Below are 45,725 nucleotides of genomic sequence, written 5' to 3' on the forward strand. Positions count from 1 at the left end.
CCCCACCCGCAGGGTCGCGTAGGCGTCGATCACGCCGACGTTGGGGTACACGCCGAGGCCGGCGATCAGCAGGGCGCGGCCCTCGTGGTCCAGGACGTGGAAGATGCAGCGGTCGTAGGCGTTGCGGTCCCCGGTGGCCACGTGCCGCATGGACAGGGGGACCTGGTGCACGGGGTACTCGTCGAGCGGCACGGGACGGTCGTCGGCCATGCCAAACCTCCCTGGAGACGGCGTGGCTGACGGTACGTCAGACAGCGGTCGGTGACCAGATACGGGTCGCGAACTCACGCTCGATTCGACGGATCGGTGACCTGTCCGTCCCTTATCGCGTTGCCCTGGTATGACCCCCACCTATTCAGCGACCGGGCGTCAGCGCCGCATCTTCGTTCCGCCGCCGGCAGGAACGGTTCCCCCGGCGCCGCCCGTCCCGGACCCGCCGATCTACCGTGATCTGATGCGCACCTGGGCCGACCGGGGCCGCACCCTGCCGGGCCGCCATGACCCGGAGTGGGCCAGGCTGGCGGCCCCGCAGGTGCAGCCGGGGCAGTTCAGCGGGTTTCCGGGCCCGCAAGGTGACGGGCGATGACCATACGCTGGATCTGGTTGGTGCCCTCGACGATCTGCAGCACCTTGGCCTCGCGCATATGGCGCTCGACGGGAAAGTCCGCGGTGTAGCCGTATCCGCCGAGGACCTGGACGGCGTCGGTGGTGACCTTCATCGCGGTGTCGGTGCAGTGCAGCTTGGCCATGGCCGCCTGCTTGGCGAACGGCCGGCCCGCGTCGCGCAGCCGCGCCGCCGACAGGTACAGGGCGCGGCCCGCCTCGATCTGGGTGGCCATGTCGGCGAGCATGAACCGCAGCCCCTGGAAGTCGGCGATGGGCCGCCCGAACTGCTGTCGTCCGGTGGCATAGGCGACCGCCTCGTCGAGCGCCGCCTGGGCGAGTCCGATGGCGCAGGCCGCGATGCCGAGCCGGCCGGAGTCGAGCGAGGCCAGGGCGATCGCGAAGCCCTGCCCCTCCTCGCCGATGCGCCGCTCGTCGGAGACCCGCACCCCGTCGAAGTGGACCTGGGCGGTGGGCGAGCCCTTGAGGCCCATCTTCTTCTCGGGCACCGCGCCGCTGAGCCCCTCGGCGTCTCCGGGCACCAGGAAGGCGGTGATCCCGCGCGGGCCGTCCTCGCCGGTGCGGGCCATGACGGTGTAGAAGTCGGCGATGCCGCCGTGGGTGATCCAGGCCTTGGTCCCGTCGATCACCCAGTGGTCGCCGTCGCGCACCGCCTTGGTGCGCAGGGAGGCGGCGTCGGAGCCGGACGACGGCTCGGACAGGCAGTAGGCACCCAGCAGGCCGCCGCCCAGCATCGCGGGCAGGTGCTCGACCTGCTGCTGCTTGGTGCCGTAGGCCGCGAGGGCGTAGGAGGCGAGCGTGTGCACGCTGACGCCGAGGCCGACGGTGAGACGGGCCGCGGCCAGCTCTTCCAGGACCTGGAGGTAGACCTCGTACGGCTGGTCGCCGCCACCGTGCTCGGAGTCGTACGGCAGTCCGAGCAGTCCCGACTTCGACAGCAGGGTGAAGACCTCGCGGGGGAAGCGTCCGGCGTCCTCCTCGTCGGCCGCCTTCGGCGCGATCTCGCGCTGGGCGATGTCCCGGACGAGCGAGATCAGATCCCGGGCCTCGTCCGTGGGCAGTTGACGGTCCACCGGCTGCGGGGCGCGGTCGGGCATGGCGACGCTCTCCTCCCTGTTTCGGGCACATCGGCGGCGTGCGCCCTGGGTGGGGGCGGCTCCGCCGGGTCCTGCTCGCGGCCTGCCGGTGCTCGCGCCTCCGGGTCTCGGAAGCTGCTGACCAGCGGCTGTGCGCTGTGAGTATGCCCGATCGGAGACATCCCGTCACCAGTTAACGACCGCTTACTTCAAGAATATCCCGCGCCACTCCGAAGCGCCGTCCGGTCCCGGCGAACCCGCCTCGCATTGGTCCGCACCATTGACCCGACTGGTCTAGTCCTCCTAAGGTTCATGACCAACGCTTTACCGCGTTCATGCCAATCGGCGCGCGTTCCCTCTCCCCCACGAGGAGACACCCGATGCACGTTCCGCACCGCCCCCGCGCCCCCTTCCGGGCGCTGCTCTCCGCCGCGTGTTGCGCCGTCCTCGGCGCCGGTTTGCTGGCCGGCGCGGGCACGGCCTCCGCGAAGCCGTCCGCCCAGGAGGCGGCCGGCTCCAAGGTCGTCGGCTACTTCACCGAATGGGGCACCTACGACCGCAAGTACTACGTCAAGAACGTCGAGACGTCCGGATCGGCGGCGAGGCTGACCCACATCAACTACGCCTTCGGCAACGTCACCGGCGGCAAGTGCGCCATGGGCGACTCCTACGCGGCGACCGACCGCGCCTACACGGCCGCCGAGTCGGTGGACGGCGTCGCCGACACCTGGGACCAGCCCCTGCGCGGCAACTTCAACCAGCTGCTGAAGCTGAAGAAGAAGCACCCGGGGCTGAAGATCCTGTGGTCCTTCGGCGGCTGGACCTGGTCCAGCGGCTTCGGCGAGGCCGCGAGGAACCCTGCCGCCTTCGCCCAGTCCTGCTACGACCTGGTGAAGAACTCCAAGTGGTCGGGCCTGTTCGACGGCATCGACATCGACTGGGAGTACCCGAACGCCTGCGGAAACACCTGCGACACCAGCGGCAGGGAGGCCTTCAAGAACCTGATGGCGGCGCTGCGTTCGAAGTTCGGCAGCGGTGCGCTGGTCACCGCGGCGATCACAGCGGACGCCACCGGCGGCGGCAAGATCGACGCGGCGGACTACGCGGGCGCGGCCCACTACGTGAACTGGTACAACCCGATGACGTACGACTACTTCGGCGCCTGGGACGCCACCGGTCCGACGGCCCCGCACTCACCGCTGAACTCCTACTCCGGCATCCCGAAGGCCGGCTTCCACACCTCGGCGACCATCGCCAAGCTCAAGGGCCTCGGCATCCCGGCCTCGAAGCTGCTGCTGGGCATCGGCTTCTACGGCCGCGGCTGGACCGGCGTGACGCAGTCGGCGCCCGGCGGCACGGCGACCGGGCCCGCGGCAGGGACGTACGAGCAGGGCATCGACGACTACAAGGTGCTCAAGACCAAGTGCCCGGCGACCGGGACCGTCGGCGGCACCGCGTACGCCAAGTGCGGCAACAACTGGTGGAGTTACGACACGCCCTCGACCATCGCGACGAAGATGACCTACAAGAACCAGCAGGGCCTGGGCGGCACCTTCTTCTGGGAGCTGAGCGGCGACACCTCGAACGGCGAGCTGATCAAGGCCATCGGCTGACCTCGCTCAGCCGTCCCGGCGGGCCGGGGCCGGGGCCGGGTACGCGGGGTCGAGTTCCTCGATGGCGCGCATCGAGCCGCCGAGGCTCTTGACCAGCAGTTCGCGCATCTGGTCCCGGGTCAGGGCGGGGCGGTCGATCCAGTCGAGGGTCGCGCCCTCCACGCTGCACACCCAGGCGAACAGGCCCATCCGGGCCAGCGGCGCGATGTCGGTCCGGCCGTACGCCCCGTCGGCGATGGTCGCGACGATCGCCTCGCGCACCCCGTCCCGGATGGCCTGCACCTCGGCGTCGAAGCCGACGCCGCCGCTGACGATCGTGCGGTAGGCGGCCTGGTTGTGCTCGGCCCAGCGGAGATAGGCCTCCATGGTGCGGTGGACCCGGTCCAGCTGTCCCCGGTCCACCTCGCCGCCCGCGAAGTTGATCAGGTCGGCGACCGAGTCGTGGATGATCGCCAGGTAGTAGCCGCGCTTGGACTGGAAGTAGTAGTAGATCAGCCCCTTGGCGACGTGCGCCTGCTTGGCGATGTCATCCATGGAGAGTGCGTCGTAGGACGTGTCGGCGAACAACTTCCGCCCGATGGCGATGAGTTCGGCGCGGCGCGCCAGTGAGCGCTCGGTGCCGCGCGCCCGTGGGCGGGCGGCATCGCTCTGTTCGCTGATCTTCAATTCAGACCCTGGTCTCGGGCGGGGGGGCGGGACATCCGCAGTATGTCAGAACAACAACGCCCGTTAGTTCGAGTCACAGCAGACCGAACTGGGCGACGAGCATCGCGACGACCACCACCAGAGTCCAGCCCATGACGTGCTCGAGGATCTTCGGGCCGTCGCCCCGGGGACCGCCGGTACGGGTGCGGGCGGCGGTGACTGAGTGCGCTGTCATGGTGTCTCGCTGTGGTCGGCGTGCGGTGGACTCCCCCCTCGTTGTGTCCACCTTGCCACCAGCGGTGGCTTTTGCGGCGGAGACGTTGGTCACAGCACAAAGGCCCCGGTCGACCCGGGGCCTTCACGGAGGGACCGACCGCTCAGCGCACGCCGACCGCCGCGAGCGCCTTGCGCTGCCGGGCACTGGGACACGCGGGGAAGTACAGGTAGCAGACACCGCCGCTGCCGGAGACGACCTTGCCGGAGGCGTTGTACCGCTTGGTGCGCAGCCAGATGTTCTCGAACTCGCGCCGCCGGTACACCCGTCGCACCGCCTCGTCGCTCGGCGAGGCCGGGTCGTTGGCGATCACGTCTCCGTCCGCGGTGAACCCGATGACGGTCATCAGATGCCCCGAGGTGCCGTAACCCGCCCCGGTGAGCTCCTCCTTGAGGAAGGACTGGGACGTTATGGCCGGGATGCCGGCCGCGATCAGCGTCTCCACGTCGGTGAGCGAGCCGAGCCGGGTGACCACACCCTGCAGGTTGTCGTAGGTGGCCGCGTAGGCGGCGTTGAACGGCCAGTTGCCGCAGCCCTCGTACTGGTAGTCGTAGGTGAAGCGGGCCGCGTGGTCGACCTGCGGGTCGGCGTAGCTCGGGTCCACCCAGGCGAGTTGCCCGGGGGTGAGCCGGCCGCCCCAGTACTCGATGATCATCTGCGAGGAGGTGGGGCTGCACCAGGCCTCGCCGCCGTTGTCGTACTCCGGGTACTGGCCCTTGTGGATCTCCTGCGAGTAGCGCGGGACGGTCAGTTCCCTGGCCGGGCCCGGCGTGGAGGCCGGGACGGTGAACCGGTCCGGGACGTCGGAGCCCATCGCGCCGAGCCGCCAGACGGTGGGGGTGAGCCCGGTGCCGGGCTTGCGGTGGAGGGTGAGGCGCAGCCGGTAGGAGACCAGGCGCAGGCCGGTGGTGGCGTCGTCGACGGCGAAGGTGTCGGTCCAGATCGAGCTCTTGCCGTCGGTCTGCCCGTCGACCGAGGTCCGCTTGATGTCCTGGTCGCCCGCGGCCCAGCGGCCCATCACGTACCACGGCGTCTCGGTGCCGTCGGAGTACCTGCCCTGCAGCTCGACCTGGAGCCAGGTGCCCGCCGGGGTGTGCGCGTTCCAGGAGGCGACCACCTCGGTGGCGGGGACGCGGAGCGTGTGGTCGGGGGACGTCCAGGTCGCGTACTCCCAGCTCGCCGTCGTACCGGTGTGCGGGTCCGTGTACTCGGTGGTGCCGGCCGGTTCGGCGATCACGACGCCGGGGCGGGTGCCGGCGACGGCGCGGGTGCCCAGGGCGGCGCCCGTGCGCCAGTCGGGGTACGAGGTCCAGGCGTGGTAGTCGACGGGGCGGGCCGGGTCGGCATGGGCCACGCCGACGGAGAGCGAGGGGCCCACCACCGCGGCGGCGACCGTGGCGGCCAGAAGGGTTCTGCGGGACGGCTGTTCGGCTCTGCTCATGGGTGGGACGACCCCCAGGTGTCCGAGTCGGGACGGGTCCGTGGCGCGCGTGCGGCGCGGGCTTGTGGCGCGCCGCCGTGGGCCAACTATGGCCGCCGAGGAGGTCCACAGCCAGCACTTCGGCGCGCGGCGCGCCCACCAATATTGGCCTGGACCACTGGCATGACCTGCGACGCTCCGCCTCCCCGAGCCCGCCCCCGGCTAAACTGTGGCCGAAACACGCCCGCCTCCGTGCAGCCAAGGAACGGCCATCCACTCCCTCGCCTCCCGGCTCCGCCGCCTCCCCCCGTCCTGCGGTCCGGTCCGCCTGGTCGGGGTCGACGGACACGCGGGTTCCGGGAAGTCCACCTTCGCCGGGCAGTTGGCCCGGGCCCTCGGCGACGCGCCGGTGCTGCACCTCGACGACATCGCCAGCCACGACGAGTTGTTCGACTGGACCGGGCGCCTGCTGACCCAGGTGATCGAGCCGTTCCGCCGCGGCGAGACCGCCCACTACACCCCCTACGACTGGCGCGCCCGCCGCTTCGGCCCACCGCGCCCGCTGCCGACCGCTCCCGTGGTGCTGGTCGAGGGCGTCGGCGCCGGCCGCCGCGCACTCCGCCCCCATCTCGCTCATCTCCTGTGGATGGAGCTGCCGCACGAGGAGGCGTGGACGCGGGGACGGCAGCGGGACGGCGAGGAACAGCTGGAGTTCTGGGACGGATGGGTCCGCGCGGAACGACAGCACTTCGCCGAGGATCCCTCCCGGCCGTTCGCCAACTCCCTGGTACAGCAGTGCGAGAAGGGATACGAGGTACTGCCGGGGCCCGGGAAGAGACTTGGACCGGACCAGGCGATCACTCAGGGTGACGGACCATCCGCAATGTGCTGAACTTGTGAAGACGCGGCGCAGGGGAACTTCCCGGAGTGCCTCAACTCGGCTTGACCGAGGGGCCGTACAGGTCTTACGTTCTCAATGTGCGGCCCTACGAAGCCGCCCAATGTCGCGAAGCCCCCGGTTGTTCCCCCGTGATCGGGGGCTTCGTTCTGCCCTCCCCCACCTTTCCGGACGCTCTGTGGTGCGTTTCGCTCACCCTCGGTCACCGTCCGCTCCGCGGCTCATCTGCTCCCACCTCGTCAAACGTCCTGTGCGGCACCCTTCGGCGGGCGACACCGGCGCAGGTACCATGCCCTCGGTGCGACCTACGAGCGGCTGTGCGCGCACCGCAACTCCGGTCAGCGGTACGGCGGTTCGATCAAGGCGGCCGACGGGTGACCACCCGGCGGTCAACCGACGGGGGCACGGTTTGTGGGGGACGTGATGGACTTCGGCACGCAGGGCCCCGAGGCCCCGGCCGACCTCGCCTGGCTGCGAGGCGTGGACGCCTACACCATGGGCGCGTATCCGCAGGCGGAGGAGGAGTTCCGGACCGCGGTGCGGACGGATCCCGGGATGGCCGACGGCTGGCTCGGACTGCACGCGCTGCGCGTCGACACGACGACCGCGCTGCTGCGGATGTTCCGGCACCGGGACCGCTTCGGCGAGCAGCGCGCCCGGCACCGCCGCTCCCTCAACTCCTGGTACTGGCTGGGCTGGTGGGTGCAGCCGGTGCTGGAAACCCCGCGCGACCTGCTGCTCGCGCACGCCTCGCACTGGCTGGACGGCCGTCATGTGCCCGAGCTGGACCGGGCGCTGGCCGGTCTGCCGCCCATCGACACCGACCACCAGGTCCGCTTCCTGCACGCCTGCCGCGCCTACCTGGTCAAGGACTGGGAACAGCTCGTCCGCCACACCGACCCGCTGATCGACGACCCGCTGCTCGGGATCGAGGCGGGCCTGTTCGGCGGGATGGCCCGGGTCCGTCTGGAGATGTACGGCCAGGCCGAGCCGCTGCTCGCGGCGGCGCTGATGCGCTGCCGCAGCGAGCAGCCGCAGCGCAAGGAGCTGCGGTACTGGCTGGCGCGGGCCCATGAGGGCACGGGCCGTTCGGCCGCCGCGCTGCCCCTGTACCGGGCCGTGCACCGCGTCGACCCCGCCTTCATGGACACCTCGGCCCGGCTCGCGGCGATCGCCGAGGGGGACGGCTACGACGACTCCGCCGACCTCGCCGCGATCACGCTCTCCGGCGCGCAGGACGTCCTGGAGGGTCCCGACGCCCTCGACCCGCTGTTCGGCACCGAGGTACGGGACCTGCGGCTTCCCGAACCCGACCTCCCGCCCGTCGGCCCGGTGCCGTCGGTGATCGATCCGGCGGTGCGCGAGAAGAGCGTCGTCGGCTCGCCGCTGCCGGCCGGGCCGACCGACCCGGAGTTGCTCGAGGAGGCGCTCGCCGAGCTGGAGCGCATGGTCGGCCTGGAGCCCGTGAAGCGACAGGTCAAGGCGCTGTCCGCGCAGTTGAACATGGCGCGGCTGCGGGCCGGGCAGGGGCTGCCGGTCCAGCCGCCCAAACGGCACTTCGTCTTCTCCGGCCCCTCCGGCACCGGCAAGACGACGGTCGCGCGCATCCTGGGCCGTGTCTTCTACGCCCTCGGTCTGCTCGGCGGCGACCACCTGGTCGAGGCCCAACGGGCCGACCTGGTGGGCGAGTACCTGGGCCAGACGGCCGTGAAGGCCAACGAGCTGATCGACTCCGCGATCGGCGGGGTGCTCTTCGTGGACGAGGCCTACTCGCTCTCCAACTCCGGTTACGGCAAGGGGGACGCCTACGGCGACGAGGCGCTGCAGGTGCTGCTGAAGCGGGCCGAGGACAACCGGGACCACCTGGTGGTGATCCTGGCCGGCTACCCCGAGGGCATGGACCGGCTGCTCGCCGCCAACCCCGGTCTGTCCTCCCGCTTCACCACCCGCGTCGACTTCCCGTCCTACCGGCCGCTGGAACTCACCTCGATCGGGGAGGTGCTGGCCGCGGAGAACGGCGACGTCTGGGACGAGGAGGCCCTGGACGAACTGCGCTCGATCGCCGGGCACGTGGTGGACCAGGGCTGGATCGACGAACTCGGCAACGGACGCTTCCTGCGGACCCTGTACGAGAAGAGCTGCGCGTACCGGGATCTGCGGCTGTCGACGTACCCGGGGATGCTGACGCGGGACGACCTGTCGACGTTGCGGTTGCCGGATCTGATGCAGGCGTACGGGGAGGTGCTGTCGGGGCGGGGGCCGCAGGATCCCAGTGCCATGTGACATACCACTGGCCCCCGCACCGATCAGGTCGCCAGCGCCTGCTCCGGCTCCCCGCTCCCCCGCGGCTCCGTCACCCGGACCTCCGGCGTGTCCCGGTGCGCCGGGTCGGTGACCTCGCCCACCAGCAGCTCCAGTACGTCCTCCAGGGCGACCAGCCCCAGCACCCTGCCCGAGCCGTCCGCGACCTGGGCGAGGTGGGTCGCCGCTCGCCGCATGACCGTGAGGGCGTCGTCCAGGGGAAGGTCGGCGCGGAGGGTCGTCATCGGGCGCCACAGCTGCTGCGGCACCGCCCGTTCGGAGTCCTCCAGGTCGAGTACGTCCTTCACGTGCAGGTAGCCCATGAAGACGCCGCCGTTGTCCGCGGCGACCGGGAAGCGGGAGTAGCCGGTGCGGGCGGTGAGCCGGACGATCTCGCCGGGGGTCACCGAGGGGCTGACCGTGATCAGCGACTCGCGCCCCAGGAGCACGTCCGTCACCGGGCGGGAGCCCAGCTCCAGGGCGTCCTCGAGGCGTTCCTGCTCCTCGGGGTCCAGCAGGCCCGCCTGTCCGGAGTCCTCCACCAGGCGGTTGAGCTGTTCGCTGGTGAAGACCGCCTCGACCTCGTCCTTCGGTTCGACCCGGAAGAGCCGCAGGATGCCCTGGGCGCAGGCGCCGAGGGTCACGGTGATCGGCTTGCAGATCCGGGCGAAGTAGACCAGCCCGGGGCTGAGCCACAGGGCGGCCTTCTCGGGCGCGGCCATCGCCAGGTTCTTCGGGACCATCTCGCCGATGACGAGGTGGAAGAAGACGACCGCGGCCAGCGCGATGACGTAACCCAGGGGGTGGATCACGCCGTCGGGCAGGTGGATCCACTCGAAGACCGGTTCCAGCAGGTGCGCGACCGTCGGTTCCGCGACCGCGCCCAGGGTCAGCGAGCAGACGGTGATGCCGAACTGGGCCGCCGCCATCATCTGGGGCAGGCGTTCGAGGCCGTAGAGCACCTGGCGGGCCCGCGCCGTGCCGAGGGGTTCGATCTGGCTGCGGCGGACGGAGACCAGGGCGAACTCGGCGCCGACGAAGAAGCCGTTGGCGAGCACCAGCAGGGCGGCGAACAGGAGTTGCAGCACGCTCATCGGGCGACCTCCACGACCGGCCCGGTCCTGACCAGCCGGACGCGCTCGGCCCGGTAGTGGCCCACCCGGCGCACGGTCAGCCGCCAGCCGGGCAGTTCGGCCTTGTCACCGGCTGCCGGGATCCGGCCGAGCAGATCGGCGACGAGGCCGGCGACCGTCTCGTACGGTCCCTCGGGCACGTCCAGGCCTATGCGCTGCAGGATGTCGACCCGGCAGCTGCCGTCGGCGTCCCAGGCGGGCTTGCCGTCCTCCGGCGGGGCGGCGGCGAGCTCGGGCACGTCCTGCCCGTCGTGCTCGTCGCGGACCTCGCCGACGATCTCCTCGACGATGTCCTCCAGGGTCACCACCCCGGCCGTGCCTCCGTACTCGTCGACGACGACCGCGATGGGCTGCTCGCTGCGCAGCTGCGCCAGCAGGGGCTTGACCGGCAGGGTCTCGGGGACCAGCAGGGCCGGGCGGGCGATACGGCCGACGGGGGTGCGCAGCCGGTCGTGCACGGGGACGGCCAGCGCGTCCTTGAGGTGGACCATGCCGACGACTTCGTCGATCTTCTCCTTGTAGACGGGGAAGCGGGACAGGCCGGTGGCGCGGGTCAGGTTGACCACGTCCTCGGCGGTGGCCGAGGACTGCAGCGCGCTCACCTTCACCCGCGGGGTCATCACGTGCTGGGCGGTCAGCTCGGCGAGCGACAGGGTCCGCACGAAGAGGTCCGCGGTGTCCTGTTCCAGGGCGCCGGCCTGCGCGGAGTGCCGGGCGAGGGAGACCAGTTCGCCCGGTGTGCGGGCGGAGGCCAGCTCCTCGGCGGGCTCGACGCCCAGGGCGCGGACGAGGCGGTTGGCGACGGTGTTCAGCGCGGCGATGACCGGGCGGAACAGACGTGCGAAGACGTGCTGCGGGCCGGCCACGAAGCGGGCGACCTGCATGGGCTTGGAGATGGCCCAGTTCTTGGGCACGAGCTCGCCGATCACCATCTGCACGGCGGAGGCCAGCAGCATGCCGACGACGACCGCGATGCCGGAGACGGCCCCCTCGGGGATGCCGACGGCCGTGAAGGGGCCGCGCAGCAGTGCGGCCAGGGCCGGTTCGGCGAGCATGCCGACGACCAGGGAGGTGATGGTGATGCCGAGCTGGGTGCCGGAGAGCTGGAAGGACAGCTCTTTCAGCGACTCGGCGACCCTGCGGGCGCGCTTGTCGCCCTCGGCGGCGGCCTTCTCGGCGTCCGTCGCCTCGACCGTGACCAGACCGAACTCGGCGGCCACGAAGAAGCCGTTGGCGAGAATCAGCAGGAGGGCGGCTCCGAGGAGCAGCAGGGGGGTGGTCATGATGCCGCCGCCTCGGTATGTCGGGAGGGGGCGGCGCAGGTACTACAGGACGATCCGTCCATCGCTGGAGGGAGTCACTCCTCGGGTAGCAGGGGGCCGCTGAGGGCCATGGGGCACGTCGGCGGCGGAGGCGCGGGAAAACGCCTCCGCCAACAGATTAATCAAGACAGGGGTCTCTACGGCAGATCCCTCGTCGAGCGGGCCTCGGCGAGCGCGCGCAGCATACGCGCGTCGGCGATGGCACGCTCCTTGGCGATACCGGGCTGGATGCCGAGCGCGGGCAGGCTGGTGCCGTCGCTGAGGTTGAGGAAGACCCAGGGGTCGCCGGGACGCAGGTTCACATGGAGGATCTCGGTCCACTCCAGGTGTCGCCTGCTGACGATGTTGACGACGGTGACACCGGACTCCTCGGCGACGACCTTCACCCGGGCGAGCATGGCCAGGACGCCGAAGAGGAGCGCGCCGGTGAGGATGAAGCTGAGCCGTTCACCGGGGCCGAGCTGCTCCAGGAGCATGGCGACGGTCGTGATCACCACGAAGATCGCGACGCCGCCGGTGAGCAGGACGGCCCGGGTGCGGCCCGGCCGGAAGGTGACGGGGAGAGCGGGCAGATCAGACATCTCGTACGGTCCTCGTACGGTCTCTCAGAGGCGGCAGGCGTGGATGGCCGTGGTCAGGATGGCCCGGGCGCCGATCTCGTACAGGTCGTCCATGATCCGCTGGGCGTCCTTGGTCGGGACCATGGCACGCACGGCGACCCAGCCCTCGTTGTGCAGCGGCGAGATGGTCGGCGACTCCAGACCCGGGGTGAGGGCGACGGCCTTCTCCAGCTGCTCGACGCGGCAGTCGTAGTCCATCATCACGTACGTCCGGGCCACCAGGACACCCTGCAGCCGGCGCAGGAACTGCTGCACCTTGGGCTCCTCGCCGTCCGCTCCGGTACGGCGGATGACGACGGCCTCGGACTTCATGATCGGCTCGCCGAAGACCTCCAGGCCCGCGTTGCGCAGGCTGGTGCCGGTCTCGACGACGTCGGCGATGACCTCGGCGACACCCAGCTCGATGGCGGTCTCGACGGCGCCGTCGAGGTGGACGACGGAGGCGTCGACGCCGTGCTCGGCGAGGTGGCCCTCGACGATGCCCTCGTAGGACGTGGCGACGGTACGGCCCTTGAGGTCCTCGACCCCGGTGGCCGTCCCCGGCTTGGCGGCGAAGCGGAAGGTGGAGCGGGCGAAGCCGAGCGGGAGGATCTCCTCGGCCTCGGCACCGGAGTCGATCAGCAGGTCACGGCCGGTGATGCCGATGTCCAGCTGACCGGAGGAGACGTAGATCGCGATGTCGCGGGGCCGGAGGTAGAAGAACTCGACGTCGTTCGACGGGTCGACGGTGCGCAGTTCCTTGGACTCCCGGCGCTGCCGGTAGCCGGCCTCATGCAGCATCTCCGCCGCAGGGCCTGACAGGGAACCCTTGTTGGGGACGGCGATGCGCAGCATGAGGTCGGCTTCCTTCGCGTGGGTTTCTCGGGGGAACGAGGTGGGGCTCACAGGTGGGCGTAGACGTCGTCCAGGGAGATCCCGCGGGCGACCATCATCACCTGGACGTGGTACAGCAGCTGCGAGATCTCCTCGGCGGCCGCCTCCTTGCCCTCGTACTCGGCGGCCATCCAGACCTCGGCGGCTTCCTCGACGACCTTCTTGCCGATGGCATGGACGCCCTTGCCGACCAGTTCTGCGGTGCGGGAAGTGGCGGGATCGCCGTGGGCGGCCTTGTGCTGGAGCTCGGTGAAGAGCTCCTCGAACGTCTTGTTGGACATGGTGAGCGTCAGACTACGCCACGGCCGGTTACCTCAGTGCCACGGTTCAGATACTGAGCGGAGGGTGGCCGCGGTCGCCACCGCCGCCGTCACCGCCTCGTGCCCCTTGTCCTCGTTGGAGCCCGGCAGACCCGCCCGGTCCAGCGCCTGCTCCTCGTTGTCGCACGTCAGCAGACCGAAGCCGACCGGGACGCCGGTGTCGACGGAGACCTGGGTCAGGCCCTGGGTGACGCCCTGGCACACATAGTCGAAGTGCGGGGTGCCGCCGCGGATGACGACACCCAGGGCGACGATCGCGTCGTAGCCGCGGCCGGCCAGGACCTTCGCGACCACCGGCAGTTCCCAGCTGCCGGGGACCCTGAGCAGGGTCGGCTCGTCGATGCCGAGGTCGTGCAGGGCGCGCAGCGCGCCGTCCACCAGGCCGTCCATCACCTTTTCGTGCCACTGCGCCGCGATGACGGCGACCCGCAGGTCACCCACATTGCGTACGGACAGCTCCGGTGCGCCCTTGCCGCTCACGTTCTCTCGTCTCCTGGATGTGCTGGGGGTGCGGTTACTGGTTGCTGCAGGTGGACACCGGGTTGGTGTCCAGCCAGGGCAGGTCGTGTCCCATCCGGTCGCGCTTGGTGCGCAGGTAGCGGAGGTTGTGCTCGCCCGCCTGTACGGGCATCGGCTCCCGGCCGACGACCTTGAGCCCGTGCCGGACGAGCGCGTCGGTCTTGTCGGGGTTGTTGGTCATCAGGCGCACACTGCGCACGCCGAGGTCCTCGAGGATCTGCGCGCCGGCGCCGTAGTCCCGGGCGTCGGCCGGCAGGCCGAGTTCCAGGTTGGCGTCGAGGGTGTCACGGCCGCGCTCTTGGAGCTCGTACGCCCGCAGCTTGGACAGCAGGCCGATGCCGCGTCCCTCGTGGCCGCGCAGATAGACCACGACTCCCCTGCCCTCGGTCTGGATGCGCTCCAGGGAGGCCTCCAGCTGGGGGCCGCAGTCGCAGCGCAGGGAGGAGAAGATGTCGCCGGTCAGGCACTCGGAGTGGACGCGGACCAGGACGTCCTCGCCGTCGCCGATCTCGCCGTGGACGAGGGCCACGTGCTCGACGCCGTCGACGGTGGAGCGGTAGCCGTAGGCCTTGAACTCGCCGTGCACGGTGGGCAGATGGGTCTCGGCCTCGCGGCGGACGGTGGGCTCGGAGCCGCGGCGGTAGGCGATCAGGTCCTCGATGGAGATGATCGTCAGGCCGTGCTTGCGGGCGAAGGGGATCAGCTCGGGCAGGCGCAGCATCCGGCCGTCCTCGCCGGCGATCTCGACGATCGCGCCGGCCGGGCGCAGCCCCGCGAGGCGGGCGAGGTCGACGGCGGCCTCGGTGTGGCCGTCGCGGGTCAGGACGCCGCCGGGCCTGGCCCGCAGCGGGAAGATGTGGCCGGGGCGCACGAAGTCGGCGGGCTCGGCGTCGCCGCTCGCCAGCAGCTGGAGGGTGGTCGCGCGGTCGGCGGCCGAGATCCCGGTGGTGACGCCGTGGGCGCCCGAGGCGTCCACGGAGACCGTGAAGGCGGTCTTCATCGACTCCGTGTTGTCGTCGACCATCTGCGGGAGCTTCAGCCGGTCCAGTTCCTCGCCCTCCATGGGGGCGCAGATCAGACCGCGGCACTCGCTCATCATGAAGGCGACGATCTCGGGGGTGACCTTCTCGGCGGCGATGACGAGGTCGCCCTCGTTCTCGCGGTCCTCGTCGTCGACGACCACGATCGGGCGGCCGGCCGCGATGTCGGCGATCGCCTGCTCGACGGGGTCGAGGGACCAGTCCTCGATACCGTCCGTGCTGTAGAGAATCGGGGCCGCAGTCATGCCGGCGCTCCTTCCAGGACGGGTTGCGGTGTGTTGCGGGAACGCAGCCACCAGTCGCGCATGCCCCACAGGACGAGTGCGCCGTAGATGACGTAGACGAAGCCGGAGAAGGCGTAGCCGTTGGCGAAGTTGAGGGGGACGCCGACGACGTCGACGAGGAGCCAGGCGATCCAGAACTCGACCATGCCGCGTGCCTGGGCGTACATGGCGACGATCGTGCCGACGAATATGTAGGCGTCCGGCCAGGGGTCCCAGGACAGGGACGGGTAGGCCTTGAAGAGCAGGGCGACCGCGACCGTGCCGACCGCCGCCGCGCCCAGCATCGCGCCGCGTTCGCGCCAGGTGGCGAACCGCGGGGTGATGTGGCCGTCGGCGGACCTGCCCTTGCTGCGGCTCCACTGCCACCAGCCGTACAGCGCGACGACCATGACGACGACCTGCTTGCCGGCGCTGCCCGCGAGATGGCCGTAGAACGCGATGAACAGGACCAGGCCGGAGAGGAACTGCACCGGCCAGGTCAGCAGCGAGCGGCGCCAGCCGAGGGCGAGGGTGATCAGGCCGAGGATGTTGCCGATCATGTCCGACCAGATGATGTGCTGGCCGAGGAGGGTGAACGCCTGCGAGTTCAGCCAGTTCACCGGCCTGCTCCCTGCGTGCTCGCGAGCAGGCGCTCGACGTACTTGGCGACCACGTCCACCTCGAGGTTGACCGGGTCACCGGGCTGCTTGAGGCCGAGCGTGGTCAGGGCGAGGGTGGTGGGGATGAGGCTGATCGTGAAGTGGTCGGGCCCGGCGTCCACGACGGTGAGGCTGATGCCGTCGACGGTGATGGAGCCCTTCTCGACGACGTAGCGCGAAAGGTCCGCGGGCAGCGAGATCTTGACGATCTCCCAGTTCTCGGACGGCTTGCGCTCCAGCACCCGACCGGTGCCGTCGACGTGGCCCTGCACGATGTGGCCGCCGAGGCGGGAGCCGACGGCGGTGGGGCGCTCGAGGTTGACGCGGGAGCCGACGGCGATGGCGCCGAGGCTGGAGCGGTCGAGGGTCTCCGCCATGACGTCGGCGGTGAACTCGTCACCCTCGTGCTCGACGACGGTGAGGCAGACGCCGTTCACGGCGATGGAGTCCCCGTGTTTCGCGCCCTCGGTGACGACAGGGCCGCGCACGCGGAAGCGACAGGAGTCACCGAGGTTCTCGACGGCGGTGATCTCACCCAGCTCTTCGACGATTCCGGTGAACACTTCCCGGGTCCTCCTGCCTCATTCGGGCACGGACTCCGGGGCTGTCGAAGACGACAGAAGCGAGCGAGGACACCGGGGGCGACGCCGGACAGACTCGTCCACACGGACGAGCGCATACGGCGGCGCGCACGAATGCCCGCCCGCCGCGCACTGCCTCCCATCCGGACTTTAACCGTCGGTCCAGGAATTTCACCTGGTCAACCGGCCGCTGGAAGCGGACGGGTCGCGGACTGTAACCGCCGGTTCGGAATTTCACCGACCCCGGAGTGCGCTGCTTCTGGTACAGAGCCAGTGTGCCACGCCTGATCGACGTCCATACGGGCGAACGGTGTGGGTTGGCTCACAAGGTGTGCCGCTGTACTTCTCAACTCGGCCTGTTTGCCGGACGCTTTGGTCTAGTCCTTTAGGGGCTCCCTGGACGGGCCCGGCGGCGGTGACGACGGCCCTTGCCCGTCGCCGGGCCTTCTCAGCCGTGGTGTCGGTGGGCTCTGGCAGGGTGGTGCCATGAGCAGCGCGACCGCCGACGACTTCGAGCCGCACCGCCCGCGGCTGTTCGGTCTTGCCTACCGCATGCTGGGCTCGGCCGACGAGGCGGAGGACGTGGTGCAGGACGCGTATCTGCGCTTCAGCGGCGCGGACCGCGCGGGCATCGACCATCCGGCGGCCTGGCTCGCCAAGGTCGTCGCCAACCTCTGCCTCACCCGGCTGACCTCGGCGCGGGCCCGGCGCGAGCGGTACGTCGGCACCTGGCTCCCCGAGCCGGTCATCACCTCCGACGGCACGCTCGGCCCGCTGGAGTCGGCGGAGCAGCGGGACGCGGTGTCGCTGGCGATGCTGGTCCTGCTGGAGCGGCTCACGCCGAACGAGCGGGCGGTGTACGTCCTGCGGGAGGCGTTCGGGTACGGCCACCGGGAGATCGCCGGTGTGCTGGACCTGACCGAGGCCAACTGCCGTCAGCTGTACCGGCGGGCGGTGCGGCGGGTGGAGGAGGACCGGTCGCGGTTCGAGCCGGTGCCGGGGCGGCGGGCGGAACTCGTCAGCTCGTTCCTCGCCGCGGCCCGGGACGGTGATCTGGCCGGACTGGAGAAGGTGCTGGCGGCGGACGTCATCTGGTCCAGCGACGGCGGCGGCAAGGTCAGCGCGGCCCGGCGGCCGGTCGAGGGGCGCGAGAAGGTCGCACGACTCGCGGTGGGCGGCGCCGAGCGGTTCGCGGCGGGGCTGGAGTTCACGCCGACCGAGATCAACGGCGAGTACGGACTGGCCGCCTGGGCGGGCGACACGCTTGCCGGCGTGGTCGCGTTCGAGGTGCGGGACGGTCTGATCGCCCATCTGCGGATCGTGCTGAACCCGGAGAAACTGGCCTTCGTGAGGCGTCAGCTCACGCGTTCCTAGGCAGCTGTCACATTTCGCGCGGGCCGCCTCGTCTCAGCTGGCGAAGGGCGCTCCACCCCGGGGCGTCCGCCGCGGGAAGGGTTGGACAGCATGACCACGATCCTGGTGACCGGTGGGACGGGCACCCTCGGCAGGCTCGTCACCGAGCGGCTGCGGGCGGACGGGCACGAGGTACGGGTGCTCAGCCGACGCACCCCGCCCTACGCCGTCGATCTGCGCGAGGGCGGGGCCGGGCTGGACGCGGCGGTCGCGGGCGTGGACACGGTGGTGCACTGCGCGACCACACAGACCGGCGGGGACGAGAAGGCGGCCGCCCGTCTGATCGCGGCGGCCCGGCGGGCCGGGGTACGACACCTGGTCTACATCTCGATCGTCGGCGTCGACCGGGTGCCGTTCCCCTACTACCGGACCAAGCTCGCGGTGGAGAGGATGGTCGAGGAGTCGGGGCCGGGCTGGACGGTGCTGCGGGCGACGCAGTTCCACGATCTGCCGGTGATGTTGTTCCGGGCGCTGGCGAAGCTGCCGGTGCTGCTGCTGCCGGCCGGGGTGCGGGACCAGCCGGTCGAGGTGGCCGAAGTCGCCGCCCGGCTGGCCGAGTTGGCACAGGCGGCGCCCGCCGGGCGCGTCGCGGACATGGGCGGTCCCGAGATCCGCACCTTCGAATCCCTGGCCCGCGCCTGGCTGAAGGCGACGGGGCGCAGGCGCGCGGTGCTGAGCGTCCCGCTGTGGGGCAAGGCGTACCGGGCGTTCCGCGACGGCGGGCATCTGGCGCCGGAACACGCCGTCGGGAAGGGCACGTTCGAGGAGTACCTGAAGAGGCAGCGGGGCTGAGGCGACCCGCTCGCCGTCAGGGGGCGCCGCCGCTCACCGTTCCGCAGGCGCGAACAGTTCGTCCTGGGCGCGCTCCCGTGCGGTGAGCAGGGCACCGCGCAGTACGGCGGCGCCGCCCAGGACGCTCGGCCGCACCTCGGTGGCCAGCGGCGACATCCGCCGGACCCGCGCCTGCACCCGCCGGGCGAGCTCCGCGCCCCCGGCCTGCCCGACCTCACCGCCGAGCACGACACACCCCGGATCGAGAACCGCCACGACGGAGGCGACACCTATGGCCAGCCGGTCGGCGAGGGCATCCAGGAAGTGGGCGGCGACCTCGGGACCGAAGGCAGGCGTCGCACCGTCCGGCACGACCGGCCCAGCGGCGGCGGCGGTCGCGTCTGCGTCAGCCCCACCTGAGCCTCCGGCGGCCAACGACCCGGCTCCCGGCACCCCAGAACCGGCGATCATCCCGCCTCCGTCAGCCCCAGTCGACTCTCCGACGGCCAAATTCCCCGCCCCCGGCACGAGCACCCCAGAACCGGCGACCACCCCGCCCCCGTCACCCCCACTTGCCCCTCCGACGGCCACATTCCCAGCCCTCGGCACCACCACCCCGCCCGCGTCAGCCCCACCTCCGCCCCCGGCACCCTCCCGCACGGCGGCCACGGCGACCCGGACCAGCGCCGCCGCCGTTGCCCCGTCCGTACCCTCGCCGGTGGAGTCACCGCCGCCGGCCGGCATCCCCCACTCCCCCGCCAGCCCGCCGATCGCCGCAGCCCCCGCCAGCGAATGGAAACCGCCCTCGCAGTCCGTCGCCGACGGCAGTCCCGTCGTTCCCGGGACCGGCAGGAAGCCGATCTCGCCCGTGCCTCCGGAGGCGCCCCGGCGCAGCTTCCCGTCCAGGACCACCGCGGCGCCCGTGCCGTGGCTGAGCCACAGCAGGACGAAGGTGTCGCGGTCCCGGGCGGTGCCGTCGCGCTGTTCGGCCAGGGCCGCCAGGTTGGTCTCGTTCTCGATGCTGACGCGGGCCTCGGGGAGCCGTTCCTGAAGGGCGGCCACCAGCCGGCGATGCCATTCCGGCAGGCCCGTCGAGTCACGGAGTTCCCCCGTTGCAGGGTCGATCAGCCCCGGCGCGCCGATGCCGACGGTGTGCAGCCGGTCCGCCCCCGCCTCCTTGGCCACCCGTTCCACCAGCGCGACCGTCTGCTCCACCGCCGGCCCCGTCCCCGTGTCGCCCCCGATCGGCATCGACGCCTCCGCGAGCACCCGCCCCACCAGGTCGGACACGACCACGGAGACGCCCTCCGTACGGACGTCCAGGGCCGCGAGGTGCGCGCGGTCGGCGACGATGCCGTACAGCTTCGCGTTCGGCCCCCGCCGCACCTCGCCCGCCTCGCCGACCACGGTGATCAGCCCGGACGCGGCGAGGCGCTCGACGAGGTCGGCGACCGTCGGCCGGGAGAGTCCGGTCAGCTGCTTCAACCGCCCCGCCGTCAGCGGGCCTTCCTGCTGGAGCAGACGCAGGGCGAGCCGGTCGTTGATGGCCCGGGCGGTGCTCGGGGATGCGGGCATGCCGGGATCCTTCCAGATCGCGGGACGGGCGGGCGCGGGGCCCGGGGTCCCGTACGGCCAGTAATCCCCTATTTATCAGGCAGGGTTCCTGATAGTTTATCCGGCGCGAGCGGCAACGGAGCGGCGACGGGAGGGCCGAGAATGAGTGACGTGGTCTACGACCGGCACGAGGCGAGGCGGGCCCGGTACGCCGTGGCCGCCGTGTTCACCGTGCACGGCGCCGTCACCGGCTCGTTCGCCACCCGCGTTCCCTGGGTCCAGGAACACGCCCACCTCAGCGCGGGAGAGCTGGGCTTCGCGCTCGCCTTCACCGCGTTCGGCGCGTCCTGCGCCATGCCGCTGGCCGGCCGTATCAGCCACCGTTTCGGCAGCCGTACGGCCCTGCGCGGGCTGATCGCGATGTGGACCCTGTCCCTGATCCTGCCGGCGCTGGCCCCGAACATGCTCACCCTGTGCCTGGCGATGTTCGTCTACGGCGCGAGCGCGGGCATGGCCGACGTCGCCATGAACGCGCTGGGCGTCGAGATCGAGCACCGTCTCGACAAGTCGATCATGTCCGGTCTGCACGGCATGTGGAGCGCGGGCGCCCTGATCGGCTCGGCGGGCGGCACGCTCGCCGCGCACCTCGGCGCGGACGCCCGTGTCCACTTCGCACTCGCCGCGGGGACCCTCACCGCACTCGGCCTGCTGGCCTGCACCTGGGTGCTCGACCTGCAGCCCGCCGAGGACGAGGAGCCGCCGCCGAGGTTCGCGCTGCCGCCCAGGTCCGCCCTGCTCATCGGTGCCGTCGGCTTCTGCGCGGTGTTCGCGGAGGGCGCGAGCCTGGACTGGTCGGCGGTGTTCCTGCGCGACCAGCTGGACACCTCGGCGGGTCTCGCGGCGGCGTGCACGACCGGATTCATGCTCACCATGGCGGTGGCGCGGCTGGTCGGCGACGCGGTGGTCAACCGTTTCGGCGCGGTGCGCACCGTCCGGGCCGGCGGTGTCCTCGCCGTCCTCGGCGGTCTGCTCATCGTCGTCGCGGGCGAACCGGTCGTGGCGATGGGGGGCTTCGCGCTGCTCGGCCTCGGCATCGCCGTCGTCGTACCGCTGTGCTTCGCGGCGGCCGGGCACAGCGGCCCGAATCCGAGTCAGGCGATCGCGGGTGTCGCGACCATCACCTACACCTCGGGCCTGATCGCGCCCGGCCTGATCGGCGGGGTGGCGCAGGCGACGAGCCTGGTGGTGTCGTTCGTGCTGGTGACCGTGCTGGCCGGCGGTCTCGCGGCCTTCGCCGGGGTGCTCAGGACCGGCGAGCGCAACCGGCCGAGGGTCAGTCCGCCGAGCGCAGCAGTTCCCGACCCGCGGCCCTGAAGGCGTCGCTCCACGGCGCGGGGCGCATCGTCCCAGGGTCCAGACGGACCAGGACCCGGGTGCCCTGTGCGTAGGTGACCGCGCCGTCCTCGGAGCAGAACCGGAAGCCGTAGGTCAGGCCGGTGGTGCCGAGCCGCTCCAGCCAGAGGTGGACGGCGTAGGTGCCGGGCCGGGTGACCGGGGCCTCGTAACTGACGCGGAGCTCCTTGACGGCGTTGCAGGCATCGCCGGCCGCCGCCCAGTCGCCCGCGAAGTGGATGCCGTGCTCCTGCCACAGCTCGGCCCAGGCGCGCTCCACCATCAGCGGGTAGCGGGCGTTGTGGAGGAGACCGAGCGCGTCGAGGTCGTCGAAGTGGACGGTGACGGGGATCAGCCGGCCGTGGGACAGGGCGGGCGCGATCGGGGCTTCGGCGGTCACGGGTGGGGCTCCTGAGCGTCAAGGGTGAAGCGGTGGGGACACTCCATCCTAAGCGGACGCTCAGGAGCCCCGGTCGGGAAGGGCCTGGTCAGCCCGCTATGGAGTCCAGCTGCTCGGCTGCCGGACGCAGCTCCCAGAGGTCACCGCCGGGGGGCGCCTCCAGTTTCGCGACGGCCCTCCGGGCGGCCTTGTCCCCCGCGTCCGCCGCCGCGTGCACGACGTCGCTCGCCGCATAGCGGTGGAACTCCAGCTCCGGGTACGGCCAGGCGGCGGACCCGGTCGCGGTGGGCAGCAGGAAGTCCACGGCCTTCAGGACCCCCTGTCCGTCCGGCCCGTGATAGGCCCACAGGTTCACGCCGACGTGCCGGCCGATCGCCGCGAGCCGGGTGTAGGCGACCAGGTCGAAGGTCGAGTAGTGCCAGCTGCGGGTGCGGGCCAGCTCCTGCGGCTGGCTGCCGTCGGCGGCGATCTGCGGATCGACGCGTCTGGCACGCGCGTCCAGGACGGTCTTCCGGGCCAGCGCCCGGTCGCCGGTGGCGTACGCGAGGGCGGCGAGTTGCATGTCGTAGAAGGTGCCGTGGTTGTTGGCGGCGGCGCCCTCGTCCTTGCCGAAGGCGCTGTTCTTCAGCCAGCCGAGGAAGTTGGTGTTCCACTTGCCCATCGCGGCGCGGTCCTTGGCGCTCCAGCCCGGCGCCCCGGTGGCCAGAAGGGCCTGGGCGTCGAGGACGCTGGTGTACGACTGCGAGAAGTCGATGATGCCGATGGCGCGCCCGTCGTACTTGCACGGGATGAACTGGGCGTGGTTCAGGTTCGGGTTCATCCGGGTGGCCGGGTCCAGGAACCAGGTGCGCAGGACCTGCGCAGCCTTCTCGGCGTACACCTGCCTGCCGGTGTAGTACCAGGCCAGTGAGAGGTCGTACGTCGAGTCGAAGACCTTCTCGACGTCCTGGCGGTCGGTGCCGCTGTCGACCTCGGGGTTGCGCTGTCCGTCCCGCTGAACGTACGGGCAGCCCCAGGGATTGTCGGCGGTCGGGGTCGTGGTGGGCCACCAGTAGGGGGCCTGGCTGAGGTAGTCGTGGACGTCGCCGCCGGGGGCGGGCTTGGGTTTGTCGACGACCGTCCACGGACCCTGGTTCAGCCAGGTGTCGGCGCGGGCCGTCAAGGTCCGCAGTTCCCGGCGCAGTTGGGGATCACCGCGGTCGAGGCGGGCTTTCGTCTGCTGCAGTCGGCCGCCGTCGAGGACGGCGGTGTCGGGGGTCTTGGGGCTCGCGTGTGCGGAGGGGACGAGGGCGGCTCCGATGGTCACCACGGCGGCGAGCAGCACGGCCGCGCGGGATCTTCCACTCATCTGGCACTCCGATCCATCGAACGGACGGTCAGGAATGTGAACGTGGTTCATGAGTAGGACCGTGTGAGCGTAGAACCCCGAGGTAGCCGTGACAATGGTCCGGACAGGACTTCATGTATAGAGAAAGCGAATCCCCCCATGGACCTCGGCGTGCGCTGGAAACTGCACGGAGACGGGCGGACGCCCGCGCCCGGAGCGGTGGTACGGCCCGACGAACGGCTCTCCTGGCCGCGCACCGTCGGGCTCGGCGCCCAGCACGTGGTCGCGATGTTCGGCGCGTCCTTCGTGGCGCCGGTGCTGATGGGCCTGGACCCCAACCTCGCGATCATGATGTCGGGCGTCGCGACCGTGATCTTCCTGCTGGCGACGCGGGGCCGGGTGCCGAGCTATCTGGGCTGCTCGCTGTCGTTCGTGGGGGTGGCGGCCGTGATCCGGGCACAGGGCGGCACGAGCGCCACCGTCACCGGCGCGGTCCTCGTCGTCGGCTTCGCGCTGTTCCTGGTGGGGCTCGCCGTGCAGCGCTTCGGCGCGCGGATCATCCATGCCGCGATGCCGCCGATCGTGACGGGTGCGGTGGTCATGCTGATCGGCTTCAACCTGGCGCCGGTGACCGCCTCCACCTACTGGCCGCAGGACCAGTGGACCGCCCTGCTGGTCATGCTGTTCACCGGCCTGGCGGTGGTCTGTCTGCGCGGTTTCCTCTCACGCATCGCGATCTTCCTGGGCCTGGTCTTCGGGTACGCGATCTCCTGGGTCTTCGACCGGATCTTCGGGAAGATCCACTCGATCGACGCGAGCGGCAGGCTCACCGACCACTGGCGCCTGGACCTCTCCGGCGTCGGCAAGGCGGACTGGATCGGCCTGCCGTCCTTCCACGGGCCCACCTTCCAGTGGTCGGCGATCCTCGTCGCGCTTCCGGTCGTGATCGCCCTGGTCGCCGAGAACGCCGGGCACGTCAAGGCGGTCGGCGAGATGACCGGCGACCGGCTCGACGACCGGCTCGGCACGGCGATCTCGGCCGATGGCGTCGGCTCCGTCCTGTCCACCGCGGTGGGCGGCCCGCCCAACACCACCTACTCCGAGAACATCGGCGTGATGGCCGCGACCCGCGTCTACTCCACCGCCGCCTACTGGGCCGCGGCCGGCTTCGCCCTCCTGTTCGGCCTCTGCCCGAAGTTCGGCGCGGTCGTGGCCGCGATCCCGGGCGGTGTCCTCGGCGGCATCACCGTCATCCTGTACGGCATGATCGGTCTGCTCGGCGCGCAGATCTGGACCAACGCCCGGGTGGACCTGCGCAATCCGCTCAACCTGGTCCCGGCAGCGGCGGGCATCATCATCGGCGTCGGCAACGTGACGTTGAAGTTCACCGACACCTTCTCCCTCAGCGGCATCGCCCTCGGCACCCTCGTCGTCATCACCGGGTACCACGCGCTGCGCGCCTTCGCCCCGCCCCACGTCAAGTCGCAGGAGCCGCTGCTGGACGAGGGCACGTCCTCCTACGACGAGGCCAAGTCGTAGGCGTACGACGGGCTGAACGTCCCCGGCGCCCCCTTGCACCCGTCCGACTCCCCCGGCAGCTTCACCCACAGATAGGCGTCGATGCGCGCCTCGCCGGTGCCGAGCGTCGGCGCCCGCCCGATCCCGCGTCCCGCAGGATCGCACCACTGTCCGTCGGGCGGGGCACCGTTGCCGTTGCGGCTGGTGTCGATGACGGCACCGAGGCCGGCGGGGCCGCCCAGGTCGGCGAGGACCGTACGGTCGTAGGCGATCTCGTCGGCCGTGGTGCGGAAGTTGGAGACGTTGCTGAATATTCCGTCGGAGGAGGCGGGGGAGGCGGCGCCCGCCTGTCTCAGCAGGTCGGCCTGTTTGTCGGCCGGGTTCCAGCCGGAGTGCCCGGCGTCGTAGTACACGCGGGCCTTCGGGTCGGCGTCCTTCAGGACGCGGCCGGCGCGGGCCAGGGAGGCGAAGCGGGCGGTGCGTTCGCTCCCGGAGAGGCAGTCGGACTGGGCGATCGAGTCGGGCTCCAGGACGACGACGACCTCGCCCCGGCCCAGACCGGTCGCGAAGGAGTCGATCCACGCGTCGTAGGCGGCGAGGTCCGGCGCTCCGCCCTGGGAGGCGCCCCCGCAGTCGCGGTCGGGTATCGCGTACGCCACGAGGACCGGCACCCGGTCCTGCGCGGCGGCTTTCGAGGTGACCGCGCGGACGCGGGAGGCGATGGTCGCGGGTGTGGGGTCGGTGAACCACACGGCCGCCGGTTCGTCGGCGATCCGGGACTCGATGAGCGGGGTGCGCGGGTCGCCGGGGTGGGCGCGGACCCAGTCGAGGACCTCGGAGCCGGGGTACAGGTAGAGACGGGCGGACACCGTCGGCGGTCGCGGGCTCTCCTTCGTCCTGGTGGGCGCCGGGCTGCTGGTCCTCGGTGAACTCCGCACGGGCGACGGGGACTTGGTGACCGTCGGTGTCGCGGACACCTGGTCCGGCGTAGGCGATCCGGTCACCTCCGGTTTCGCCGCCTCTGTGCCCGTGACCCGCCGGTCGTCGAGGGCGGACACCGTGCCGGTCACGGTGCCGGTGGCGACCACGACGTACGCGAGGGCGACCATGGCACCCCGCCGGGCGGCACGCCGGCGCTCGGCCCTGCGGGCCGCCAGACGCCGGGCACGCAAGCCTGACACGGCGTCGCTCCTCCCTCCCCCCGCCGCGAGCGCGTTCCCCCGTTCCGGGGAAGCACCGGGCCCGGCGGCGCTCCCGTCAGCCTAGGACTGGGACCCTTCCCCCATGGCGCAATTGGAACACTTCACCACATCCGTAGACACGGTCGTCTCCCGTATGCGCGCCCTGGACGCAAGGCTGCCCGAGCGGGACGGCCTCGCCGTCTTCAACCGCGTCTACCTCGCCGTCACCGAGTCCGTCGACCGGCACATCGACCGGGGCGCCTTCTCCGACCCACGGGCGGCGATCACGCTGGACGTGCGGTTCGCGGAGCGCTACCTCGCGGCCGTGGAGGCCGTGGCCGACGACCGCCGCCCGCCCGCCTGCTGGCGCCCCCTATTCCAGTTCCGCCGTCATCCCGGCGTACGTCCCCTGCAGTTCGCGCTGGCGGGCATCAACGCGCACATCGGCCACGACCTGGCGCTGGCCGTCGTAGACAGCTGTCGTACGTTGGGCTGCGAACCGGCCGATCTGGAGGACGAGTTCGACCGCGTGGGCGACCTCCTCGTCTCGCTGGAGGAGCGCATCCGCGAGGATCTGATGCCGGGCCCCGACCTGCTCCAGATCGCCGACCCGCTGACCCATCTGTTCGGCTCCTGGAGCCTGGAGCGCGCCCGGGACGCCACCTGGACGGCCGCGCGGGCCCTGTGGGCGCTGCGCCGGCTGCCGGACGTGGCCGAGGAGTTCACCGAACGGCTGGACACGGCCGTCGGCTTCGCGAGCCGCATGCTGCTGACCCCACTACCGGATTAGGCGCCCCGAGCCCGCGCCCCGGGACCTGTACGGCTTCGAGGGCCCCAAGCCCGCCCGCCCGATCCCGCTCCTGCTGCCCACCGACAGCCGGAAGGCGATGGCCTCAGTGGCCTGGCCGCCGAGGTCCACGAGGCGGTTCGCGCAGGCGGTGTCTAGTCCTCCGGCAGTTCGACCGGCGCGATCTCGTCGTACACGTCGCCCGGGCCCGGGTTGGCCGCGTCCGTCTCGCCGCCCAGATGGTGCATGACGCCCCAGACCGCGTTCAACGCGGTCTGGATGGCGCCCTCCGCCCAGCCCGCCGTCCACGAGATGTCGTCGCCGGCGAGGAAGATGCCCCGCTTGTCCTCGGGCAGCCGGTCCTGCATGAAGTGCGTGAACAGGCGCCGCTGATAGCGGTAGTGACCGGGCAGGTTGGCCTTGAACGCGCCCATGAAATAGGGCTCGTTCTCCCAGGACACGGTCACCGGGTTGCCGATGATGTGCTTGCGGATGTCGACCTTCGGATAGATCTCCGACAGCGACTTCAGCATGACCTCCATCCGCTCGTTCGCGGACAGCGGCAGCCACTTCAGACTGTCGTCGCACCAGGTGTACGACAGGCAGATGACCGCCGGCCTGTCCGGACCGTCGTCCAGGAGGTAAGTACCGCGCGTCATGCGGTCGGTGAGCGTCATCGACATGACGTCCCGGCCGGTCTCCTCGTCCTTGTCCAGCCAGAACGGCCGGTCCACGGGCACGAAGAGCTTGCTGGACTCCATGTAGTGGGTGCGCTCGATGGCGGTCCAGTGGTCGATCGGGAAGAGCGAGTCGTCGCAGGCGATCTTCGACAGCAGCATCCAGGACTGGGCGGTGAAGATCGCCGCCTTGTAGGTGCGGATGTCGCCGCCCGCGTCGGTCACGGTGATCCGGTTGCCGGCCGCGCGGTGCAGCCGGGTCACGGCGGGGCGGGGCTCACCGTTCACGTGCAGCGACTTCAGCGAGGTGCCGTAGGGCCAGTGGACGATCTTCTCCGGCTCGCGCTCCCACAGGCGCAGCGGCAGCTGCTGGGAGCCGCCGACGATGCCCCGGTGGTGGTCGTCGGCCTCGGTGTAGACGACCCGCAGGATCTCCAGGATGGAGTTGGGGAAGTCGGTGTCCCAGCCGCCGGTGCCGAAGCCGACCTGGCCGAAGATCTCGCGGTGCCGGAAGGACTTGAAGGCCTCGGAGTCGCAGAGGAAGCCGTAGAAGGTCTGGTTGTCGAGCTTCTCGACGAGCCGGGCCCAGATCTCGCGGATGCGCGGCACGTCCCGCTCGCGCAGGGCGCGGTTCATGTCGGAGAAGTCGGCGCCCTCTTCGAGGCACTTGTTCCAGGCGGCGGCGACGTCACGGTAGACCTGCGGCAGGTCGTCGATCGTCTCGGCGTAGTGCGACTCGCCCTTGAGGTCGACGACGGTCGAAGGAGTCGCCTCCGCAAGGGGGTTGGGGAAGGGCCGCGTCTCCAGGCCGACCAGGTCGATGTAGTGCTGGAGGGCGGTGGAGGAGGGCGGGAAGCGCATCGCGCCCATCTCGGCGGTCAGGCCCTCGGTGCCCTGGCCGTCGAAGCCGACGGTCCGCAGCCGTCCGCCGATCCGGTCGGCCTCGTACACGACCGGCTTCAGGCCCATCTTCATCAGCTCGTACGCGGCCACGATGCCCGACAGTCCGCCGCCGATGACCGCGACCTCGGTGCCGTGGGCGGTCGCCGGTATCTGGCCGAGGCCCGCCGGGTGGGCGAGGAAGTCGTCGTACGCGTACGGGAAGTCCGGGCCGAACATGGTGATCGGCGGCAGCTGCTGCTCGTCCGCATGCTCGACGGCGTTGGGCACGGTGGACGTCATGGGGTACGGACTCCTTGCACAGACAGGGCGTTGGGGGTGTTTCAGACCAGGGACCCGTACAGACCGGGGCGGCGGTCCTTCAGGTACGGGTTGGCCTCGCGGGAGGCGGCGAGGAAGGCGGGGTCGACGTCGGCGACCACCAGTTCCTCGCCGCGGCCGGCGCGGGTGCGGGCGATGCCGTCGGGGCCGGCGAGGGCGGACAGTCCGAAGAACTCGAACTCGCCCTCCGGGCCGACCCGGTTGACGTAGGCGACGTACATCTGGTTCTCCCAGGCACGCACCGGGACCATGGCCTCGGCGACGAACTGGAACGGGTGCATGTTCGCCGTCGGCACGACGAGCAGGTCGGTGCCGGCCAGGGCGTGGGCGCGGGCGTTCTCCGGGAACTCGACGTCGTAGCAGATCATCAGGCCCACGGTCAGGCCGCCGAGCCGGGCCTGGACGAGCGACTGCTCGCCGGGGGTGAAGTGCTCGCGCTCTGCGGGGCCGAAGAGGTGGGTCTTGCGGTAGTTCGCGAGCCGCGTGCCGTCGGCGGAGATCAGCTGCGCGGAGTTGTGGACGGTCTCGCCGTCCCGCTCCGGGTAGCCGTAGACGAGCGCGATGCCGTGCCGGGCGGCCATCTCGGCGACCGCCTCGGCGGACTCGCCGTCGGCCGGCTCGGCGAGGCGCGCGATGTCGTCGCCGATCGAGTAGCCGGTCAGGAACATCTCCGGCGCGGCCAGCAGCCCGGCGCCCGCGGCGGCGGCACGGCCCGCGGCCGCGTCGAGGACCTTGAGGTTCTCGGCGACGGATCCGGGACGTCCGGAGCTCTGGAGCAGGGCGGTGCGCATGCGGGTTCCTCACCGGTGCGGATGCTTTTGAGGGTCACCTAGAAGGTACGGTCGCGACGCCACGACCAGCAAGAAGAAGCCGTTGCGCGCCGGTGAGCGGTTCATTGCGTACGACACCGGTCCGACGACGATTCGTTGCGCGCCCGGCACGAGGGCCCGTCGCCACAGCGGCGTCGCCGACCGATGGTCGGCCGCACTACGTCATGGACGCCCCCCGCCAAGTCGTCCGACCATCCTCCCGACGCGCCGCGCGCAAGCCCTCGCCCGGGCGTACTGATTTCTCGGGCGATCCGGCGGCAATTCCCTGCGCGACCCAGTGCGAGAGCCTCTCGCCACAGCAGGGTCGCCGACCGATGGACGGCCGCACTACGTCATGGACGCCCTCGCGAAGTCGTTCGACCGTCCTCCCGACGCGCCGCGCGCAAGCCCTCGCCCCGGGCGTACCGGGCTTTGGGCGGTCCAACGGCGATCCGTTGCGCCCCCGGTGCGGCCATACCGGGGTCGTCGACCGATGGGCGGTCGCATGGCGTCATGGGCGTCCCTCGGGCGACGTTGTTCGACCGTGCTCCCGACGTGCCGCGCGGAAGCCCTCGTCCCGGACGTACTGGGGTCTTGGGCGGCCGGGCGGCGATTCGTAGCGGGCCCAGCGCTACCGCTCGCGGGTGCGGATCGTCAGGACGAGTGCCGTCAGCAGGTACGGCAGGGCGAAAACGGTGAAGGCGGTGGCGTGGTCGGTTCGGGTGGCTGTTGCCGCGTATCCGGCGTACACGGCGACGGTGAGCAGTTCCGTGCCGAGGCCGGCGACCGAGGTGAGGGTGGCCCGGCCGGTGTCGTCGATGCGCTGCTGGAGGCGGACGTCTGCGAGGACGGTCGCCAGCTGGAAGCCGCCGAAGGCCAGCGCCACCAGGCCGAGGGCGACCGGTGTCCCGGCCGCGGCGCCCGCCGCGAGGGCGACGGCCGCTCCCCCGAGCAGCAGGGCGAGGCCCCTCCTCCCCAGCCGTTCGCAGCGCCCCGCGAGCAGGCTGCCGGCCGTGGCGCCCGCCCAGACCAGCAGGAGCAGATAGGGCACCCGCGCCTCGGACACACCGGTCTCGCGCACCAGCAGAGGCGTGTACTCGTCCAGCGCTCCCCATACGGCGGTCACGACGGGGACGAGGAGGATCGCCCCGCGCAGCGAGCGCTCGCGCCGGACGTCAGCGAAGCCGGCCCTGAGGGTCGCGACCCAGCTCTCCGCCTCGCCCTCCACGGCCGCCCGGTGTTCCGGGAACCGGCTCCCCACGACGGCGCTCGCCAGGCAGGCCAGCACGCTCGCCGCGCCCACGGCCGCGAAGCCGCCCCAGGCGAGGACCGGCCCGGCCAGGCCCATCGCGGCCATCACCGCGACCAGCCCCGCCGCACGGGACCGGCCCATCACGCGCGCGTACCGCTCGCTCTCACCGAGCCGCTCCAGCTCCTCGTAGACGAGCGCCTCCAGCGCGCCGGAGACCAGGGCTCCCCGGGCGCCCCACAGCACGAAGCCGAGGGCGAACGCCCAGTAAGAGGGCACGAGCACCCACAGGCCGAAGCCGACGGCGGTGAGCAGCGGGCCGAGGACGAGCAGCAGGCGCCGGGAGACCGCGTCGGCCCAGGCGCCGGAGGGCACCTCCAGGACGACTCCGGTCACCGACCAGATGACGAAGAGCGAGGAGATCTGCCAGACGGACAGGCCGGTGTCGCTGAACAGCAGCGCGTACACCGGGTAGAGCAGGACGAAGTCGTCCAGGAACGCGTAGCCGTACAGCGTCGTCGTGATCCGGCGGGCGCCGGCGGTGGAGGATCAATGTCGCCAGGTCATGTCACCGATGGTAGGCGGGCCGGGCGGGTCCGTCCCCCGTATTACCCGGGTGAACCCGACGAGAAGCGGCGCAGCAGCGGCGACAGCACCAGCACGGACTTGGTGCGCTCCACGAACGGCTCCCCGGCGATCCGCTCCAGCACACGCTCGAAGTGCCGCATGTCGGAGGCGAAGACCTGCACGATGGCGTCCGCGTCGCCGGTGACGGTGGAGGCGGCGACGACCTCCTGGTACCGCTCCAGACCTCGCCGGATGGTCTCCGGCGAGGTGTTGTGCCGGCAGTAGATCTCGACGAACCCCTCGGTCTCCCAGCCCAGGGCCGAGGGGTCCACCCGGACGGTGAAACCGGTGATGGCGCCGGTGGCCCGCAGCCGGTCCACCCGCCGCTTCACGGCGGGGGCGGAGAGGCCCACGATCTGCCCGATGTCCGCGTAGGAGCGGCGGGCGTCCTCGGCGAGGGCGTGCACGATGCGTTCGTCGAGATCGTTCAGCACGGTGAGTGGATCAGCTTTCAGGTGTTGCCAGACGGGAGCGGCGATGGCCGTACCCGAAGTAGACCACGAGCCCGACGGCCATCCAGACACCGAAGACAACCCAGGTGACGGTGGACAGACTGCCCATCATCCAGACGCAGAACGCGAGGCCGAGCGCGGGCAGCACCGGCGAGAGAGGGACGCGGAAGGTGCGGTGCATCCCCGGGCGGGTCCGGCGCAGTACGACGACGGCTATGTTGACCAGCGCGAAGGCGAACAGCGTGCCGATGCTGGTGGCGTCGGCGAGCTGGCCGAGGGGAATCGCGGCCGCTAGGACGCCGCAGAACAGCGACACGATCACCGTGTTGGCGCGGGGGGCGCCGGTCTTCGGATGGACCTTGGCGAAGACCTTGGGCACAAGGCCGTCGCGGGACATCGCGAAGAGGATGCGGGTCTGGCCGTAGAGGACGGTCAGCACCACGCTGGCGATGGCGATGACCGCGCAGGCGGCGAGCAGGGTGCCCCAGAACGTCTGCCCGGTGACCTCGCGCATGATCTGGGCGAGCGCGGCCTCGGAGTCGTTGAACCGCCGCCAGGGCTTGGCACCGACGGCGACGGCGGCGACGAGGACGTACAGCGCGGTGACGATGACCAGCGACAGCATGATGGCGCGGGGCAGGTCGCGCTGGGCGTCCTTGGCCTCCTCGCCGGCGGTGGAGGCGGCGTCGAAGCCGATGTAGGAGAAGAACAGCGTGGCCCCGGCGGCGCTGACGCCCGCCATGCCCAGCGGCATGAAGTGCGCGTAGTTCCCGGACCGGAAGCCCTGGATGCCGATGGCGCAGAACAGCACCAGCGCGGCGATCTTCACGCACACCATGACGGTGTTGGCGCGGGCCGACTCCCGGGCACCCCCCAGCAGGAACGCCATGGCCAGCAGGACGACGATCAGCGCGGGGAGGTTGAAGACGCCGCCGTCTCCGGGCGGGGCCGACAGGGCGTCCGGGATCGTGACGCCGATCGTCCCGTCGAGCAGTTCGTTGAGGTACTCGCCCCAGCCGACGGCGACGGCGGCCACGGACACGCCGTACTCGAGGACCAGGCACCAGCCGCAGATCCAGGCGATCAGCTCGCCCATCGTTGCGTATGCGTACGAGTACGAGGAGCCGGAGACCGGGATGGTGCCGGCCAGCTCGGCGTAGGAGAGGGCCGAGAAGAGGGCGGTGAGCCCGGCGATCACGAAGGACAGGGTGACGGCCGGACCGGCCTTGGGGACGGCCTCGCCCAGCACCACGAAGATGCCGGTGCCGAGCGTGGCACCGATGCTGATCATGGTCAGCTGCCACAGCCCGAGGGAGCGCCTCAGGCTCCCTCCCTCGCCCTGGCCGCCCTCCGCGACCAGGCGTTCCACCGGCTTGCGCCGCATGAGACGCGCACCGAGGCCCGGGGACGGTGAGGCCGACGGGGTGCGCTTTCGCGGGGGTGCGCCTTGGTCCAGCACGCGCTGACTCCTTCGTCACGGCGGTTCGGGCGGCGGGGACCTGTGGCACCCCCGCGCCTGCGGGGAACCACCGAGCGGGGGCCCCGCCACGCCACGTACAGCGCATGACCCTACGGGCAGCACCTTCGCAGACGAAATGCAGCAACCTTGCGTACCCGCGCAAGTTCCTTGCGTTCATCGCGGTCGCATGCCCATTCGTTGCGCCCGGTCCGCAGGTCCCGTCGCGATCCCGTCGCAACGGCCCATCTCCTGTCCTGCGAAGCGGGCGGCGCTGCCCCCGATTTTCAACGGGGGCCTCGGACCACGGACTTGGGTCAGTTCCAGCTGGCGTGCAGGGGCTTGCCCTCGGCGTAGCCGGCGGCGCTCTGGATGCCGACGACCGCCTTCTCGGCGAACTCCTCCAGGGAGCCGGCGCCGGCGTAGGTGCAGGAGGAGCGGACGCCCGCGATGATCGAGTCGATCAGGTCCTCGACGCCGGGGCGGGCCGGGTCGAGGAACATCCGGGAGGTGGAGATGCCCTCCTCGAACAGCGCCTTGCGGGCCCGGTCGTATGCCGACTCCTCGGAGGTGCGGTTGCGGACGGCGCGGGCCGAGGCCATGCCGAACGACTCCTTGTAGAGGCGCCCGTTGGCGTCCTGCTGAAGGTCGCCCGGGGACTCGTAGGTACCCGCGAACCACGAACCGATCATGACGTTCGACGCCCCGGCGGCCAGCGCCATCGCCACGTCACGCGGGTGCCGGACACCGCCGTCGGCCCACACGTGCTTGCCGTACTTCCTCGCCTCGGCGGCGCACTCCAGGACGGCGGAGAACTGCGGCCGGCCGACGCCGGTCATCATGCGGGTGGTGCACATGGCGCCGGGCCCGACACCGACCTTGACGATGTCGGCGCCGGCCTCGATCAGATCCCTGACGCCCTCCGCGGCGACGATGTTGCCGGCCACGATCGGGACCTGCGGGTCCAGGGCCCGTACCACCTTGATCGCGCCGATCATCGACTCCTGGTGGCCGTGCGCGGTGTCGATGACGAGCGTGTCCACGCCCGCGTCCAGCAACTGCTTGGCCTTGCCCGCGACATCGCCGTTGATGCCGACGGCGGCGGCGATGCGCAGCCTGCCGTTCGCGTCGACGGCCGGCGTGTACAGCGTGGCGCGCAGGGCGCCCTTGCGGGTGAGGATGCCGGCGAGGCGGCCCTCCTTGTCGACGGCGGGCGCGTAGCGGCGGTTGGCCCCGTCGAGGCGGTTGAAGGCCTCGCGCGGGTCGATGTCGGCGCCGAGCAGCACCAGGTCCTTGGACATCACGACCTCGAGCTGCGTGAAGCGGTCCACCCCGGTCAGATCCCGGTCGGTGACAACACCGACGGGACGGTGCTCCTCGTCGACGACGACCCCCGCGTTGTGCGCCCGCTTGGGCAGCAGGGCGAGGGCGTCGGCGACCGTCTGGTGCGGGGTGAGGATGATCGGGGTGTCCAGGACGAGGTGCCGGCTCTTCACCCAGGAGACGACCTCGGTGACGACCTCGATCGGGATGTCCTGCGGGATGACCACCAGTCCGCCGCGCCGGGCCATCGTCTCGGCCATCCGGCGGCCGGCGATGGCGGTCATGTTGGCGACGACCAGCGGGATCGTGGTGCCCGTGCTGTCCGGGGAACTGAGGTCCACACCCTGCCGTGAGCCGACCGCGCTGCGGCTCGGGACCATGAAGACGTCGTCGTACGTCAGGTCGTACGGGGGCTGGATGTCGTTGAGGAAACGCACGTGCTGCACATCCCAGTCGATCAGAGGTGGCCCCCGGACAGGTCAGCCAGGGGGAAGAGCACGTACTTCATTGTCCCATGCCGACCGGAATGCACTGCCCGGGCGAATCATCCAGGCAGGTCAGAGGTGCCTTCGGAGGAACCTCCAAGGGCGAGGGCCACCGTGGCGGCGGAGGCGTGCGCGAACACGTCGAGCGCGGTGTCCCACTCGTCCGGACGGGCCTCGGCGTACGGCTTCCAGTTGTGCACGACGACCAGCAGCCCCTTGCCGGCCGCCTCCTCGGGCCACACACCCGGGTCGGAGAGGACGTCGGCCAGCGCGTCCCAGTTGCGGCCGAAGTACTCCGGCAGCCGCAGATCCCGGGCGCACCGGTCCATCAGGCCCGCCTTGTCCGTGACTCCGTCGAGGTCCAGCGTGACCGTCAGCTGTGTCATCTGCGTACCGCCCTGAACGACTTGTAGTGATCGTCGGTGTAGTAGATCTCGCCGCCCTGCCCGGTGACGATGCGCCGGGCCCCGCGGTCGCGCGAGCCGGGCGTCGGCACCGTGTACTCGTGGTAGTAGCCGCGCTCGTGCCGGGGCAGCAGTCCCTCGAAGTTGCCGAACACGACACCGTCACGGGCGTACGGGAAGGGGCCGCCCCGGTCGATGAGGGCGAGCGTCTGCCGTGCCTCGGCGGGGAGTTGGGCGACCCGGACGGTCGCCGTGCCGTCGGACCGACCGGACCCGGAACCGGTGGCGGAGCACCCGGCCACGAGGACCAGCAGACACAGAAGCAAGCGGGGGACGGACCGGAGCAGCATGAGCCGATGCTGCCACGGCCCATCCCCTCGCGACCGTCTGTCAGGGGCCGTCGGGGTCCGCCCGGTTGAGCGCCGAACGCGGTGTCGGGCCGGCCGTCATCAGGACGTCCGCCGCCGAGGTGTCCGTCACCAGGCTGGTGACCAGCCCCGACCTCAGCACCGCGTCGATCGCGGCGGCCTTGCGCGCCCCGCCCGCGATCGCGACGACTTCGGGGATACGGCGCAGCTGGTCCGTCTTGACGGTGATGCACCGCTCCCCCAGGTCCCGTCCGACCCGGCGCCCCTCGGCGTCGAAGAGGTGCGCGGACATCTCCGCGGCGACACCGAGGGAGGCGTAGTGTGCGCGCTCCTCGTCGCTGAGCATGTCGTGCACCGTGGAGATCCCGGGCTCCCAGGAGCCGATGGAGACACAGGCGACGGTGACCTTGTCGAAGTACTCGAAGGCCCGCGCGATCCCGGTCTGGTTGCGCAGCGCGGCCGCGGTGGCCGCGTCCGGCAGCAGCATCGGCGCGTAGATCGGGTGGGCGTCGCCGCCGGAGACCTGGGCGGCCCGGCGCACGGCCTCCACCGAGCCGCGCTCGGCGGTCCCGGCGTCGTACACGCCCGTCAGCTGCACCACCGTGCACGGCGGCAGCTTGTCCAGGGCCGCGGCCATGTGGATGGTGGAGCGACCCCAGGCAAGGCCGAGCACATCGCCCTCGTTGACCAGCTCGCCGAGCAGATCGGCGGCCACCTCACCGAGGTTCTCCGGGTCGGGTGAGTCCTCGGCCTCGGCCGGGGACTCGACGACGACGGCGTGCCTGAGGCCGTAGCGGGCGCGCAGCGCGTCCGAGCGCTCCGCGTCCAGCTCGGCCGGGACGCGGATCTCGATGCGCACGAGATCCCGTTCGAGGGCCGTCTCCAGCACCCGGGCCACCTTGAAGCGGCTGACGCCGAACTCCTCCGCGATCTGGATCTTGGACTTGCCCTCGAGGTAGAAGCGGCGGGCCATGGCCGCCGCCTGCACCAGCTCAGCGGGTCCCATCCGCACTGCTGACCGGCCCGCCGACATACCCGACACGGCGATCTCCTCACTGCTGTTCACACTCTGGACTCGCCGTTCATCCTTGCAGATTCGGCGTACTTGATCCGCCCTGATGGGCGCCGTTCACGTCTGTTCATCGACCTGTGGCTCAGTGGTTGCATGCCCAGGACGCCTTGGCCGTGGCTCCCTCCGCCTGCGCGCGCAGGGCACGGACCGCCTCGGAGGGGTCCTCGGCCCCGTACACCGCGGAACCGGCGACGAAGACGTCCGCGCCGGCGTCCGCGCAGCGTTCGATGGTGGACTCCGAGACCCCTCCGTCGACCTGGAGCCACAGTTCGAGGCCGTGCTTGCTGATCAACTCGCGGGTGCGCCGGATCTTCGGGAGCATGATGTCGAGGAACGCCTGCCCGCCGAAGCCCGGCTCCACCGTCATGATCAGCAGCATGTCGAGCTCCGGCAGCAGGTCCTCGTACGGCTCGATGGGCGTCGCGGGCCGCAGCGCCATGGAGGCACGGGCGCCCTTGGCCCGGATCTCCCGGGCCAGCCGCACCGGAGCGGTTGCCGCCTCGACATGGAAGGTGACGGAACCGGCACCCGCTTCGACGTACTGGGGCGCCCACCGATCGGGGGCCTCGATCATCAGATGGCAGTCCAGCGGGGTGTCCGTCGCACGGGCCAGGGACTCTACGACCGGCACACCGAGCGTGAGGTTCGGGACGAAATGGTTGTCCATGACGTCTACGTGGAGCCAGTCGGCTCCGTCGACCGCCTTGGCCTCGTCCGCGAGGCGGGCGAAGTCGGCGGACAGGATGCTGGGGTTGATCTGCGCGGCCATGACCCAAGCCTGCCATGTCCGGGCACGTTTGTTCGCGCCGGTCCAGACCTAAGCCGTTCATCGGATGTTGTGCGCGGGCGCAGCGTGCCATGCTGGGCCGCTCACCGGCACCACGTACGTCCACGGGGGTCGCCATGAGGCAACTGGACGCATGGAAGCGGAACACCATCCGGTTCGTCTGCGGACGGCGCTCCAAGTGGCTGATCGTGATCCTGTGGCTGGTGGTCCTGGTGATCGCGGCGCCGTTCGGCTCCAAGCTCAACAGCGCCCAGGACAACGACGCTCAGTCCTGGCTGCCCGGCTCCGCCGAGTCCACCCAGGTCCTGAACGCTTCCGAGCACTTCAGGCCCGAGCAGATCCCCGCGGTCGTCGTCTACGCGCGCGCGAGCGGACTCACGGTCCAGGACCGGCGGCAGATCGCCCAGGACGCCCGGCAGCTCAGGACCCTGCACGACCACGGCATCCGCGGCGCCGAGACCCGCGGCCCGGTCTACGACCGTACGACGGCCCCGCGTGCCGCCCAGATCTACGTGCCGATCACGATGGACGCGCAGGGCTGGCAGCGCATCGCGCCCGCGGTCGACTCGATCCGCGACCAGGTCGGCAAGGGTGGCGACGGGCTGGCGGTGCACATCACCGGACCCGGCGGCACGTCCGCCGACTTCTCCAAGGCCTTCGAGGGCATCGACTCGACGCTGCTGTTCTCCGCGATGGCGATCGTGATCGTGATCCTGCTGTTCACGTACCGCAGCCCGACCCTGTTGTTCGTGCCCCTGGTCGGGGTGGTGGTGGCCCTGTTCACGGCGCAGGCACTGATCTATGTGCTGGCGAAACACGCCGGCCTGACCGTCAACGGCCAGAGCGCCGGCATCCTGACGGTCCTCGTCTTCGGCGCGGGCACCGACTACGCGCTGCTGCTGGTCGCCCGCTACCGGGAGGAGCTGCGCCGGCACACGGACCGGCACGAGGCGATGGAGCTCGCCATGAACCGGGCGGGCCCGGCGGTGCTCGCCTCCGGGGCGACGGTGGTGCTGAGCATGCTGGTCCTTCTGGTCGCCGAGATGAACTCGACCCGGGGCCTGGGCCCGGTGGCGGCCATCGGCGTGATGGTCGCCCTGCTGGCCATGCTGACGCTCTTCCCCGCCCTGCTGCTGGTCTTCGGCCGCTGGATCTTCTGGCCCGCCATCCCGCACGAGGGCTCGGCCGATCCGGTCGAACGCGGCGTCTGGGCCCGCATGGGCCGCCGTTTCGCCCGCCGTCCCCGCATGGTCTGGGGCATCACGGCCGGGGTACTGGTCGTCCTGTCCCTGGGCCTGTTCCAGCTGCGCGCGGCGGGCATCGCCAACGCGGACGCCTTCACCAACACGCCCGACTCGATCGTGGGGCAGAAGGTGTCGGCGCGGTACTTCCCGGCGGGCACCGGGGACCCGCTCGTGATCGTCTCCAACAAGGCCCAGGCCGTCTCGGTGGGCCGTGCCGTCGCCGCGGACCGCGGGGTCGTGCCGCAGAGCATCGGCGTACCGCCGGGCACCGCGCCCGAGCACGACGGGCAGGTGCTGTTCGAGGCGACCATGCGCGCCCCCTCCGACAGCGACGCGGCCAAGGCGACCGTGCAGCGGGTACGGGACGCGGTGCACGCCGTGCCCGGCGCCGACGCGAAGGTCGGCGGCGGTACGGCCGCCCTGCTGGACATGGAGAACGCCCAGACCCACGACAACTACCTGGTCATCCCGCTCGTCCTGGCCGTCGTGCTGCTGGTGCTCGGCGTGCTGCTGCGCGCCGTCGTGGCCCCGCTCCTGCTGATCGGGACGGTGTGCCTGTCGCTGGCGAGCGCGCTGGGCCTGAGCGCCCTCGCCTTCCGGCATGTCTTCGACTACGCGGGCGAGGACGTGTCCTTCCCGCTGTTCGTCTTCGTGTTCCTGGTGGCCCTCGGCATCGACTACAACATCTTCCTGACCACCCGTGTCCGCGAGGAGGCCATCCGTCAGGGGACCCGCCCCGGCGTGGTCACCGGCCTCGCCGCGACCGGCGCGGTGATCACGTCCGCGGGACTGGTCCTCGCCGGCACCTTCGCCGCGCTGGGCACCCTGCCGATGGTCGGCTTCGCGGAGATCGGCTTCGCGGTCGCCCTCGGCGTCCTGCTGGACACGTTCGTGGTGCGCTCCGTGCTGGTGACGTCGCTCTTCCTGGACGTGGGCAAGAAGGTGTGGTGGCCGCACCACCTGGCGCACGCGGACGGCGAGACACCCGCTCCGGAGGCGGTCGGCGCGAAGGTCAGCCAGTCCTCCGAATGAGCGCCAGATACATGGCGTCGGTCCCGTGCAGATGCGGCCACAGCTGTACGTCGGGGCCCTCGCCGAGGTCCGGCACGCCCGGCAACAGGGGCCGGGCGTCGAGGAGTTCGGTCTCCGGGTGCTGCTTGAGCAGGTCGTCGACGACGGCCCGGGTCTCGGCGAGGTGCGGAGAGCAGGTGGCGTAGCCGACGACTCCTCCGACCCGTACCGCCTCCAGCGCGCTCTTCAGCAGGCCGCGCTGGAGCGGGCCGAACCCGTCCAGGTCCTCGGGGCGGCGCCGCCACCGTGCTTCGGGCCGCCGGCGCAGGGCGCCGAGTCCGGTGCAGGGCACGTCGACCAGGACCCGGTCGAAGGAGCCGGGCCGCCACGGCGGTCGGGTGCCGTCGGCGGCGATGACCTGGTAGGGACCGGGGTTGCCGTGCAACGCCCTGGCCACCAGGCCAGCCCGGTGTGGCTGCTTCTCGGAGGCGAGCAGCACGGCCCCGCGCTCGGCGGCGAGCGCGGCGAGCAGCGCGGCCTTGCCGCCGGGTCCGGCACACCCGTCGAGCCACTTCTCGTCCGGCCCGTCGAGGGGAGCAGCCGCGAGCGCGAGCGCGACGAGCTGGCTGCCCTCGTCCTGCACGCCGGCCCGCCCGTCCCGTACGGCCTCGATGGCCCCGGGCTCCCCGCCCTCGGCCAGCCGCACGGCGTACGGCGACCAGCGTCCCGGGACGGCGGACTCCTCGGCGAGCAGTTCCTCGGTGGTGGCGCGCCCGGGACGGGCCACGAGCGTCACCTCGGGCCGTTCGTTGTCGGCGGCCAGCAACTCCTCGATGCCGGCGCGCCCGCCGCCGAGCGAGTCCCACAGCGCCGAGACGACCCAGCGGGGGTGCGAGTGCACCACGGCCAGATGGTCCTCGGGGTCCTCGTCATAAGGCGGCGCGATCTTCGCCAGCCATCCGTCGAGATCGTCCTGAGCGACCTTGCGGAGAACGGCGTTGACGAACTTGGCCCGCCCGTCGCCGAGGACGACACGGGCCAGCTCGACGGAGGCGGACACCGCCGCGTGACTGGGGATGCGCGTCCCGAGCAACTGGTGCGCCCCGAGGCTCAGCACGTCCAGCACCGGCGGGTCGACCTCACGCAGCGGCCGGTCGACACAGGCGGCGATGATCGCGTCGTACGTCCCCTGCCGGCGCAGCGTCCCGTACACCAGCTCGGTCGCCAGCGCCGCGTCGCGCCCGTCGAAGTCGCCCTTCTCCCGCGCCTTCCGCAGCAGCGGCGGCAGTACGAGGTTGGCGTAGGCGTCCCGCTCGTCCACGGCCCTCAGCGCCTCGAAGGCGAGGATGCGGACGGGGTCCTTCTTGGGCCTGCGGTAGGGCTTGCCGGGTCGACGGTGCTGGTCGCTCACGAAAAAGGTGCTCCGGATACGGGATCAGGCGCTACGCCTGGGGGGCAGAGGATGCGCCTGGGGGAATCAAGGGATACGCCCCCAGCGTACGTCGGCCTCAGCGGCCGAGACTCTCCCCGTCGCCGATCCGCACACCGCGCGCCCAGTCGGCGGCCCGCATCGGCTTCTTCCCCTGCGCCTGCACCCACAGCAGCTCCACGCCGTACGAACCGGTGCCCACGTGGACGCTGTTCTTGCCGACGGCGAGCTGCCCCGGCGCCAGGTCGGTCCGCTCGGGGACGGGCGTGACCTGGATCAGCTTCAGCCGCTCACCGCGGAAGGTGGTCCAGGCGCCGGGGGCGGGGGTGCAGCCGCGCACGACCCGGTCGACCCGGAGCGCCGGTGCGGCCCAATCCACCTGAGCGTCCTCGACGGTGATCTTCGGTGCGAGGGTGATGCCCTCGGCGGGCTGCGGCACGGCCTTGAGGGCGCCGTCCTCGATGCCGTCCATGGTCGCCGCGAGCAGCCCGGCGCCCGCGAAGGCGAGGCGGGTGAGCAGGTCGCCGCTGGTGTCGGTGGGCCGGATCTCCTCGGTGACGGTGCCGTAGACGGGCCCGGAGTCGAGCCCCTCCTCGATGAGGAAGGTCGACGCCCCCGTGATCTCGTCGCCCGCCATGATGGAGTGCTGCACCGGTGCGGCCCCCCGCCAGGCGGGCAGCAGCGAGAAGTGCAGGTTGACCCAGCCGTGCGCCGGGACGTCCAGGGCGACGCGCGGCAGCAGCGCCCCGTACGCGACGACGGGACAGCAGTCCGGCGCGATCTCCCGCAGCCGCTCCAGGAACTCCGGGTCCCTCGGCTTGAGCGGCTTCAGCACCTCGATGCCGGCCTCCTCCGCCCGCTGCGCCACGGGGGACGCGACCAGCCGACGCCCGCGGCCCGCCGGGGCGTCCGGCCGCGTGACGACGGCGGCCACCTCATGGCGCCCGGAGGCGATCAGAGCGTCCAGAGCGGGTACGGCGACCTCGGGGGTCCCGGCGAAGACGAGCTTCATGGGTGGCTACGGGCCTCTCGGACGGCGACGGTTGCGGGCGACGCACAAGTCTATGACCTCGACGGGAGCGACGGGAAAGCCGCCGACGGCGTTTGCCGACGCACCGTCCGCCGTCTCGGGAACGCGGCCGACGCGCCCACCCGTACACCGCCCCCACCGCGCGCCCTCCCTCCACAGGGCGCGCGCATATGCCCTCACGCCCCCTGTGCGTGACCAGCGGAGCGAATCCGCGTTGGTCAAGAAAGAGTTGACCACAAGGGCCGCATTCGCGCTGCCCGATCCCTTTCACGCCGGTTCGAGAGGCTTGTTCATGGCCGACCACGCAACCCACGACGCCCAGGCTCGGGCCAGCCTGCACTTGCTGGTGCGGGACATCGAGCGGGTCCGCCGGCAGGTGGACGCACTGCGCACGCTCACCGCCCAGTTGGGCAACGTCTACCGCCCGCGCCGCTCCGGCCCGTCCACGGGCTTCGTCGTCTACGGACGCGCGCCCGCGCCGACGGTCCGTCTCGCCCAGGAGCTGCGGGACAGTGTCGAGACCCTGGTCACGGCGGCGGTCGACTTCGACCGTTCCCTCGGCTTCTCGTGGGACGCGGTGGGTTCCGCGCTGGGCGTCACCAAGCAGGCGGTGCACCGCCGTTACGGCGCACGCCGGGCCGCGGCCCAGGCGGCCGCCGAGGCGGAGCGCGCGACCGAGCCGTCGGGCGCCCGGACGGTCAACGTCGGCACCGGCATCCCCTCGGTGCCGACGGTCCCCGCGGCCCGCTCGATGCCGACCCAGCCGACGGCGGGCAGCCCCGTCCTCCGCGAGGAGACCAGGCCAACCGCTTTCCCGGGCCCCCGCAACGGCTGAGCCCCCCACGCCCTCCCACCCTCCCGGCCCACGTCCGGGAGGGCACACGCATGCCGTGCACGGGGCATCGGGTCGGCCTGCTGACCGAGGGGCACCGGTGCACGAAGCATCGGCTCCGCCCCACGACCACCCGCACACGAAGCATCGGCTCCGCCCGGCAACCAGCCGTCACCCGCACACGAAGCATCGGGCCCGCCCGGCAACCAGCCGTCACCCGCACACGAAGCATCGGATCCGCCTGACGACCAGCGATCACCCCTGCACGAAGCATCGGATCCGCCCGGCAACCACCGGTCACCCGTCCCTCCCGAGCCGCTCAGCCGATGTCCGGTGGATCGATCCGTACCCGGACCAGGGGCTCACCGGCCCCCCGGGCCATCCGCGCCGCCTGGGCGGCCTTCAGCGCCGAGGCGAGCGCGGCGCCGCTTCCCGGTGGTACCCGTACCAGCGCCCGCTCCCAGTGCTCCCCGGGTGGCGGCGCGCCGGGCCGTCGGGGGCGCCCGGACGTCGTGACCGGAATCGGGACCGGGCCCAGCACCTGGGCCTCGCCCGGCAGTTCCACCGTGCGCAGGAACTCCGCGACGGCTTCCGGTGCCCCGGAGACGGCGGCCATCCGCGACACCGGCGGGAAGCCCAGCTCGGCCCGCTCGCCGAGCTCCCGCACCGCGTGACCGACGGGGTCCCACCGCACCAGCGCCTGCACGGGCCGCAGGGTCGGCTCGGCGACCGCGACGACCGTGCCCCCGGCACCCTGCGGCCGCACCAGCGCGGCGGCCGCGATCCAGCGCCGCAGCGCGTCCTCGCCGGCCCGCAGATCGGGCCGCCCCAGCATGGCCCAGCCGTCCAGGAGCAGCGCCGCCGCGTATCCGCCCTCGGCGACAGGCTCGGCGCCGGGTGTGCTCACCACCAGCGCGGGCACGCACGGCACCGTGTCCAGCACATGCTCACGCCCCGAGGTCCGCACCGGTACGGCGGGGAAGGCGCGCCCCAGCTCCTCGGCCGTCCGCCGGGCGCCCACGACCTGGGCCCGCAGCCGGAAGCCGCCGCACTCCGGGCAGTGCCAGCCGCTCTCCTCGCGCCCGCACCACCCGCACCGCAGCGATCCGCCGTCCTGCCCCTCCAACGGTCCCGAGCAGTGCCGGCAGCGGGCGGGCGCCCGGCAGTTGGCGCACGCCATCCGGGGCACGTACCCCCGCCGGGGCACCTGCACGAGCACCGGGCCCTGCCGCAGGCCGTCCCTGACGACCTGCCAGGCGAGGGTGGGCAACCGGGCCGCACGGGCCGCCTCGTCGCGTGCGAGATCCCCGTCCCCCACGGTCCGCACCAGCGGCGCGGCCGCCCTGACCTGCTCCCGCGGGGCGACGAGCGGCCGCGCCCAGCCGCTCTCGACGAGCTGCGCGGCCTCCACGGTGCAGCTCCAACCGCCCAGCAGGAAGGCGCACTTGTCCTGGGCGGCCCGCAGCAGCAGCACCTCCCGGGCATGCGGCTGCGGTGCGTGCAGTTCGCTGTGGCTGTCGTCCCCGTCGTCCCAGATGGCGACGAGCCCGAGGTCCTGGACGGGCGCGAACATGGCCGCACGCGTCCCCACGACGGCCCTCACGGCCCCCCTGCGCACGGCCAGCCACTCCCGGTACCGCTTCTCGGGCCCGGCGTCGGCGGTGAGCACGGCATGCCGCCCCTCCCCCAGCAGGGACGTCAGCGCCGCGTCGACCCGGGCGACCGCCCGCCCGTCCGGCAGCACGACCAGCGCCCCGCGCCGGGAGGCCAGCGTGGCCGCCACGGCCCGGGCGATCTCCTCGCTCCACTCGGGCCCGGGCAGCGCGTTCCACACGGCGCGCGGCGCCCCGCCCGACGCCAGCGCCTCCAGAAACGCGGTGCCCCGCTCGTACCGTGCCCAGGTCCCCGCCTCCGGCCTCCCCGGCGGCGGCAACGGCTCCGGCGAGGGCCGCTGCTCGGCCCGTGCGCTGCGCGGTGGCACCGCGAGCTGCAGGACATCGGCAAGGCTCCCCGCATAGCGATCGGCGACAGCCCGCGCGAGCCCGAGCAACTCCTCGCTCAGCACCCGCTCGGGCGACACGACCTGGGCCAGCGCGGCCAGCGGCCCGGAGTAGTCGGACGCGGCCAGCCGCTCGACGAGAAACCCGTCGATCAGCCCGCCGCCCTCGCGCCGCCCCTCCCGCACCCGGTGCCGCCCGGCCCCGAACCGCACCCGCACCCGCACCCCGGGCTGCGCGTCCGCGTCCAGCTCCTCGGGCACGGCGTAGTCGAAGTACCGGTCGAGATGCAGCACCCCCTTGTCCACCAGCACCCGAGCGACCGGCAGCTCCTTGGCCAACGCGGCCCCCCGCCACGTCCGCGGCTTCGCCCGGGGCACGTCCGCCTTGCGCACGGTCTCCCGGATGAGCGCAAGCTGCTCGGCCGAAGCGCCTTCCGCCCCGTCGCCCGACCGCCCGTTCTCGCTGCTCACCCTTGCATTCTTACCAAACGGCACTGACACCGGGACACGACGAGGCCCGGCCCCCCGAAGGGAACCGGGCCTCGTGCGGTGCGGTGGGGCCTACAGGCCCGCGGCCTTGCGCAGGGCGTCCACGCGGTCGGTCTTCTCCCACGTGAAGTCCGGGAGCTCACGGCCGAAGTGGCCGTAGGCGGCGGTCTGGGAGTAGATCGGGCGCAGCAGGTCGAGATCGCGGATGATCGCGGCCGGGCGCAGGTCGAAGACCTC

The 45,725-nt window shown here is 71.7% G+C and carries 42 protein-coding genes and 1 riboswitch (1 of these 43 only partly in view); of the genes, 10 read left to right on the plus strand and 32 right to left on the minus strand.

Annotated elements, in window-relative coordinates; translation table 11 throughout:
• Positions 1–210, minus strand: the 5' portion of a protein-coding gene (locus ACWCQ1_RS37480; protein WP_451028378.1) for a hypothetical protein. 891 nt of this gene lie to the left of the window's left edge; only the first 210 of its 1,101 coding nucleotides appear in the window; it begins with the start codon at positions 208–210; its stop codon lies off the left edge, out of view.
• Positions 211–548: 338 nt separating this feature from the next.
• The gene (locus ACWCQ1_RS37485) at positions 549–1,721 is read right to left on the minus strand and encodes an acyl-CoA dehydrogenase family protein (protein ID WP_358603364.1); all 1,173 of its coding nucleotides are present in this window, start codon (positions 1,719–1,721) and stop codon (positions 549–551) included.
• Positions 1,722–2,080: 359 nt separating this feature from the next.
• On the opposite strand from ACWCQ1_RS37485, the gene ACWCQ1_RS37490 reads away from it, so the two are divergent.
• Positions 2,081–3,313 (plus strand): glycoside hydrolase family 18 protein, encoded by a 1,233-nt coding sequence (locus tag ACWCQ1_RS37490; protein ID WP_451028379.1) that lies wholly within the window; start codon positions 2,081–2,083, stop codon positions 3,311–3,313.
• A gap of 6 nt (positions 3,314–3,319) precedes the next feature.
• Here ACWCQ1_RS37490 and ACWCQ1_RS37495 read toward each other — a convergent pair whose 3' ends face one another.
• The 3 genes from ACWCQ1_RS37495 to ACWCQ1_RS37505 form a co-directional block, all read right to left on the minus strand.
• Positions 3,320–3,979, minus strand: a complete 660-nt coding sequence (locus ACWCQ1_RS37495) for a TetR/AcrR family transcriptional regulator (RefSeq protein ID WP_133044813.1) — start codon at positions 3,977–3,979, stop codon at positions 3,320–3,322.
• A gap of 73 nt (positions 3,980–4,052) precedes the next feature.
• Positions 4,053–4,193 carry an SCO1431 family membrane protein gene (locus tag ACWCQ1_RS37500; protein ID WP_358603358.1) on the minus strand — a complete coding sequence of 47 codons (141 nt, stop codon included), beginning with the start codon at positions 4,191–4,193 and terminating at the stop codon, positions 4,053–4,055.
• Positions 4,194–4,335: 142 nt separating this feature from the next.
• Entirely contained in the window at positions 4,336–5,673 is a 1,338-nt protein-coding gene (locus ACWCQ1_RS37505) for a peptidase C39 family protein (protein WP_451028380.1), read from the minus strand.
• Between the two features lie 208 nt (positions 5,674–5,881).
• Between ACWCQ1_RS37505 and ACWCQ1_RS37510 the strand changes: the two genes are divergently transcribed.
• Both ACWCQ1_RS37510 and ACWCQ1_RS37515 read left to right on the plus strand, forming a co-directional pair.
• On the plus strand, positions 5,882–6,544 hold the full coding sequence (locus ACWCQ1_RS37510) for a uridine kinase family protein (protein WP_358603352.1): 663 nt from the start codon (positions 5,882–5,884) through the stop codon (positions 6,542–6,544).
• A gap of 429 nt (positions 6,545–6,973) precedes the next feature.
• A complete protein-coding gene (locus ACWCQ1_RS37515; RefSeq protein WP_451028381.1) occupies positions 6,974–8,833 on the plus strand; it encodes an AAA family ATPase in 1,860 nt (619 codons plus the stop codon).
• Between the two features lie 23 nt (positions 8,834–8,856).
• On the opposite strand, the gene ACWCQ1_RS37520 is transcribed toward ACWCQ1_RS37515, so the two are convergent.
• The 9 genes from ACWCQ1_RS37520 to ACWCQ1_RS37560 form a co-directional block, all read right to left on the minus strand.
• Positions 8,857–9,945 carry a hemolysin family protein gene (locus ACWCQ1_RS37520; RefSeq protein ID WP_358603349.1) on the minus strand — a complete coding sequence of 363 codons (1,089 nt, stop codon included), beginning with the start codon at positions 9,943–9,945 and terminating at the stop codon, positions 8,857–8,859.
• Complete coding sequence (locus tag ACWCQ1_RS37525) at positions 9,942–11,267, minus strand: hemolysin family protein (RefSeq protein WP_133044819.1); 1,326 nt, start codon at positions 11,265–11,267, stop codon at positions 9,942–9,944. Before ACWCQ1_RS37525 ends, ACWCQ1_RS37520 begins: the two co-directional genes overlap by 4 nt.
• Positions 11,268–11,443: 176 nt before the next feature.
• Complete coding sequence (locus ACWCQ1_RS37530; RefSeq protein WP_358603346.1) at positions 11,444–11,887, minus strand: PH domain-containing protein; 444 nt, start codon at positions 11,885–11,887, stop codon at positions 11,444–11,446.
• Between the two features lie 24 nt (positions 11,888–11,911).
• Positions 11,912–12,760, minus strand: coding sequence for an ATP phosphoribosyltransferase (gene hisG, locus ACWCQ1_RS37535; RefSeq protein WP_133044821.1), 849 nt, complete (start codon positions 12,758–12,760; stop codon positions 11,912–11,914).
• A 47-nt stretch (positions 12,761–12,807) separates the two neighbouring features.
• A complete protein-coding gene (locus tag ACWCQ1_RS37540) occupies positions 12,808–13,080 on the minus strand; it encodes a phosphoribosyl-ATP diphosphatase (protein WP_030946750.1) in 273 nt (90 codons plus the stop codon).
• 33 nt (positions 13,081–13,113) lie between these two features.
• Positions 13,114–13,599, minus strand: coding sequence for a 6,7-dimethyl-8-ribityllumazine synthase (ribH, locus tag ACWCQ1_RS37545; protein WP_208783466.1), 486 nt, complete (start codon positions 13,597–13,599; stop codon positions 13,114–13,116).
• A 34-nt stretch (positions 13,600–13,633) separates the two neighbouring features.
• Positions 13,634–14,923: a bifunctional 3,4-dihydroxy-2-butanone-4-phosphate synthase/GTP cyclohydrolase II gene (locus ACWCQ1_RS37550; protein WP_133044823.1), complete on the minus strand. Its 1,290-nt coding sequence runs from the start codon at positions 14,921–14,923 to the stop codon at positions 13,634–13,636.
• Positions 14,920–15,561, minus strand: coding sequence for a nicotinamide riboside transporter PnuC (pnuC, locus tag ACWCQ1_RS37555; RefSeq protein ID WP_133044824.1), 642 nt, complete (start codon positions 15,559–15,561; stop codon positions 14,920–14,922). Before pnuC ends, ACWCQ1_RS37550 begins: the two co-directional genes overlap by 4 nt.
• On the minus strand, positions 15,558–16,163 hold the full coding sequence (locus tag ACWCQ1_RS37560; protein WP_133044825.1) for a riboflavin synthase: 606 nt from the start codon (positions 16,161–16,163) through the stop codon (positions 15,558–15,560). Before ACWCQ1_RS37560 ends, pnuC begins: the two co-directional genes overlap by 4 nt.
• Before the next feature lie 143 nt (positions 16,164–16,306).
• Positions 16,307–16,437, minus strand: a riboswitch (FMN riboswitch).
• A 230-nt stretch (positions 16,438–16,667) separates the two neighbouring features.
• Here ACWCQ1_RS37560 and ACWCQ1_RS37565 point away from each other — a divergent pair.
• Together ACWCQ1_RS37565 and ACWCQ1_RS37570 are read left to right on the plus strand one after the other, a co-directional pair.
• Positions 16,668–17,555: an RNA polymerase sigma-70 factor gene (locus ACWCQ1_RS37565; RefSeq protein WP_451028382.1), complete on the plus strand. Its 888-nt coding sequence runs from the start codon at positions 16,668–16,670 to the stop codon at positions 17,553–17,555.
• 90 nt (positions 17,556–17,645) lie between these two features.
• Positions 17,646–18,386 (plus strand): SDR family oxidoreductase, encoded by a 741-nt coding sequence (locus ACWCQ1_RS37570; RefSeq protein ID WP_358603336.1) that lies wholly within the window; start codon positions 17,646–17,648, stop codon positions 18,384–18,386.
• A 33-nt stretch (positions 18,387–18,419) separates the two neighbouring features.
• Here ACWCQ1_RS37570 and ACWCQ1_RS37575 read toward each other — a convergent pair whose 3' ends face one another.
• The gene (locus tag ACWCQ1_RS37575) at positions 18,420–19,940 is read right to left on the minus strand and encodes an ROK family transcriptional regulator (protein ID WP_358603333.1); all 1,521 of its coding nucleotides are present in this window, start codon (positions 19,938–19,940) and stop codon (positions 18,420–18,422) included.
• A 141-nt stretch (positions 19,941–20,081) separates the two neighbouring features.
• Here ACWCQ1_RS37575 and ACWCQ1_RS37580 point away from each other — a divergent pair, with 141 nt between their 5' ends.
• Positions 20,082–21,293 carry an MFS transporter gene (locus ACWCQ1_RS37580; protein ID WP_133044829.1) on the plus strand — a complete coding sequence of 404 codons (1,212 nt, stop codon included), beginning with the start codon at positions 20,082–20,084 and terminating at the stop codon, positions 21,291–21,293.
• Here ACWCQ1_RS37580 and ACWCQ1_RS37585 read toward each other — a convergent pair.
• Together ACWCQ1_RS37585 and ACWCQ1_RS37590 are read right to left on the minus strand one after the other, a co-directional pair.
• A complete protein-coding gene (locus ACWCQ1_RS37585; RefSeq protein WP_358603330.1) occupies positions 21,253–21,711 on the minus strand; it encodes an acyl-CoA thioesterase in 459 nt (152 codons plus the stop codon). The two genes, ACWCQ1_RS37580 and ACWCQ1_RS37585, sit on opposite strands and share 41 nt — an antisense overlap.
• A gap of 88 nt (positions 21,712–21,799) precedes the next feature.
• Positions 21,800–23,059, minus strand: a complete 1,260-nt coding sequence (locus ACWCQ1_RS37590) for an alginate lyase family protein (RefSeq protein ID WP_451028383.1) — start codon at positions 23,057–23,059, stop codon at positions 21,800–21,802.
• Between the two features lie 138 nt (positions 23,060–23,197).
• On the opposite strand from ACWCQ1_RS37590, the gene ACWCQ1_RS37595 reads away from it, so the two are divergent.
• Positions 23,198–24,577, plus strand: a complete 1,380-nt coding sequence (locus ACWCQ1_RS37595; protein ID WP_451028384.1) for a uracil-xanthine permease family protein — start codon at positions 23,198–23,200, stop codon at positions 24,575–24,577.
• Here the strand turns inward: ACWCQ1_RS37595 and ACWCQ1_RS37600 are convergent.
• Entirely contained in the window at positions 24,556–25,665 is a 1,110-nt protein-coding gene (locus ACWCQ1_RS37600; RefSeq protein WP_133045037.1) for a glycoside hydrolase family 6 protein, read from the minus strand. The genes ACWCQ1_RS37595 and ACWCQ1_RS37600 overlap by 22 nt on opposite strands.
• Positions 25,666–25,840: 175 nt before the next feature.
• Between ACWCQ1_RS37600 and ACWCQ1_RS37605 the strand changes: the two genes are divergently transcribed.
• Positions 25,841–26,527, plus strand: a complete 687-nt coding sequence (locus ACWCQ1_RS37605) for a DUF5995 family protein (RefSeq protein ID WP_358603321.1) — start codon at positions 25,841–25,843, stop codon at positions 26,525–26,527.
• 152 nt (positions 26,528–26,679) lie between these two features.
• On the opposite strand, the gene ACWCQ1_RS37610 is transcribed toward ACWCQ1_RS37605, so the two are convergent.
• The 10 genes from ACWCQ1_RS37610 to rpe all read right to left on the minus strand — a co-directional run bounded on the left by ACWCQ1_RS37610 (position 26,680) and on the right by rpe (position 37,436).
• Entirely contained in the window at positions 26,680–28,383 is a 1,704-nt protein-coding gene (locus ACWCQ1_RS37610) for a flavin monoamine oxidase family protein (protein ID WP_133044834.1), read from the minus strand.
• 41 nt (positions 28,384–28,424) lie between these two features.
• Positions 28,425–29,213 carry a carbon-nitrogen hydrolase family protein gene (locus ACWCQ1_RS37615; protein WP_133044835.1) on the minus strand — a complete coding sequence of 263 codons (789 nt, stop codon included), beginning with the start codon at positions 29,211–29,213 and terminating at the stop codon, positions 28,425–28,427.
• A 649-nt stretch (positions 29,214–29,862) separates the two neighbouring features.
• The gene (locus ACWCQ1_RS37620; protein ID WP_358603480.1) at positions 29,863–31,005 is read right to left on the minus strand and encodes an MFS transporter; all 1,143 of its coding nucleotides are present in this window, start codon (positions 31,003–31,005) and stop codon (positions 29,863–29,865) included.
• Between the two features lie 83 nt (positions 31,006–31,088).
• Positions 31,089–31,541: an Lrp/AsnC family transcriptional regulator gene (locus ACWCQ1_RS37625; protein ID WP_133044837.1), complete on the minus strand. Its 453-nt coding sequence runs from the start codon at positions 31,539–31,541 to the stop codon at positions 31,089–31,091.
• 10 nt (positions 31,542–31,551) lie between these two features.
• On the minus strand, positions 31,552–33,018 hold the full coding sequence (locus ACWCQ1_RS37630) for an amino acid permease (protein ID WP_133044838.1): 1,467 nt from the start codon (positions 33,016–33,018) through the stop codon (positions 31,552–31,554).
• Positions 33,019–33,332: 314 nt separating this feature from the next.
• Positions 33,333–34,775, minus strand: a complete 1,443-nt coding sequence (locus tag ACWCQ1_RS37635; RefSeq protein WP_451028386.1) for a GuaB1 family IMP dehydrogenase-related protein — start codon at positions 34,773–34,775, stop codon at positions 33,333–33,335.
• A 107-nt stretch (positions 34,776–34,882) separates the two neighbouring features.
• Entirely contained in the window at positions 34,883–35,209 is a 327-nt protein-coding gene (locus ACWCQ1_RS37640) for a barstar family protein (RefSeq protein ID WP_358603315.1), read from the minus strand.
• Positions 35,206–35,577 (minus strand): ribonuclease domain-containing protein, encoded by a 372-nt coding sequence (locus ACWCQ1_RS37645; RefSeq protein ID WP_358603313.1) that lies wholly within the window; start codon positions 35,575–35,577, stop codon positions 35,206–35,208. The genes ACWCQ1_RS37640 and ACWCQ1_RS37645 overlap by 4 nt, the downstream gene beginning before the upstream one ends.
• A 40-nt stretch (positions 35,578–35,617) precedes the next feature.
• Positions 35,618–36,661, minus strand: coding sequence for a sugar-binding transcriptional regulator (locus tag ACWCQ1_RS37650; RefSeq protein ID WP_133044842.1), 1,044 nt, complete (start codon positions 36,659–36,661; stop codon positions 35,618–35,620).
• Between the two features lie 88 nt (positions 36,662–36,749).
• Positions 36,750–37,436, minus strand: a complete 687-nt coding sequence (gene rpe, locus ACWCQ1_RS37655) for a ribulose-phosphate 3-epimerase (protein WP_133044843.1) — start codon at positions 37,434–37,436, stop codon at positions 36,750–36,752.
• A 134-nt stretch (positions 37,437–37,570) separates the two neighbouring features.
• On the opposite strand from rpe, the gene ACWCQ1_RS37660 reads away from it, so the two are divergent.
• Positions 37,571–39,730: an MMPL family transporter gene (locus ACWCQ1_RS37660; RefSeq protein ID WP_358603310.1), complete on the plus strand. Its 2,160-nt coding sequence runs from the start codon at positions 37,571–37,573 to the stop codon at positions 39,728–39,730.
• Here the strand turns inward: ACWCQ1_RS37660 and ACWCQ1_RS37665 are convergent.
• Positions 39,711–41,120 (minus strand): RsmB/NOP family class I SAM-dependent RNA methyltransferase, encoded by a 1,410-nt coding sequence (locus tag ACWCQ1_RS37665; RefSeq protein WP_133044845.1) that lies wholly within the window; start codon positions 41,118–41,120, stop codon positions 39,711–39,713. The genes ACWCQ1_RS37660 and ACWCQ1_RS37665 overlap by 20 nt on opposite strands.
• Positions 41,121–41,217: 97 nt before the next feature.
• Positions 41,218–42,150: a methionyl-tRNA formyltransferase gene (fmt, locus tag ACWCQ1_RS37670; RefSeq protein ID WP_358603307.1), complete on the minus strand. Its 933-nt coding sequence runs from the start codon at positions 42,148–42,150 to the stop codon at positions 41,218–41,220.
• Positions 42,151–42,460: 310 nt separating this feature from the next.
• On the opposite strand from fmt, the gene ACWCQ1_RS37675 reads away from it, so the two are divergent.
• The gene (locus tag ACWCQ1_RS37675; protein WP_358603304.1) at positions 42,461–43,003 is read left to right on the plus strand and encodes a hypothetical protein; all 543 of its coding nucleotides are present in this window, start codon (positions 42,461–42,463) and stop codon (positions 43,001–43,003) included.
• A gap of 316 nt (positions 43,004–43,319) precedes the next feature.
• Here ACWCQ1_RS37675 and ACWCQ1_RS37680 read toward each other — a convergent pair whose 3' ends face one another.
• Positions 43,320–45,470, minus strand: coding sequence for a primosomal protein N' (locus ACWCQ1_RS37680; protein WP_451028385.1), 2,151 nt, complete (start codon positions 45,468–45,470; stop codon positions 43,320–43,322).
• A 90-nt stretch (positions 45,471–45,560) separates the two neighbouring features.
• A partial coding sequence (locus tag ACWCQ1_RS37685; RefSeq protein ID WP_356770916.1) for a methionine adenosyltransferase domain-containing protein occupies positions 45,561–45,725 on the minus strand: 165 nt, incomplete at its 5' end.

The sequence above is a fragment of the Streptomyces sp. NPDC002144 genome, from assembly GCF_053593695.1.

Excerpts from the sequence above, each read along its gene's own strand:
- ACWCQ1_RS37485 (WP_358603364.1), bottom strand. The coding sequence starts at position 1,721 with ATGCCCGACCGCGCCCCGCAGCCGGTGGACCGTCAACTGCCCACGGAC.
- ACWCQ1_RS37490 (WP_451028379.1), top strand. The coding sequence starts at position 2,081 with ATGCACGTTCCGCACCGCCCCCGCGCCCCCTTCCGGGCGCTGCTCTCC.
- ACWCQ1_RS37500 (WP_358603358.1), bottom strand. The coding sequence starts at position 4,193 with ATGACAGCGCACTCAGTCACCGCCGCCCGCACCCGTACCGGCGGTCCC.
- ACWCQ1_RS37505 (WP_451028380.1), bottom strand. The coding sequence starts at position 5,673 with ATGAGCAGAGCCGAACAGCCGTCCCGCAGAACCCTTCTGGCCGCCACG.
- ACWCQ1_RS37515 (WP_451028381.1), top strand. The coding sequence starts at position 6,974 with ATGGACTTCGGCACGCAGGGCCCCGAGGCCCCGGCCGACCTCGCCTGG.
- ACWCQ1_RS37520 (WP_358603349.1), bottom strand. The coding sequence starts at position 9,945 with ATGAGCGTGCTGCAACTCCTGTTCGCCGCCCTGCTGGTGCTCGCCAAC.
- ACWCQ1_RS37525 (WP_133044819.1), bottom strand. The coding sequence starts at position 11,267 with ATGACCACCCCCCTGCTGCTCCTCGGAGCCGCCCTCCTGCTGATTCTC.
- ACWCQ1_RS37530 (WP_358603346.1), bottom strand. The coding sequence starts at position 11,887 with ATGTCTGATCTGCCCGCTCTCCCCGTCACCTTCCGGCCGGGCCGCACC.
- hisG (WP_133044821.1), bottom strand. The coding sequence starts at position 12,760 with ATGCTGCGCATCGCCGTCCCCAACAAGGGTTCCCTGTCAGGCCCTGCG.
- ACWCQ1_RS37540 (WP_030946750.1), bottom strand. The coding sequence starts at position 13,080 with ATGTCCAACAAGACGTTCGAGGAGCTCTTCACCGAGCTCCAGCACAAG.
- ACWCQ1_RS37550 (WP_133044823.1), bottom strand. The coding sequence starts at position 14,923 with ATGACTGCGGCCCCGATTCTCTACAGCACGGACGGTATCGAGGACTGG.
- ACWCQ1_RS37565 (WP_451028382.1), top strand. The coding sequence starts at position 16,668 with ATGAGCAGCGCGACCGCCGACGACTTCGAGCCGCACCGCCCGCGGCTG.
- ACWCQ1_RS37570 (WP_358603336.1), top strand. The coding sequence starts at position 17,646 with ATGACCACGATCCTGGTGACCGGTGGGACGGGCACCCTCGGCAGGCTC.
- ACWCQ1_RS37575 (WP_358603333.1), bottom strand. The coding sequence starts at position 19,940 with ATGCCCGCATCCCCGAGCACCGCCCGGGCCATCAACGACCGGCTCGCC.
- ACWCQ1_RS37580 (WP_133044829.1), top strand. The coding sequence starts at position 20,082 with ATGAGTGACGTGGTCTACGACCGGCACGAGGCGAGGCGGGCCCGGTAC.
- ACWCQ1_RS37590 (WP_451028383.1), bottom strand. The coding sequence starts at position 23,059 with ATGAGTGGAAGATCCCGCGCGGCCGTGCTGCTCGCCGCCGTGGTGACC.
- ACWCQ1_RS37595 (WP_451028384.1), top strand. The coding sequence starts at position 23,198 with ATGGACCTCGGCGTGCGCTGGAAACTGCACGGAGACGGGCGGACGCCC.
- ACWCQ1_RS37600 (WP_133045037.1), bottom strand. The coding sequence starts at position 25,665 with ATGGTCGCCCTCGCGTACGTCGTGGTCGCCACCGGCACCGTGACCGGC.
- ACWCQ1_RS37605 (WP_358603321.1), top strand. The coding sequence starts at position 25,841 with ATGGCGCAATTGGAACACTTCACCACATCCGTAGACACGGTCGTCTCC.
- ACWCQ1_RS37610 (WP_133044834.1), bottom strand. The coding sequence starts at position 28,383 with ATGACGTCCACCGTGCCCAACGCCGTCGAGCATGCGGACGAGCAGCAG.
- ACWCQ1_RS37615 (WP_133044835.1), bottom strand. The coding sequence starts at position 29,213 with ATGCGCACCGCCCTGCTCCAGAGCTCCGGACGTCCCGGATCCGTCGCC.
- ACWCQ1_RS37640 (WP_358603315.1), bottom strand. The coding sequence starts at position 35,209 with ATGACACAGCTGACGGTCACGCTGGACCTCGACGGAGTCACGGACAAG.
- ACWCQ1_RS37645 (WP_358603313.1), bottom strand. The coding sequence starts at position 35,577 with ATGCTGCTCCGGTCCGTCCCCCGCTTGCTTCTGTGTCTGCTGGTCCTC.
- rpe (WP_133044843.1), bottom strand. The coding sequence starts at position 37,436 with ATGGCCGCGCAGATCAACCCCAGCATCCTGTCCGCCGACTTCGCCCGC.
- ACWCQ1_RS37660 (WP_358603310.1), top strand. The coding sequence starts at position 37,571 with ATGAGGCAACTGGACGCATGGAAGCGGAACACCATCCGGTTCGTCTGC.
- fmt (WP_358603307.1), bottom strand. The coding sequence starts at position 42,150 with ATGAAGCTCGTCTTCGCCGGGACCCCCGAGGTCGCCGTACCCGCTCTG.
- ACWCQ1_RS37675 (WP_358603304.1), top strand. The coding sequence starts at position 42,461 with ATGGCCGACCACGCAACCCACGACGCCCAGGCTCGGGCCAGCCTGCAC.